The 57,671-nt window shown below is 38.6% G+C and carries 61 protein-coding genes and 2 pseudogenes; 23 read left to right on the top strand and 40 right to left on the bottom strand.

Annotated features, from left to right (window positions below):
- Positions 1–252 precede the first annotated feature (252 nt).
- A complete protein-coding gene (pckA, locus tag RYX56_RS18525; RefSeq protein WP_317123529.1) occupies positions 253–1,839 on the top strand; it encodes a phosphoenolpyruvate carboxykinase (ATP) in 1,587 nt (528 codons plus the stop codon).
- 83 nt (positions 1,840–1,922) lie between these two features.
- Here pckA and RYX56_RS18520 read toward each other — a convergent pair whose 3' ends face one another.
- Positions 1,923–2,216, bottom strand: a complete 294-nt coding sequence (locus RYX56_RS18520) for a thiamine-binding protein (RefSeq protein WP_317123528.1) — start codon at positions 2,214–2,216, stop codon at positions 1,923–1,925.
- Between the two features lie 79 nt (positions 2,217–2,295).
- Positions 2,296–3,084 carry an alpha/beta hydrolase family protein gene (locus tag RYX56_RS18515; protein ID WP_317123571.1) on the bottom strand — a complete coding sequence of 263 codons (789 nt, stop codon included), beginning with the start codon at positions 3,082–3,084 and terminating at the stop codon, positions 2,296–2,298.
- Positions 3,085–3,261: 177 nt separating this feature from the next.
- Here RYX56_RS18515 and RYX56_RS18510 point away from each other — a divergent pair, with 177 nt between their 5' ends.
- Genes RYX56_RS18510 through RYX56_RS18500 form a run of 3 tightly spaced genes read left to right on the top strand, consistent with a single transcriptional unit; the run spans position 3,262 to position 5,831 of the window.
- Positions 3,262–4,260 (top strand): ABC transporter substrate-binding protein, encoded by a 999-nt coding sequence (locus RYX56_RS18510; RefSeq protein ID WP_317123527.1) that lies wholly within the window; start codon positions 3,262–3,264, stop codon positions 4,258–4,260.
- Between the two features lie 13 nt (positions 4,261–4,273).
- Positions 4,274–5,050 (top strand): ABC transporter ATP-binding protein, encoded by a 777-nt coding sequence (locus RYX56_RS18505; RefSeq protein WP_317123526.1) that lies wholly within the window; start codon positions 4,274–4,276, stop codon positions 5,048–5,050.
- Positions 5,031–5,831 (top strand): ABC transporter permease, encoded by an 801-nt coding sequence (locus tag RYX56_RS18500; RefSeq protein ID WP_317123525.1) that lies wholly within the window; start codon positions 5,031–5,033, stop codon positions 5,829–5,831. Before RYX56_RS18505 ends, RYX56_RS18500 begins: the two co-directional genes overlap by 20 nt.
- A 20-nt stretch (positions 5,832–5,851) precedes the next feature.
- Here RYX56_RS18500 and ytkD read toward each other — a convergent pair whose 3' ends face one another.
- The 9 genes from ytkD to RYX56_RS18455 form a co-directional block, all read right to left on the bottom strand.
- Positions 5,852–6,325 (bottom strand): RNA deprotection pyrophosphohydrolase, encoded by a 474-nt coding sequence (ytkD, locus tag RYX56_RS18495; protein ID WP_317123524.1) that lies wholly within the window; start codon positions 6,323–6,325, stop codon positions 5,852–5,854.
- Between the two features lie 68 nt (positions 6,326–6,393).
- On the bottom strand, positions 6,394–7,602 hold the full coding sequence (bcbE, locus tag RYX56_RS18490) for a bacillibactin exporter BcbE (RefSeq protein ID WP_317123523.1): 1,209 nt from the start codon (positions 7,600–7,602) through the stop codon (positions 6,394–6,396).
- Between the two features lie 138 nt (positions 7,603–7,740).
- Positions 7,741–8,232, bottom strand: a complete 492-nt coding sequence (locus tag RYX56_RS18485; RefSeq protein ID WP_317123522.1) for a YwpF-like family protein — start codon at positions 8,230–8,232, stop codon at positions 7,741–7,743.
- A 117-nt stretch (positions 8,233–8,349) separates the two neighbouring features.
- Entirely contained in the window at positions 8,350–9,708 is a 1,359-nt protein-coding gene (gene bioA, locus RYX56_RS18480; protein ID WP_317123521.1) for an adenosylmethionine--8-amino-7-oxononanoate transaminase, read from the bottom strand.
- Positions 9,677–10,396, bottom strand: coding sequence for a dethiobiotin synthase (gene bioD / locus RYX56_RS18475; RefSeq protein ID WP_317123520.1), 720 nt, complete (start codon positions 10,394–10,396; stop codon positions 9,677–9,679). The genes bioA and bioD overlap by 32 nt, the downstream gene beginning before the upstream one ends.
- Before the next feature lie 253 nt (positions 10,397–10,649).
- A complete protein-coding gene (locus RYX56_RS18470; RefSeq protein WP_317123519.1) occupies positions 10,650–10,796 on the bottom strand; it encodes a hypothetical protein in 147 nt (48 codons plus the stop codon).
- Between the two features lie 186 nt (positions 10,797–10,982).
- The gene (gene sda / locus RYX56_RS18465) at positions 10,983–11,144 is read right to left on the bottom strand and encodes a sporulation histidine kinase inhibitor Sda (RefSeq protein ID WP_317123518.1); all 162 of its coding nucleotides are present in this window, start codon (positions 11,142–11,144) and stop codon (positions 10,983–10,985) included.
- 29 nt (positions 11,145–11,173) lie between these two features.
- A complete protein-coding gene (locus RYX56_RS18460; RefSeq protein ID WP_317123517.1) occupies positions 11,174–12,349 on the bottom strand; it encodes a MalY/PatB family protein in 1,176 nt (391 codons plus the stop codon).
- A 162-nt stretch (positions 12,350–12,511) separates the two neighbouring features.
- On the bottom strand, positions 12,512–13,477 hold the full coding sequence (locus RYX56_RS18455) for a 2-hydroxyacid dehydrogenase (protein WP_317123570.1): 966 nt from the start codon (positions 13,475–13,477) through the stop codon (positions 12,512–12,514).
- A gap of 172 nt (positions 13,478–13,649) precedes the next feature.
- Here RYX56_RS18455 and RYX56_RS18450 point away from each other — a divergent pair, with 172 nt between their 5' ends.
- On the top strand, positions 13,650–13,988 hold the full coding sequence (locus tag RYX56_RS18450) for a DnaJ family domain-containing protein (protein ID WP_317123516.1): 339 nt from the start codon (positions 13,650–13,652) through the stop codon (positions 13,986–13,988).
- A gap of 19 nt (positions 13,989–14,007) precedes the next feature.
- Here RYX56_RS18450 and RYX56_RS18445 read toward each other — a convergent pair whose 3' ends face one another.
- From RYX56_RS18445 to RYX56_RS18425, 5 genes are all read right to left on the bottom strand, one after another.
- Positions 14,008–14,451 (bottom strand): DUF3888 domain-containing protein, encoded by a 444-nt coding sequence (locus tag RYX56_RS18445; protein ID WP_317123515.1) that lies wholly within the window; start codon positions 14,449–14,451, stop codon positions 14,008–14,010.
- Positions 14,452–14,538: 87 nt separating this feature from the next.
- Positions 14,539–15,015 (bottom strand): GNAT family N-acetyltransferase, encoded by a 477-nt coding sequence (locus RYX56_RS18440; RefSeq protein ID WP_317123514.1) that lies wholly within the window; start codon positions 15,013–15,015, stop codon positions 14,539–14,541.
- 116 nt (positions 15,016–15,131) lie between these two features.
- Complete coding sequence (locus RYX56_RS18435; protein ID WP_317123513.1) at positions 15,132–17,483, bottom strand: pullulanase; 2,352 nt, start codon at positions 17,481–17,483, stop codon at positions 15,132–15,134.
- A 185-nt stretch (positions 17,484–17,668) separates the two neighbouring features.
- The gene (locus RYX56_RS18430) at positions 17,669–17,848 is read right to left on the bottom strand and encodes a CsbD family protein (RefSeq protein WP_317123512.1); all 180 of its coding nucleotides are present in this window, start codon (positions 17,846–17,848) and stop codon (positions 17,669–17,671) included.
- A 57-nt stretch (positions 17,849–17,905) separates the two neighbouring features.
- Positions 17,906–18,586, bottom strand: coding sequence for a hypothetical protein (locus RYX56_RS18425; protein ID WP_317123511.1), 681 nt, complete (start codon positions 18,584–18,586; stop codon positions 17,906–17,908).
- Positions 18,587–18,781: 195 nt separating this feature from the next.
- On the opposite strand from RYX56_RS18425, the gene RYX56_RS18420 reads away from it, so the two are divergent.
- From RYX56_RS18420 to RYX56_RS18400, 5 genes are all read left to right on the top strand, one after another.
- Complete coding sequence (locus RYX56_RS18420; RefSeq protein ID WP_317123510.1) at positions 18,782–20,335, top strand: ABC-F family ATP-binding cassette domain-containing protein; 1,554 nt, start codon at positions 18,782–18,784, stop codon at positions 20,333–20,335.
- Positions 20,336–20,428: 93 nt separating this feature from the next.
- Positions 20,429–20,875 carry a DUF4385 domain-containing protein gene (locus RYX56_RS18415; protein ID WP_317123509.1) on the top strand — a complete coding sequence of 149 codons (447 nt, stop codon included), beginning with the start codon at positions 20,429–20,431 and terminating at the stop codon, positions 20,873–20,875.
- A 201-nt stretch (positions 20,876–21,076) separates the two neighbouring features.
- The gene (locus RYX56_RS18410) at positions 21,077–21,730 is read left to right on the top strand and encodes a deoxynucleoside kinase (protein ID WP_317123508.1); all 654 of its coding nucleotides are present in this window, start codon (positions 21,077–21,079) and stop codon (positions 21,728–21,730) included.
- The gene (locus RYX56_RS18405) at positions 21,714–22,385 is read left to right on the top strand and encodes a deoxynucleoside kinase (protein ID WP_317123507.1); all 672 of its coding nucleotides are present in this window, start codon (positions 21,714–21,716) and stop codon (positions 22,383–22,385) included. Before RYX56_RS18410 ends, RYX56_RS18405 begins: the two co-directional genes overlap by 17 nt.
- A 130-nt stretch (positions 22,386–22,515) precedes the next feature.
- A complete protein-coding gene (locus tag RYX56_RS18400; protein ID WP_317123506.1) occupies positions 22,516–23,370 on the top strand; it encodes a protein-glutamine gamma-glutamyltransferase in 855 nt (284 codons plus the stop codon).
- Positions 23,371–23,419: 49 nt separating this feature from the next.
- Here RYX56_RS18400 and RYX56_RS18395 read toward each other — a convergent pair whose 3' ends face one another.
- The 3 genes from RYX56_RS18395 to RYX56_RS18385 all read right to left on the bottom strand — a co-directional run bounded on the left by RYX56_RS18395 (position 23,420) and on the right by RYX56_RS18385 (position 25,834).
- Positions 23,420–24,904 (bottom strand): flavin monoamine oxidase family protein, encoded by a 1,485-nt coding sequence (locus RYX56_RS18395; protein ID WP_317123505.1) that lies wholly within the window; start codon positions 24,902–24,904, stop codon positions 23,420–23,422.
- Between the two features lie 98 nt (positions 24,905–25,002).
- The gene (locus tag RYX56_RS18390) at positions 25,003–25,146 is read right to left on the bottom strand and encodes a hypothetical protein (RefSeq protein WP_317123504.1); all 144 of its coding nucleotides are present in this window, start codon (positions 25,144–25,146) and stop codon (positions 25,003–25,005) included.
- 64 nt (positions 25,147–25,210) lie between these two features.
- Positions 25,211–25,834 carry a restriction endonuclease gene (locus RYX56_RS18385; protein ID WP_317123503.1) on the bottom strand — a complete coding sequence of 208 codons (624 nt, stop codon included), beginning with the start codon at positions 25,832–25,834 and terminating at the stop codon, positions 25,211–25,213.
- A 208-nt stretch (positions 25,835–26,042) separates the two neighbouring features.
- Between RYX56_RS18385 and RYX56_RS18380 the strand changes: the two genes are divergently transcribed.
- The 3 genes from RYX56_RS18380 to RYX56_RS18370 are packed head-to-tail and all read left to right on the top strand — an operon-like array spanning position 26,043 to position 28,159.
- Positions 26,043–26,780 (top strand): SDR family NAD(P)-dependent oxidoreductase, encoded by a 738-nt coding sequence (locus RYX56_RS18380; protein WP_317123502.1) that lies wholly within the window; start codon positions 26,043–26,045, stop codon positions 26,778–26,780.
- On the top strand, positions 26,770–27,792 hold the full coding sequence (locus RYX56_RS18375) for an S-adenosylmethionine:tRNA ribosyltransferase-isomerase (protein ID WP_317123501.1): 1,023 nt from the start codon (positions 26,770–26,772) through the stop codon (positions 27,790–27,792). The genes RYX56_RS18380 and RYX56_RS18375 overlap by 11 nt, the downstream gene beginning before the upstream one ends.
- Position 27,793: 1 nt before the next feature.
- Positions 27,794–28,159 carry a VOC family protein gene (locus tag RYX56_RS18370; protein WP_317123500.1) on the top strand — a complete coding sequence of 122 codons (366 nt, stop codon included), beginning with the start codon at positions 27,794–27,796 and terminating at the stop codon, positions 28,157–28,159.
- A 14-nt stretch (positions 28,160–28,173) separates the two neighbouring features.
- Here RYX56_RS18370 and RYX56_RS18365 read toward each other — a convergent pair whose 3' ends face one another.
- Both RYX56_RS18365 and RYX56_RS18360 read right to left on the bottom strand, forming a co-directional pair.
- Positions 28,174–28,812 carry a response regulator transcription factor gene (locus RYX56_RS18365; RefSeq protein WP_317123499.1) on the bottom strand — a complete coding sequence of 213 codons (639 nt, stop codon included), beginning with the start codon at positions 28,810–28,812 and terminating at the stop codon, positions 28,174–28,176.
- On the bottom strand, positions 28,805–29,923 hold the full coding sequence (locus RYX56_RS18360; protein WP_317123498.1) for a GAF domain-containing sensor histidine kinase: 1,119 nt from the start codon (positions 29,921–29,923) through the stop codon (positions 28,805–28,807). The genes RYX56_RS18365 and RYX56_RS18360 overlap by 8 nt, the downstream gene beginning before the upstream one ends.
- Positions 29,924–30,038: 115 nt before the next feature.
- On the opposite strand from RYX56_RS18360, the gene RYX56_RS18355 reads away from it, so the two are divergent.
- Together RYX56_RS18355 and RYX56_RS18350 are read left to right on the top strand one after the other, a co-directional pair.
- Entirely contained in the window at positions 30,039–30,653 is a 615-nt protein-coding gene (locus RYX56_RS18355; protein ID WP_317123497.1) for a restriction endonuclease, read from the top strand.
- Between the two features lie 251 nt (positions 30,654–30,904).
- Positions 30,905–32,173: an L-lactate MFS transporter gene (locus tag RYX56_RS18350; protein ID WP_317123496.1), complete on the top strand. Its 1,269-nt coding sequence runs from the start codon at positions 30,905–30,907 to the stop codon at positions 32,171–32,173.
- Positions 32,174–32,316: 143 nt separating this feature from the next.
- Here the strand turns inward: RYX56_RS18350 and RYX56_RS18345 are convergent, their stop codons facing one another.
- From RYX56_RS18345 to RYX56_RS18330, 4 genes are all read right to left on the bottom strand, one after another.
- Entirely contained in the window at positions 32,317–34,008 is a 1,692-nt protein-coding gene (locus RYX56_RS18345; RefSeq protein WP_317123495.1) for a putative ABC transporter permease subunit, read from the bottom strand.
- A complete protein-coding gene (locus RYX56_RS18340) occupies positions 34,005–34,802 on the bottom strand; it encodes an ABC transporter ATP-binding protein (RefSeq protein WP_317123494.1) in 798 nt (265 codons plus the stop codon). The genes RYX56_RS18345 and RYX56_RS18340 overlap by 4 nt, the downstream gene beginning before the upstream one ends.
- A gap of 116 nt (positions 34,803–34,918) precedes the next feature.
- Positions 34,919–36,517, bottom strand: coding sequence for a Na/Pi cotransporter family protein (locus RYX56_RS18335; protein ID WP_317123493.1), 1,599 nt, complete (start codon positions 36,515–36,517; stop codon positions 34,919–34,921).
- Positions 36,514–37,179 (bottom strand): phosphate signaling complex PhoU family protein, encoded by a 666-nt coding sequence (locus RYX56_RS18330; RefSeq protein ID WP_317123492.1) that lies wholly within the window; start codon positions 37,177–37,179, stop codon positions 36,514–36,516. The genes RYX56_RS18335 and RYX56_RS18330 overlap by 4 nt, the downstream gene beginning before the upstream one ends.
- 271 nt (positions 37,180–37,450) lie before the next feature.
- Between RYX56_RS18330 and RYX56_RS18325 the strand changes: the two genes are divergently transcribed.
- Positions 37,451–38,278, top strand: a complete 828-nt coding sequence (locus RYX56_RS18325) for an STAS domain-containing protein (RefSeq protein ID WP_317123491.1) — start codon at positions 37,451–37,453, stop codon at positions 38,276–38,278.
- A 46-nt stretch (positions 38,279–38,324) separates the two neighbouring features.
- Here the strand turns inward: RYX56_RS18325 and RYX56_RS18320 are convergent, their stop codons facing one another.
- The 5 genes from RYX56_RS18320 to RYX56_RS18300 all read right to left on the bottom strand — a co-directional run bounded on the left by RYX56_RS18320 (position 38,325) and on the right by RYX56_RS18300 (position 42,381).
- A complete protein-coding gene (locus tag RYX56_RS18320; RefSeq protein WP_317123490.1) occupies positions 38,325–40,460 on the bottom strand; it encodes a heavy metal translocating P-type ATPase in 2,136 nt (711 codons plus the stop codon).
- The gene (locus tag RYX56_RS18315; RefSeq protein ID WP_317123489.1) at positions 40,453–40,839 is read right to left on the bottom strand and encodes an ArsR/SmtB family transcription factor; all 387 of its coding nucleotides are present in this window, start codon (positions 40,837–40,839) and stop codon (positions 40,453–40,455) included. The genes RYX56_RS18320 and RYX56_RS18315 overlap by 8 nt, the downstream gene beginning before the upstream one ends.
- 153 nt (positions 40,840–40,992) lie before the next feature.
- Positions 40,993–41,565 (bottom strand): YusW family protein, encoded by a 573-nt coding sequence (locus RYX56_RS18310; protein ID WP_317123488.1) that lies wholly within the window; start codon positions 41,563–41,565, stop codon positions 40,993–40,995.
- A 142-nt stretch (positions 41,566–41,707) separates the two neighbouring features.
- Entirely contained in the window at positions 41,708–42,079 is a 372-nt protein-coding gene (locus RYX56_RS18305; RefSeq protein ID WP_317123487.1) for a hypothetical protein, read from the bottom strand.
- A 98-nt stretch (positions 42,080–42,177) separates the two neighbouring features.
- On the bottom strand, positions 42,178–42,381 hold the full coding sequence (locus tag RYX56_RS18300; RefSeq protein WP_317123486.1) for a YczO family protein: 204 nt from the start codon (positions 42,379–42,381) through the stop codon (positions 42,178–42,180).
- 169 nt (positions 42,382–42,550) lie between these two features.
- Between RYX56_RS18300 and yhfH the strand changes: the two genes are divergently transcribed.
- Both yhfH and rraA read left to right on the top strand, forming a co-directional pair.
- Positions 42,551–42,685, top strand: a complete 135-nt coding sequence (gene yhfH / locus RYX56_RS18295) for a protein YhfH (RefSeq protein WP_317123485.1) — start codon at positions 42,551–42,553, stop codon at positions 42,683–42,685.
- A 93-nt stretch (positions 42,686–42,778) separates the two neighbouring features.
- On the top strand, positions 42,779–43,261 hold the full coding sequence (rraA, locus tag RYX56_RS18290) for a ribonuclease E activity regulator RraA (RefSeq protein ID WP_317123484.1): 483 nt from the start codon (positions 42,779–42,781) through the stop codon (positions 43,259–43,261).
- A gap of 43 nt (positions 43,262–43,304) precedes the next feature.
- Here rraA and RYX56_RS18285 read toward each other — a convergent pair.
- Positions 43,305–44,125 (bottom strand): annotated as a pseudogene (locus RYX56_RS18285) (manganese catalase).
- 65 nt (positions 44,126–44,190) lie between these two features.
- On the bottom strand, positions 44,191–44,316 hold the full coding sequence (locus RYX56_RS18280; RefSeq protein WP_317123483.1) for a hypothetical protein: 126 nt from the start codon (positions 44,314–44,316) through the stop codon (positions 44,191–44,193).
- A gap of 100 nt (positions 44,317–44,416) precedes the next feature.
- Between RYX56_RS18280 and RYX56_RS18275 the strand changes: the two genes are divergently transcribed.
- Positions 44,417–45,394, top strand: coding sequence for a LacI family DNA-binding transcriptional regulator (locus tag RYX56_RS18275; RefSeq protein ID WP_317123482.1), 978 nt, complete (start codon positions 44,417–44,419; stop codon positions 45,392–45,394).
- Between the two features lie 33 nt (positions 45,395–45,427).
- Here the strand turns inward: RYX56_RS18275 and RYX56_RS18270 are convergent, their stop codons facing one another.
- The gene (locus RYX56_RS18270; RefSeq protein ID WP_317123481.1) at positions 45,428–45,796 is read right to left on the bottom strand and encodes a DUF2188 domain-containing protein; all 369 of its coding nucleotides are present in this window, start codon (positions 45,794–45,796) and stop codon (positions 45,428–45,430) included.
- 113 nt (positions 45,797–45,909) lie between these two features.
- On the opposite strand from RYX56_RS18270, the gene RYX56_RS18265 reads away from it, so the two are divergent.
- On the top strand, positions 45,910–46,341 hold the full coding sequence (locus RYX56_RS18265) for a CBS domain-containing protein (protein WP_317123480.1): 432 nt from the start codon (positions 45,910–45,912) through the stop codon (positions 46,339–46,341).
- Between the two features lie 232 nt (positions 46,342–46,573).
- Here the strand turns inward: RYX56_RS18265 and RYX56_RS18260 are convergent, their stop codons facing one another.
- The 6 genes and pseudogenes from RYX56_RS18260 to RYX56_RS18235 all read right to left on the bottom strand — a co-directional run bounded on the left by RYX56_RS18260 (position 46,574) and on the right by RYX56_RS18235 (position 53,202).
- Complete coding sequence (locus RYX56_RS18260) at positions 46,574–46,819, bottom strand: biotin/lipoyl attachment domain-containing protein (protein ID WP_317123479.1); 246 nt, start codon at positions 46,817–46,819, stop codon at positions 46,574–46,576.
- Between the two features lie 133 nt (positions 46,820–46,952).
- Positions 46,953–47,233 (bottom strand): annotated as a pseudogene (locus tag RYX56_RS18255) (aldehyde dehydrogenase family protein); the annotation flags it as partial.
- A gap of 253 nt (positions 47,234–47,486) precedes the next feature.
- Positions 47,487–48,836, bottom strand: a complete 1,350-nt coding sequence (locus tag RYX56_RS18250) for an APC family permease (RefSeq protein WP_317123478.1) — start codon at positions 48,834–48,836, stop codon at positions 47,487–47,489.
- A gap of 207 nt (positions 48,837–49,043) precedes the next feature.
- On the bottom strand, positions 49,044–50,513 hold the full coding sequence (locus RYX56_RS18245; RefSeq protein WP_317123477.1) for an aldehyde dehydrogenase family protein: 1,470 nt from the start codon (positions 50,511–50,513) through the stop codon (positions 49,044–49,046).
- A 29-nt stretch (positions 50,514–50,542) separates the two neighbouring features.
- Complete coding sequence (locus RYX56_RS18240) at positions 50,543–51,940, bottom strand: aminotransferase family protein (RefSeq protein ID WP_317123476.1); 1,398 nt, start codon at positions 51,938–51,940, stop codon at positions 50,543–50,545.
- A 23-nt stretch (positions 51,941–51,963) separates the two neighbouring features.
- The gene (locus RYX56_RS18235; RefSeq protein ID WP_317123475.1) at positions 51,964–53,202 is read right to left on the bottom strand and encodes a Zn-dependent hydrolase; all 1,239 of its coding nucleotides are present in this window, start codon (positions 53,200–53,202) and stop codon (positions 51,964–51,966) included.
- A 188-nt stretch (positions 53,203–53,390) separates the two neighbouring features.
- Between RYX56_RS18235 and RYX56_RS18230 the strand changes: the two genes are divergently transcribed.
- The 3 genes from RYX56_RS18230 to ald all read left to right on the top strand — a co-directional run bounded on the left by RYX56_RS18230 (position 53,391) and on the right by ald (position 57,393).
- Positions 53,391–54,797, top strand: a complete 1,407-nt coding sequence (locus RYX56_RS18230; protein WP_317123474.1) for a sigma-54 interaction domain-containing protein — start codon at positions 53,391–53,393, stop codon at positions 54,795–54,797.
- Positions 54,798–54,918: 121 nt separating this feature from the next.
- A complete protein-coding gene (aguA, locus tag RYX56_RS18225; RefSeq protein ID WP_317123473.1) occupies positions 54,919–56,019 on the top strand; it encodes an agmatine deiminase in 1,101 nt (366 codons plus the stop codon).
- A gap of 249 nt (positions 56,020–56,268) precedes the next feature.
- Complete coding sequence (gene ald / locus RYX56_RS18220) at positions 56,269–57,393, top strand: alanine dehydrogenase (RefSeq protein WP_317123472.1); 1,125 nt, start codon at positions 56,269–56,271, stop codon at positions 57,391–57,393.
- A 203-nt stretch (positions 57,394–57,596) separates the two neighbouring features.
- Here the strand turns inward: ald and RYX56_RS18215 are convergent.
- The coding region (locus tag RYX56_RS18215) for a hypothetical protein (RefSeq protein ID WP_317123569.1) at positions 57,597–57,671 on the bottom strand (75 nt) is incomplete at its 5' end.

Genomic DNA, 57,671 nt, shown 5'->3' with positions numbered 1-57,671 from the left:
TTCTTCTTTCGTATGCATGGGTAATCATTCATGAGCCTGACCGCTAGGTGAATTAACACCCTATAAACCCTTTCTCTATGCAGTTCTCACAAAGCATGTAATCAATACATTCTGGTTCATTGCATCATTTTCCAAAAAAACTTTCACATTAGTATAGACTAATAGATATAATGTGTTATACTAATTCACATAGACGAGATGACACATATAAATTAAAGATATTTACTTTAAATAGGAAAGGGTTTTGCGACAATGACTACTTTAAGCCTTACATCAGAACTTGACCAATTATTGAATAGTGAGCACGCACATCATGACTTACCGATCTCTGCTTTAGTTGAGAAATCACTTATGCGTAAAGAGGGTAGCTTGACTGCTTCTGGTGCATTAAGTGTAGCAACCGGTACGTACACAGGACGTTCACCAAAAGATAAGTTCATTGTCAACGAACCAAGTGTAGCTGACAAAATTGCTTGGGGACCTGTTAACCAACCAATTGAGAAGGATGTATTTACAAAATTATATAAAAAAGTTCTAGATCATTTAGGAACTAAAGAAGAATTGTTTGTTTCAAAGGGCTATGCAGGTGCAGATAAAAACTATCGTTTATCTTTAAAAGTTGTAAACGAATTTGCTTGGCATCAAGCATTTGCTAGACAATTATTTATTCGACCGACAAATGAAGAATTAGAGCAAGAAACAATTGCAGACTTCACCATTGTATCAGCACCTACATTTAAAGCAAACCCTGAAGTAGATGGTACTCGTTCTGAAACATTTATTATTGTTTCTTTTGAAGAACGCATCGTATTAATTGGCGGCACTGAATATGCTGGTGAAATGAAAAAATCAATCTTCTCAGTGATGAATTTCTTGCTTCCTGAACAAAATGTTCTTTCTATGCACTGCTCAGCTAATACAGGTAAAGAAGGCGATGTCGCTTTATTCTTCGGTTTATCAGGTACAGGAAAAACCACTCTATCTGCAGATCCGAACCGTTACCTAATCGGTGATGATGAGCACGGCTGGTCTTCTAATGGCGTATTTAATATTGAGGGTGGTTGCTATGCAAAATGCATCAACCTTTCAGAAGAAAAAGAACCACAAATTTGGAATGCGATTCGTTTTGGCTCGGTTCTTGAAAACGTTGTCGTAGATGAAAAAACAGCATTACCTGATTTTGATAATACCGTGTTAACAGAAAACACACGCGCAGCGTATCCGCTTGAATCTATTCCAAATGCGCTTACGCCGAGTGTTGCTGGACATCCAAATACCATTATCTTCTTAACTGCTGATGCATTTGGCGTATTGCCTCCTATCAGTAAACTGACAAAAGAACAAGCTATGTACCATTTCCTATCAGGTTACACAAGTAAGCTAGCAGGAACTGAGCGTGGCATTACTTCACCAGAAGCAACATTCTCAACATGCTTTGGTGCTCCTTTCCTTCCACTTCCTGCAGCACGCTATGCAGAAATGCTAGGAGAGAAAATTTCTCAACATGATGTTCAGGTATTCTTAGTGAACACTGGCTGGTCAGGTGGAGAGTACGGTGTTGGTAAACGTATGAACTTACCATATACACGTGCAATGATTCAAGCTGCATTACAAGGTGAGCTTCGTCAAGCTGAAACATCAGTAGATCCTATCTTTGGTCTTCATGTTCCCCTACACTGCCCAGGTGTACCTGATGAAGTATTACACCCACGTGATACATGGACTGATAAAGCTGCTTATGATGAAAAAGCAAAGCAACTAGCTGCTGATTTCCAAGAGAACTTCAAAAAGTTCTCTAACGTAAGTGACGATATTAAACAGGCAGGTCCAACACTATAATATTTCTTTATTAATCATACCATTCCCACGAAAAAGCCAAGTCGCCTTACACGACTTGGCTTTTTCTATTTTTTTTTAAATGATTATCCTTCTTTTACATGGGTTAGTTTTTCTTTAATCGATACACCATCTTCACGGTAATGAAGCTTAATATTTGTTAGGACTTCTTGAGCACCTTCATCAATCCCGACTTGTTGAGCGGTTTTAATGACACTTAGCACATCATCAATATCACCCTCAATGACTGTTTCCATCGGACCTACATGATAAGTGAGTCCAGAATTTTGAACGACTTCTACAATTTTCGGAATCACTCCATCCGTTTTCATGTCTTTTCCATTTGGTAAAACTTGAAATCCAGCTGTTACAGTGGCCATTCTTTCTCACCCTTCCATCTTTTATGGTATATGTATCTCTAACCGATTTGAAAATAATTAAACATGTATAAACCGTCCGTTATTCTTTCACTTGTTGTTTCATCCATTGTGCAGCCTGTTGAAGAATTTGTTGTTGCCTTTTCGGTGGGAAATGGTGATCGTATGTAGAGTAATACCATGTATCGACATGCTTGCTTTGTTCTAATAGAGCTCTCTCAAGTCGATAAGCATGCTCAATTGATACATGCTGATCCTTAGCACCGTGAATGATTAGTACAGAGGATTGTATAGAACATAATTGATCAAGCGGAGTCCTAAATCGATAGCGATCTGGATATTTATTAGGCGTTCCCCCAATGACTCTTTTCATCATTCTTCGTAAATCAACACGTTCCTCATACGTTAAAAACATATCCGTTACCCCATTCCAACTTATAAGAGAAGCGACTTCTTTATGCTTTAGAGCAACAAGCAATGCCATTACCCCACCTCTTGAAAATCCAAGTACGTGCACACTCTTTGGATTCACAGAAGGATGTTGGAGTAAGATCTCACACGCTGTATTCGCATCCTCCCGATCACGACCCGCAAAATCCTCTTGCCCTTCCCCCCCTTTATTGCCTCTATAGAAAGGAGCGATTACCACAAAACCTTCTGAGGCCCATTGAATGAGCCGTTGGATCCGAACCATACCAACATTTTTAATCCCACCTCTTAAGTAAACAAGACCAGGTAGAGGGTGTGAGCTAACCGGTTCAGCTAAATAACCTTTCACCTTTAATCCCTCACTCCAATAAGTGATCAGAAACAATTCTATTGCAGGATGAGGCGAAGGAATTTTTTGTTTATGGATCATTCGATTTTGCATCATATACCTCTTCTCTTTAGCCACTAGTAGTGTACCGACAGCATATCAAAATGCGTTATCTGAAGGCTAGTGATCACCCATATTCCTTTAGCTTTTACTTCTTCATAGGCAAACACACATTTCACTGCACAAACATACAATGTGGAAAGAAACCTATTTTTAAGGAGTTGAAAAGCAATGAAACAGCTAAAAAGATGGTTACTTCTCCCACTTTCTATGATCTTGTTACTCGCTCCTCTTGGCTGTTCTTTTGGTAATGACGATCAAGAGACGGTACGAGTGGCTGAAGTGACTAGATCTATTTTTTACGCCCCTCTCTATGCAGCAATGGCTCAAGGCTATTTTTCAGAGGAAGGAATTGAGCTTGAATTAACGACGGCCTGGGGTGGCGATAAAACGATGACTACTTTATTATCCGACGGAGCAGATATCGCACTTGTTGGGGCAGAAACCTCGATTTATGTCTATGCTCAAAATGCATCCGATCCTGTTATTAACTTTGCTGCCCTCACTCAAACAGATGGAACGTTTCTAGTATCTCGCACACCGACTGATGAGTTTCGTTGGGATAACCTAAATGGGAGTACCTTCCTTGGCCAGCGTAAAGGTGGCATGCCTCAAATGGTAGGGGAGCATGTATTACGTCAACACGGGATTGATCCGCATAAAGATTTAAAATTAATTCAAAACATTGATTTTGGCAACATCGCTAGTGCTTTTGCTTCTGGCACTGGTGATTATGTACAACTATTTGAACCTCAAGCTACATTGTTTGAAAATGAAGGACTTGGCCATATTGTAGCATCTTTCGGAGAAGAGTCTGGTGAAGTCCCATATACCGTTTTCATGGCAAAAGAGAGCACGTTAAAAAATGACACGGAAACGATTGAACGCTTTACGCGAGCTTTATATAAAGGTCAACAGTGGGTTGATGAGCAATCACCTGAGATCATTGCCGCATCGATTGTCACTTTCTTTGAAGATACCCCCGTTGATGTTGTAACTCAAGTAGTCGAACGCTATAAAGACCAAGGCTCTTATGCAACAGATCCACTATTATCTCCTGGTGCTTGGGACAATTTACAAACCATCATGGATGATTCCGGAGAACTGCCTCAATACGTTGACTACGAGGCATTAGTGAATACATCAATTGCTGAGTCAATATTAAAATAAGGAAGTGAGGCAAATGGCTGATTTACTAGTTGATGATGTCTCTCTCACCTATGTATCCAAAAAAGAAGCCACTTCGGCCCTTGTTGATATTAGCTTCACAGTCAAGGATGGAGAATTCATCTCCATTCTTGGCCCTAGTGGTAGCGGAAAAACGACTCTACTTTCCTTAGTAGCTGGAATTTTGAGTCCTACTTCTGGAAAGATCACGTTAAACGGCGTCCCTACTACGAGTAAGCACGCCAATATCGGATATATGCTTCAGCAAGATTATCTGTTCCCTTGGCTATCTATAGAAGCCAATATAAGCTTAGGACAAAAGATACTAGGTGCAGATTCTAAAGATTCGATTGAGCAGGCAAAATCGTTATTAGAGCAAGTTGGCTTAACTGATAAGCTCACCCATTATCCAAGTCAACTTTCAGGTGGAATGAGACAACGAGTAGCCCTTGTTCGGATGCTTGCTACTAATCCATCTCTTCTCCTGCTTGATGAACCCTTTTCAGCCCTAGATTACCAAACAAAGTTAAAGCTCGAAGATTTAGTTGCCACTATTTTAAAAGAAAAACAAAAAACAGCGATTCTCGTGACTCATGATATTGGAGAGGCCATTGCAATGTCTGACCGAGTGTTGTTATTGTCTGCAAGACCTGGTCGGATCGCTAAAATATTCGACGTCCCAAAAGAAATAAGAGAGGGCTTGCCATTTGAAGCAAGGCAGCTTCCATCTTATACCGAATTATTTAATGAGATATGGAAGGAGTTGGAGAGTCTTGAAGCCAACTCAACATGATCTTCACCAAAACTATCTACGGTCTTTAAAAAAAGAAAAACGATATGTATTCGCGGTCCAACTTAGCATCTTGCTCTCCTTTTTCGGCCTATGGGAGTTTGCTGCTAGAAGTGGCTGGATTGATCAACTACTGTTTAGTATGCCATCACGAATCTTCCACTTGCTTATAACAAGGGTATCAGATGGCAGTTTACTCACTCATACCTCTGTAACTTTATTTGAGACGATACTAGGTTTTATCATCGGTACTTTGGTTGGAACCATTCTCGCTGCGATCCTTTGGTGGTCTCCTTTCACCTCAAAAGTACTCGATCCTTATCTCGTCATTTTAAATTCAATGCCTAAAGTCGCTCTTGGGCCACTGCTCATTGTAGGACTCGGACCTGGCTTCACATCTATTATCGCAATGGGGGCTTTAATTTCCGTCATTATTACGACAATGGTAGTCTACACGTCTTTTCGGGAAGTCGATCCAAACTATATTAAAGTGATGCAAACATTTCAAGCTTCAAAACGGCAGACTTTTCAATTTGTTATTCTGCCTGCAAGCATACCTACAATCATTTCGACACTGAAAGTAAATGTCGGTCTTGCCTGGGTCGGTGTTATTGTGGGAGAATTCCTTGTATCAAAACAAGGCCTTGGATACCTCATTATCTACGGATTCCAAGTATTTAATTTCACTTTGGTTTTGATGAGTCTGTTTGTTATTGCAGTGTTTGCAACGATTATGTATAAAACAGTAGAGTGGTTAGAACGTAGACTGGTCAAACATTTTTAATCATAAAAGAGGAGCAACGATTAGATTAGTTGCTTCTCTTTCATATATTCTAAGCAATAAACTAAAACCTCGTCTTTCATGATAAAACTAAACCTTTTATCCTCTTTAATGTGAGCAGGTAGAGCTTCAAGAGTCATAGGTCCATCAGTTTCTAAATAAGTGTCTTTATTGATAAGTGAAGAAATAGTGGCGAAGTAGATATTTTTGTAAATGAGTTCGTTTTCGGTTGTCACTTCATATTGCCCAATCAATCGTATATCTCCAATCACCCCACCCGTCTCTTCCATTACTTCACGATGTGCTGCATCAATGGGCGTTTCATTACGTTCAACTTTTCCACCAGGGAATTCAAGCCCTCTTTTTTTATGCTTTGTCACTAACCATTGCTCTTTGTATCTACAAATGACCCATACATGTTTAGGATCTCCAGAAAATGGTGTCTTATCTAAAGCTAGCCTAACCATGCATCCGAATTGATCATAAAACTGCTGCATACAACGACCCCTTCTTTCCCTTTACATAGTTAGAAGTATACGTCGTTTTCCTCAACAAACCAACTATTTTACCACGTCGGCTTACTTCCTTTATCAGGTTGAATAAAAAGAATCGCTATGACAATTCCAACAGCACCGATTCCAGCTTGCAGCAAAAAGAGCGCAAAATGAGTCACATCCATTAATATAGCAAAAACGGGTGGTCCCGCTGCAACACCTACAAAACGCATACTGCTATAAAGAGAGGTGACTGAACCACGTTGTTCCATTTGAATCCCCTCAGTCACGAGCGCATCTAAACTAGGTAGAGCAATTCCTATACCAACTCCGCTGCTTAATAAAGCTGATAACAGAAAATATATATCATCTGAAAAGGAAAGAGCTAACATGGAGACCGTTAATAAACTAATACCTGTTAACGTCATTCTTTTCATCAACCATTTCTCCTGACCAATAATCTTTCCAGCAGAAAGGGAAGCTACACAGAGTGCAGCTAAAGGAATGGCTAGAATAACCCCTTTTTTCACTCCTTCTATCTGATACTGCTCCTCAAGCATAGTCGATAGATAAAAAAGCACCCCAAATAAAATAAACATACATATAGCTCCAATGACAAATACCGCATAGAGCCAAGGTCCTTCACGTTTAAAGATCACTTTTAATGATCGAAAGAATTCCTTTCCAGCAAGCGGGACCTTGTTCATTGGTGGTGATTCCACAAGAAAAATAATCATAATAATAGAGATCAGACAAAAAATAGGAAATGCAAGAAAAGGTAAGTACCAAACAAGAGAAGCTAAAAAAGCCCCAACAATTGGGCTTAACACTTTACCGAATGTATTAGATGTCTCGATTACACCAAGGCCTTTACTAACTTCCTGTTCATCTTTATATAAATCACCTACCAGAGGTAACACAATAGGAGAAGCTCCAGCTGCCCCTACTCCTTGAAGTAGTCTTCCTACCATGATCAACCAATAAGGAGATTCTATTTGCCAAGACGCAAATCCAGCTAATAAACCACCTATGGCTGCAATAATTAAACTAGGTATGATCACCCGTTTTCGACCAATTTGATCAGATATATACCCTGCTACAGGAATGCATAAAATCGCAACAACTGAATAAATCGTTATCAACAAACTTGCTTGAAATGAACTAATGGATAGTTCACGTTCAATAATAGGTAATACTGGAATAAGCATCGAATTTCCTAAAGTCATCACAAGCGGAATTGAAGCAATTGATAATAAATCCCACTTTTTCTTATCTTCCATACTGATTCCTCTCTCCTCATCTAACAAACGTTACAGTTAGTATGAGTTTCACTAAAGAAAGTATGCACATATAGCAGATAGATAAACGATAGAAAAAGCCTGATCAATAACTTCTTTGATCAGGCTTCTCCGTACTTTTTACCTTAATTGATATTGGCCGCTTTGTTGTAATGAAGCATACACTTCTTCTAAGGTCTTTTCTGAATGTGCAGCTAAATTATTTTTCCGTTCTTTAAATTCACTCACTAACTCTTCGCCAGATAGCCCTTCTGCTACAAGGTCTTCAATGACATCTTCAATCACTTCATCTTTCTGTAAAACCAATTTCGCTTCAAGTAATACACTGATCCCATCTGATAATTCCGTAATCGTAATAACTTTAGTTACCATTGTAGCTGGATGGTTGTTTTTCGAGGTGATAATGGCATCGACTAGTAAATGTCCCTCCTCTTCCTTAACCTTTTCAAAATAGGGTTTGTGAGTTGAGTCTGTAACAGCATCGATATGCCATGTACGGTCTTCATTTTCCATGTTAATAATCAGTCCATCTTTAAGTGGGATTGCCCGTTGTTTGATCGAACCTTCTTTCCCCTCTAATACACATAACGAATACAATTTAAACGTCTTCATTTTATCATCCTCCATCCATATGAAAGCTAATGTTCCTATTGAGTTGATATTCATTTAAGTATATCACAACACAAAACAGAGAGATCTATTTGATCCCTCCGTCACGTTTAAAATTATTTAAGTTGAAACACTCAACTTGCTTGTCACTTCCATAATTGCTTGTTCCATGATAGCGATCATTGCTTTTAGATCTTCATAACTACTAGCATATGGTGGCATAAAAACAATTGTATCTCCTAGTGGGCGTGATAGCATCCCAAGCTCTCTCATTTTAAGAGTAGTCTGGTAACCAACGCGCTTTGTCCAAGGAAACGGTTGCTTCGATTGTTTGTCTGCTACGAGTTCTATTCCGATCATTAATCCAAGTTGCCTTATATCCCCTACATGCGAAAGCGACTTTAACGAGTTTAATTGTTCTCTGACAAAAGCGGCCTTCTTTTCGACATCTTCTATTACATGATCCTTCTCAAAAATATCTAAATTAGCCAGTGCTACAGCACACCCTAATTGATTGCCTGTATAGGAATGCCCATGAAAAAAAGTTTTTAACTCTGTGTAGTCTGCGTAAAAAGCATCGTAGATCTTCTCCGTTGTCATCGTAGCAGCAATCGGTAAATAGCCTCCAGTTATTCCTTTGGCAATCATCATAATATCTGGCTCTACCTCTTCATGCTCAACAGCAAACATCTTACCTGTTCTGCCAAAACCAGTTGCTACCTCATCAACGATTAAAAGCACATCATACTCTTTACAAAGTCGTTCGACTCCTTTTAAATATCCTTCGGGCATAATGTGCATGCCGCCAGCTCCCTGGACCATGCCTTCCATGATAACCGCTGCGATTTCTTGTCCATTTCCACTTAGAACTTTCTCAAGTTCGTACAGAGATTGATCACGGATTTCCTTGTGGTCCACCACTTCATTTCGATAGATCGTTGGAAAAGGTATTTTGTAACTATCAAACATTAACGGCTTATACGTAGTGTGAAAAATATCAACAGCCCCTACGCTGATTGCCCCAACTGTGTCCCCGTGATAACCGTTCGTCACAGTGACAAATTTTGTTTTTTCATGAAATCCTTTGTTGCGCCAATATTGGAAAGCAATCTTCAAGCCTATTTCCACAGCTTCTGCTCCGCTATCTGAATAGAACACCCTTTTCAATTTTTCTGGTGTTAGCTGAACAAGTCTCTCCGCTAACTCAATCGCTGGACGGTTCGCTGCTCCAAGAAGTGTCGTATGTGCGACTTTATCAAGTTGAGCTTTAATGGCATCATCTAACTCTTTTTTCTTGTGTCCGTGAACATTTAACCATAAAGAAGAGTATCCATCATAATAGCTTTTCCCCTCTGTATCATAAAGCATAACGCCTTCACCTTTTTCAATTACTAGAGGATCAGCTTCATAATCTTGCATTTGAGTAAAGGGAAGCCAGAGCAGTTCTTTACTTTTTTGAATAAGCATTTCTTTTTGCATCTCTTTCCACCTCACAAGCTTTTAATAATGAATCTGTCGAGCTCATTTTTGAGTACTTTCGTACATTGTCGGCAAGTGGTTCTTCTAACTTAGGAATCATTGATACAATAGGTACTTGGTTCATCTCCTGGAGCATTTTAATGTTGTCTTTTTCTACAAAATCTGGTTTGACTGAGCACTCGTTCAAAAGCATCCCAGCTACCTTTATCCCTTTACTTTTTGCATAATGAATCGTGAGGGCAGCATGATTCAACACGCCAACTTTTGACTTTGCCACAACTAAAACCGCAAAACCTAGTTTTTGAACAAGAGTCGTTAAAGTCATGCCACTAGTATTTAAAGGAACGACTAATCCTCCAGCTCCTTCAATCACCACATACTTATGCTTTTTTTCTACCATTTCTACCTGTTTCAAGATCTCATCTAAACAAATGCTCGATTGCTCTTGTTTGGCTGCTAAATGCGGAGAGCAAGGTTCATTATATGTATACGTAGTCGGGGCGGTTGCTTCTGTTCCTGCCACTTTTTGATAGAACTCAACATCAGGGTGATCGGTAGCAATCCCTGTTTGAATCGGTTTATAACCTACAGCATCTATCCCAGCTTCCCTTAATACTTGAACCACATAGGCTGTTGCGACCGTTTTGCCGACATCTGTATCTGTACCTGTAATAAAAATCCCTGCCATTCTTTCCACCTCCTAGTCGTACTTTTCTAAAAATTAACATTAATTAATGCAATAATCAATACAATCAGACAAAATTGTTAACTTTTTTTATTTTTAAGTTTACAATTAATTTTCGGTGAATGATTTTATAAAGTTTTAAATGAGGTTCGCTTGTAATGAGATAAAAGATTCACGTAAAAGAGTCGTCACAACTAAAAAGAGACCTCCCGCTATAGCGGGAGGTCTTATTTGTAGGGTTTGGTCACCTTAGTATTTATGAGGTCTTTACTTGTTGATAAACAGATTCCATTTGTTTATCTTTAATCCAACCTAAGAGTTCTACCTCTTTTTCAGTCAATTCTCTACCAAGCTTACATTTACATTCTACTAAGAGCTCTTCATACCATTTTTCAAGTGCCATGTGTAAATGTCTCCTTTGCGTAAAACTCCAATAAAAGGGGAAAGCTTGACCCATTATTGTGTAACATAACCCTATTCTATTCATACATGCACTACAATATGCTCTACAATATGCACTACAATATGCTCTTCATAGTATCTATTATATCTGAATATTCAAAATCATGCATCAATTAATTTAAATTCATTAGCTGATTTTTATCATATTTTTTGTAGGAGATGGGACTCGCTCATGTAAATGTCTAGATGTGAGTTCTTGGTAAAGCAGCTCTAAAAATTCAGAATCCAACTCTAAGTCCATCGCTTTTAAATAAGCATCAATTAAGATATCATTACGAATTTGTTCCATTTACCCTCAGCAACCTCTTTTCATTCTATTTATAAACCTTTATTATCATACGCTTGCTTCATACGATCTAGTGCTTTTGCTAAGGTGTCTCTAGAACAAGCTAAATTCATTCGTTCAAAATGCTCTCCTTCCTCTCCGAAGATCGGACCATGATTGAAAGCCACTTTTGCTTCATGTAGGAACCATTGATTTCTCTCTTTAGCAGGCATATCAAGTTGTTCGCAATCAAGCCATAAAAGGTACGTTCCTTCAGGTTTGATTGGCTTAATCTTAGGCATATGTTCCCCTAAATAATCTTCTACAAATTGATAATTGGCTTGTATATAGATCATTAATTCCTCTAGCCATCCCTCCCCGTGACGATAAGCAGCCTCCGTTGCAGCTTGCGCAAAAATATTAATAGAGCTGAACGTGGATTGAATAAACTGTTTTAGTTTTAATCTTTTCTTCGGATCAAGAACGACTGCATAAGAAGCTTGAATGCCAGCTAAATTAAACGTTTTACTTGGAGCAAGACAAGTCAACGTACGCATTGCCATATCTTCATTGATTGATGCAATTGGAATATGCGTCTGACCATCAAAAAGAAGATCTGCATGGATTTCATCAGAGATGACAAGCAAATCATGCTTTTGACACAATTTTGCTAGCTTCTCAAGTTCATACCTTCTCCACACTCTGCCTACTGGGTTATGTGGATGGGAAAGCAATAAAATTTTAGTCTTATCTGTAATTAAGGACTCTAGTTGAGCAAGGTCCATTTCGTAATGATGGTCGTTCCGTTTTAACGGATTTTTCAAGATCACACGATTATTCTTTTCAACCACATCATAAAAAGGGTAATAAACCGGCGTTTGAATGATGACTTCATCTCCTGGTTCGGTAAAAGCTTGTATCATGTGACTGATCGTTGGTACGATCCCTGATGTGTAAATGAAAGTCTCACTGTTCACTTCCCAATCATATCGCTTCTTCAACCAATCACATATTGCTTCATCTACTTTAGAAGAAGGAGCTGAATAACCAAATACACCATGTTCTGCTTTCTCTTTTAATACGTCTATGACAGGCCTTGGCGCTTTAATATCCATATCAGCAACCCAAAGTGGTATGACATCTCGAGCTCCAAAGCGAGCCTCAGTCATATCCCATTTCATCGAGTCCGTTCCTAGTCGGTCTAATACAAATTCTAATTCATTACTCAAAACAATCCTTCTCCTTCCGTTAAAACCAATCAAAAAGGTGCCTGAATAGACACCACTACCTACTATTCAATATAAATAGGCTTATTTCCTTTTCATTCTACAAAAACAATCATTATTATGAAATTTAAGGCGTAAGACCTACTTTATACTTCCTTACCTTTATCATCCTTTTCTTTTCACTTCATGACTCAAATTTCTTCCTGCTAATCCTTCGACAATATGATCGGCTGCCATTTGAGCCATTTTCATTCTCGTATTGATTGCCGCACTCCCTATATGAGGAAGCGCTGTTACGTTCGATAAACTCATAAGAGGATGATTAGCTGAGATCGGCTCTTGCTCAAACACATCTAAACCTGCAGCGTATATCTGTTGATTACTCAACACATCATAAAGTGCCTCTTCATCAACATTTGTTCCACGAGAAGTATTAATAAAGATAGCCGTCTTTTTCATCTGATCGAATTGTTCACGACCTATCATTTTATTCGTTTCTGGCGTTGAGGGTGCAAGTAAAACGACATAATCAGATTTCTGAAGCAACTCATCCATTGATACATAAGTTGCGCCAAGAGTAGCCTCAGCCTCTTTCTTTCGAGAACGATTATGATAAAGGATGTTCATTGAAAAGCCAGCAGCTCTCTTTGCTACCGCTTCACCAATACGCCCCATACCAATGATCCCAATCGTGGCACCAGAAACTTCTGGTCCCGTTAAATAAAAGGGCCCCCAGCTCTTCCATTCGTCCTTACGAATCACATCCATTGCCCCGACCAATCCTCTGCCGCAAGCAAGGATTAAAGCGAATGTTAAATCAGCGGTCGCATCCGTTAAAACTCCTGGAGTATGACCAACTTTAATCCCTCGTTTTCTAGCTTCTTCTATATCAATATTGTCATACCCTACCGCCATCGTGCTAACAACTTTTAAATTTGGGGCATGCTCGTACAATTCTACATTAATATTATCTGTTAAATTAGTCAGCAGAGCATCCGCATCCTTTACTTCTTCTAATAAAAGGTCTCGTGGCATCACTACATTCTCATGCTTCCACATCATTACCTCATGTTCTTCTCTTAACTGATGCAAAATAGAGTCAGGTAATTTCCTCGTTACGACAACTTTCATTTTCATTTCCACTCCTCTCTCTCTAACCTATTTCTTTCGCCTTAACTTGACGAATTCCTTCACTAACGTACTACAGTACTAATTGTCACGTATTTGACAAGCCAGAAGCAAGGAATTGAACTTACATTTCTAGAAAGGAATATAGTGAGAAGTAATGATTGGAGGAATAACAATGAGTTGGTTTGATGATGTATATAAGGAGTACGAAAAAAAAGCCCAAGATGATCCTTTGCCTGGAAAAGGAAAACCGCTCCCACAAAGCTCCCTTACTGGTGATGTCTTAGACCGTACGATAAGAAATGCAAATTATCTTCCCCCATGGATCAAGCTGCAACACGAAATTCGTGATGAACTCAACCAATTATTAAAGGGAAAACCTAGTGCATATGAGGAAAACATTGAATTAATCAACAATAAAATTCGCAAATTCAACCTCTCATTTCCTCCCTCTTTTCAGAAGAGGCTTATTACTTCAGCCAACTTACCTGAGCAGTTGAAGCAATGGGAGTAAAGAAGAGTGTTGCTTGCCCTTAAGATATTTTTGGCTTTTTTATTACATGACGCCATTTAGCAGGCAACTCGTATGTTTCTAAATGTTCGTAGGTGAGAACCTTAATCGTCTCGGGTAGCACAGGAGATACCTCTAAAGTGACCCCGTCTCTTCCAACCGCAATATGCGGGCCAATCACAGGTGTTACCTCAAGTGTGATGACAAAGTGAAAGGAGCGAAACCCCTCCATTCTCTCTATTTGTTTGAGTTCAATTTCATAAGGATACACGACAGGATTCTCTTTCAAAAAGTCAGAATAGTATTCGTTAATGGGGATTGCTACAGAGTCCAATACGAGCAACATCATAAGATCTTGAACTTTTAGCTCCGTCGAATCATATTCTAAACGTTGAGCTTCACCTAAGCTTGGAAAAGGAATCAGTATCACTGTAAGTAAAATAAGAATGGAGATTTTCTTTTTCATCTTTTTCTCCTTACTTCGTTTTCATCTTACCTTTTCCTCGATTAAGGATAAACATCCATCAAAACACAAAAAAGAACTGTCTCCACATTAGGGTAAACTGTTCTTTTGGCTTTGCAACCTTAGAGTTAGTTTAATCATATCTCTACACTGAATCCCATTTTCAAATAACTCTTCTGAATAATGTTTTATGAAAAAATCTTGTTCAATTCCCGTAACTCGAAATCCACATTTTTGGTATAAGGCTAGCTGATTAATACTGGAATTACCGGTACCGATTTCAATCCATTCATAGCCTGCTACCTTTGCATTTTTAATTGCGTCCCTGATTAAAGCCTTCCCTATCCCTTGTCCTTGAAAAGCTTCTAGTACAGATATGTTCATAATCTCCACCGTATTAGCTCTTCTTGCTAAAAGGACATACACTCCAATTATATTTCCATCCTTTTCAGCGACATAGCATGTACCCTTTTGACAATATTCTTTTACTAATTCTAATGACGGGTCTGCCTCTAATAGTAAGTCGATTGGCAGTGGTGCCGTCTTTGCTAACAAATGTATATTCATCTAACCATCTCATTTTCTCTTCTTTCTCGCTTTTAAGTTTACCTTAAAATAAGACTGAACGATTCATTTCTTTTATCATAAAGAAAGAACAGCTCTAAAAAAGAACTGTTCTTTCTTTATTTATCTACGTCGTCATCTATTTTAATAATAACCACGGTTAGGGCTGCTATCAGAAGCTTGTCGGGCGTTAGCTCAAATCCAATTCTATTTATAACTTCGCTCACTCCAGCCTCTTCTCCATCAACCAATACTATTCCCTTGGTTAAATCCTCTTGCAGCGTCAACGTTCGCTCTTTATGATCTGCATTCACAAACACATAATACGTCCCTGTGCCATCAGTTGAAACGTTCTTATAGCCAATTAGCAAATCCGTTTCTTCTACTTCTGGTGCTTCAATTAATGTTACATGTTTATCAACCATTTCTTTTGAACCTAACCTAAACGCATTTGTCGATCTTCTTAACTGAATCAATCCAGCTGTAAATGCTCTTGTCATATGATGAATGGGACAGGTTTCAGAACTCGTTACCTTACTCCAATCAAAGCTATTTATTCGATCAGATGAATTGTACGAATCGTGAATAAAGAATGGATACGTAAAAGGCTTACCTTCCTCATCTACCATGTAGGTTGATTTATATGGAGCGACCTCGGTTTGTTTTCGATATTGTTTAGTCCGTCCATATTCTTGACCAGCATGAAGAAAAGCGGTCCCTTGACTAGTAAGCACGAGCGCATTTCCTAAACGAATTCGTTTGTGAATTTCTTCTTGATGAAATTCAGGGTCTTTCTTAATCGATTGGGCAATGACATCATGAAGAGTTAAATTGTCATGCGCTTCAATATAAGGCACAACATCCCCCGGGCTGGTAGCCACAAAATTACGAGGTTGTGCTTTAATATTATCGAAGACTTGAGAAATACTTCTCGCTCCATTCGTCAAAAACCTTGGTTGACCTTCGCTGCCATAACCTGACTTTAACTCATTTCTAAACTCATCTGAAAACACGCCCACACTATCGGTATGCTGCATCCAGTCTTGATCAGCAGCTGTGACATGCTCTTCACCCTCATCTCCTACAAAGGTTCGCCAACCTTCTCCTATCATCACAATGTTAGGATTGAGTGCTTTTGCTTGATCAAATGCCAATTGGATACTCTGGCTATCATGATCACCCATCATGTCAAATCGGAACCCATCGACCTTGAATTCATTTACCCAGTATAAAATAGAGTCAATTAATACCTTCCTTGCCATGAAATGAGTTGTTCCTAATCTCCCTCCGCCAAAGCTCGTACGCGGGGTACCATCTGAGTCCATAAAATGATAGTAATGGGAAACAAGGTTCTCGAAGATTTCTACTTGCGCGGTATGATTGTAGACAACATCCAAAATGACACCCATACCTCTTTTGTGAATTTCTTGAATGAGTATTTTTAACTCTTCGATTCTACGGCTTGCCGAATTAGGATTATCCGAATACATCCCACTAGGAGAGAAGTAACTATGCGGGTCATAACCCCAATTATAATTATTGCCCTGAGAAGAATACTCAAGTTCTCTCACTTGATTCTCCCTTTCATTTCCTTTGTAGTAACTCATAATAGGCAAAAGTTGAATATGAGTCACACCTAATTCTTTTATATAATCAAGCTTATTGACAAAAGCTGTATAGGTTCCAAATTGCGCAGATAACTCACCCTCAATTAACGGGTCAGATGTAAAATCTCTAACATGCACCTCATAGATAATTGCATCTTCTCGTTTTTCAAAACCATCAATCGTCGCAAATTCCAGATCGGGCCCGATCATTGAAGGATTGACAATTGCAGCTTTCCCAACAGAATAGCCCCCACTATGATCCCAAGCAGCCATTGATTTCGCGTACGGATCTAGCCCTAATTTCTTTTGGCCGTTTGTTTCTATTACATAATGATAGTAATAATTCGTAAGATCTTGGATACCGGTGTTCCCTTCATTAAGAGTAATCTGCCATACGCCGTCTTTTCCTTGTTCCATTAGTAGGTCATCTTTGACCACATTAAATTGATCCTCTTTATCATAAAGGATTACGGAAATCATCTCTGCAAGCGGGGACCATAATGTAAGGATCGCGCTACCATCTGGGTGAAGAATAGCTCCAAGTTCACCCTCATACTTATATAAATCATCCATTAACTTCCAATTCAAACGCAGGGAGATGACCTGACCTCTAAAAGTCACAGTGAATGGGGCTTGCTCGATAGAAAATGTTCCTGTGACTAGCACCTCATCATTCTCTTTCATTTCAATCTGTTTGATTGCAACCAAATTCCCATGCTTATCTTTAAACTCTAACCCATCATTTATAATACTTTCATCATATAGGTCATCGGTTTTAACTACTTTTATCTTTGCCTCAGTAGGAGATATGATCTCTCCAGAACTTAGATAGATTAACTCATTACCTATTGGAGGTGTATTCATTCGTCATCACCCACTCTCACCAATTAGAATGTGCTTTAATACTAGCATATGCACCAATTATCAACATGTGTCCTTTCTTCGCAATTGATCGTTTGTAAAGATAAGATACAAAAAAGCATATAAGATACCATCCTTATATGCTCTGTCATTTATAATGAAAATATGTCATTTTGATTCAACTTCCCTTAACGATCCTTTGCTTTACCAACTTCTTCTTGAACATTTCCTTTTACTTTATCTTTTTTACCCTCACCTTGAAGCTTTCGGTTGTTTGTTGCATTTCCAACTTGATCCTTTACTTCACCTTTTGCTTTATTTACTCCGCCTTTAACCTTATCTGATACTCCGTTATTATTCGTTGCCATTGTCAATTCCTCCTTTGTATTTAGAGGTATATAACCTTTATTTGCTCGCTATAAACATTAACTTTTAGGTGTTAATATTCTTTTTTTCTCATTTATCACCACAGCCACATTAAAAAGGCTTGAGCTTCCACTGTGGTAAGCGTCGTCTATACCTGAAACATCAACTTCTAAAAAGACATTAACCCATTGATTACTACGCGGGGCGATGGAAAATGGATGAGGGCTGGCATCATTTAATAGGGAGAAAACAGAAAAAGGGTCGGTCCAATATTTTTCTTCAATAAAGAGCAGTTCCCCTTCAAGAGAATGATTGCTGTAATTCTCGAGCAGCACATCACAATTAATAACCATAACTCCCCTATTATTTTGTTCATAGTCACACGTTGTAGACCTTTGTTCGAGCGCATATACACCGCTAGCAAATGTATGTTGATACAGCGATATAACAGTAGAAGGTGCATAAATAACGAGTAAAAAGACGAGTGGAATGACATACCTCTTTCGCCCTTGTTTTGTAGCGTAAGCAACAATATATAAGCCAACTATAAATAAAATTGTTGTTAGAACCCCCACATAATGAACACCTAGCTCTAATTCCATGTTGGAATAAATCGGTATTCCTAGTCGCAATCCAACTTCTTCTCCTAAAGTACGACTATAAGGATAAGGAAAACTGAAAATAATAGATAACAAAATAAGTCCAAGTCCTATTAAGAAATTCCGTGGATGTTGTATCATACGCCACCTCCATAGATAGTCACTCATTGACGCGATCACCATTACGATTAAAATCCAAGTATGGATGATATTACCTATTCTATCATAGCTTTTTAAGCTGAAGGGGATAAACTTAAACAGACTTTAAGGGTTACAGTATGGTAAGATGACTAAAGATATAAATTGGAGAATGTGTATAAAGGAAAGGTGTTATAAATGAGTGTATTAACTGTAAAAAACTTAAGCCACGGCTTTGGTGATCGCGCAATTTTTCATGATGTTTCATTCCGTCTGTTAAAAGGTGAACACATCGGATTAATTGGGGCAAATGGTGAAGGTAAATCGACGTTCATGAACATTATTACAGGCAAATTGATGCCAGATGAAGGAAAAGTAGAATGGTCAAAAAAAGTACGTGTAGGCTACCTTGATCAACACACGGTTCTAGAACGCGGTATGACGATGCGTGATGTACTAAAAGGCGCATTTAAATATCTATATGACTTAGAAGCAGAAATGAATGCCATCTATGACAAAATGGGTGATGTATCACCTGAAGAACTTGAAAAGTTACTTGAAGATGTCGGTGTGATTCAAGACACGTTAACAAACAATGATTTTTATATCATCGATTCGAAGGTTGAAGAAATCGCTCGCGGTCTTGGCTTAGATGATGTAGGTCTTGAAAAAGATGTTGAAGACTTAAGTGGTGGACAACGTACAAAGGTCCTTCTAGCTAAGCTCTTACTTGAAAAGCCAGATATCTTGCTGCTTGATGAGCCGACAAACTATTTAGATGAACAGCACATTGAATGGTTAAAGCGTTACTTGCAGGAATATGAGAATGCATTTATCCTTATTTCCCACGATATTCCATTCCTAAACAGTGTGATTAACCTCATCTATCATATGGAAAACCAAGAATTAAATCGTTATGTTGGGGATTATGATCACTTCCTAGAAGTGCATGAGATGAAAAAACAACAGCTCGAAGCTGCATACAAACGTCAACAGCAAGAGATCTCACAACTTAAAGATTTCGTCGCTCGTAATAAAGCTCGTGTGTCGACACGTAATATGGCGATGTCGCGTCAGAAAAAGCTTGATAAAATGGACGTGATTGAACTAGCAAAAGATAAGCCAAAACCAGAATTCAACTTTAAAGAAGCACGTACTACAAGTAAGTTGATTTTTGAAACAAAGGATCTTGTAATTGGCTATGATGAACCACTCTCTCGTCCACTTGATCTACGTATGGAACGTGGGCAAAAGATCGCTTTAGTTGGGGCCAACGGAATTGGTAAAACGACTCTATTAAAGAGCCTTTTAGGCATAAACAAGCCACTGGCTGGATCTGTTGAACGTGGTGACTATCAAGAAATTGGTTATTTTGAACAAGAAGCAAAAGATTCATCAAATACATGTATCGAGGAAATTTGGCAAGAGTTCCCTTCTCTAGGACAAGCTGAAGTCCGGTCCGCACTGGCAAAATGCGGGCTTACGACAAAGCATATTGAAAGTAAAATGATTGTTCTAAGCGGGGGCGAAAAAGCAAAAGTCCGTTTATGTAAATTAATTAACCGTGAATCAAATATTCTTATTCTTGATGAGCCAACAAACCACTTAGATGTCGATGCAAAAGCCGAACTGCAACGTGCACTTAAAGCATACAAAGGCAGTATCCTTCTAATCTCTCACGAACCTGAATTTTATGAAGGTGTTGTGACAGATGTGTGGAACTGCGAGAGTTGGACGACGAAATTAGTATAAGAAAGATGGCGCCTCCTTGTTGGGGTGCCTTTTTTCGTTTAGCTCCTCTTCATTGGGGAATGATGACTTTAATAGTAATAGGAGGTGCACGTTATGAGCTTTGATTATGACATGGACTTTAAGAACATTGATTTCCGCAAAAATCCAGATAAATATCGTGTTGGGCGTGGGGAGCAAGGTGTTCTTTTAGTTGAACCTTACAAAAGTGAAATTCTTCCACACTGGCGCTTTATAACGCCAGATATTGCTAGGGAATCCTCCGATAAAATCTATGAACTCTTCTTAGAATACAAAGAGAAGAATGATTGCGTTGGAATGGATATGGCCCGAAAATTCATTCAAATGGGCTACACACGCGCAAGACGATATGCCAATTACAAAGGCGGTAAGAAATATGATAAAGATGGCAATGTAGTCGAAAGGGAGATTGATGATACAAAGGCAGAATCAGCAAGGATTTTCGAGAAAAAGTGGAAGATCATACGGACCAATGAAGAGTATTTAAAACAAAAGAAAGAACACCAAAAAAAATACGGTTGACCCCTTCTCCTCCTTACTCTCTACTACTTTTCCCTCCCTCTATTTTATATTTAGCTGTTTTAAATTAAACGTTTGTTTAACCTCCAAAGATGTTCAAAGCTGTGGTACAATAACGCTTGTCTGTAAAAAATAAAATGTCCATGACCTATTGAGAAACGGTAATTTTTGATACATCTTATAAAAAAGGAGGAACCTCCACCTATGAAACATACGCCTTTTATTGCAGTTGAAGGTCCAATTGGAGTTGGAAAAACTTCTCTTGCTAAGGCAATTTCTGCTCATTATCAATATCATCTATTAAAGGAAATTGTCCATGAAAATCCATTTCTAAGTAAGTTTTATGAAGACATTAAAGAATGGAGCTTTCAAACAGAGATGTTCTTTCTCTGCAATCGGTATAAACAACTTGAAGACATTCAACGTAAATACTTAGCTACACAGGTTCCCGTTGTTGCTGATTATCATATTTATAAAAATATTATTTTTGCCAAACGTACGTTGAGAGAAGATCAATACGATAAATACACGGCGATATATGACATTATGACCAATGATATGCCGAAGCCAAATTTCATTATTTATCTTCAAGCTAGTCTTCCCACTCTCTTAAAGCGAATTGAGATGCGCGGACGTAAGATGGAACAAAAAATGGACCCTGATTATCTTCGCCAACTTTCAGAAGACTATGAAATAGCTATGGCGAAATGGGCACTTGAATACCCTGATATTCCCATTATACGCATCGATGGTGATGAACTTGATTTTGTCCAACATGAACAAGACCTCAATAAGATTTTCACTATGATAGATGATGCAAGAAAAGAAGGAGCTTTTTGTCTTGAACCTACGAACTAAATATAATATCCCTGAAGACGCTATTATAACCATTGCCGGAACAGTTGGTGTCGGTAAGTCGACCATGACAAAATCAATTGCCAAGGCTCTTGGATTTCATACTTCATTTGAAAATGTTGACCATAATCCCTATTTAAATAAATTCTATGCAGATTTTGAGCGTTGGAGCTTTCATTTACAAATCTATTTCTTAGCTGAACGATTTAAAGAGCAAAAACGTATGTATGAACAAGGTGGTGGATTCGTTCAAGACCGCTCCATTTATGAAGATACAGGCATCTTTGCCAAAATGCATGCAGATAAAGGGACGATGACTCCGGTTGATTATGAGACGTACACAAGCTTGTTTGATGCGATGGTCATGACACCTTTCTTCCCCCACCCACATGTCCTCATTTACCTTGAGGGAAGCGTTGATGATATTATTGATCGTATCCAAGAGCGTGGACGTGAGATGGAACAACAAACTCCTCTTACTTACTGGGAAGAAATGCATAAGCGTTATGAAACTTGGATCGAGTCCTTTACGTCATGTCCAGTTTTACGCTTAAATATTTCTGACTATGACCTACTCGCGAATGAAGATGACATTGAACCGATCATTGCTAAAATTGCTGCTGTCATTGAGAGTAATAAGTCCGTGCACCAACTATAAGAGAACTCCCCATTTGACGAGGTCAGATGGGGAGTTTTTTAGCTTACTTTATATTATATAATTCATATTTACCCTTTTTCGCGAATATGCTATGCCAAAGCCTGAATGTCATAAAAGAGAGAGGTAAATCATGATTCAGATATCGGGGGTACCTTTTCAGTCCACTCAAGCTTGGCCAGTTGGAAGTATCGAGCGTACAATTGTTGATAGGATGATGAACTCCTCTTCTTCATTCGAATATCGATCAATGAACGAGCAACAATTTGAACTTGAATTACGAAGAAGCATCATTCGAAGTGCGAGACTGCTTAACCAGAGCAATGCCGCATTTGAAGTTTTTGAACGTTCTCGTAGTAATCCAGTATTTTGGTACACAACGAGATATGGTGGGTTTCAATTAAGGCCTGGGGTGAGACCTTCTATAGCAATCGATGATATTTACAGAAATGGTCACCTTTATGGGTTCGAATGTGCAACTGCTATGATCATTGTCTATTACTATGCCGTCTTACAAGTCATTGGCGCTGCAAAGTTTGATCAATTGTTTCCCGACCTCTATTTATATAGCTGGAATTTTGACCCTGACCTCGCTCTTAACACGGGATTCACCAATCAGTTTATACCTGGAGATGTGGTCTATTTTAATAATCCACAGTTTAACCCCCAAACGCCTGAGTGGCGTGGTGTAAATGCTGTTGTGCTTGAAGATGGAACTTATTACGGGCACGGGATGGGAATTATGCGAGCTGAGCAGATGATTGCTAGTCTAAATGAATCGAGAGCCCCGTGGTCTACTCAACCTGCTTATTTAACCAATATGGTTACAAGACCAGGTTTTACGTACTTAGCCAATGTATCTCTACAACGCCATTCACGTCCTGAAAAGCTAAAGTACATGGTGGTTGAACATAATGAAAGCTCCATTTCATTTGACCGCTATGTTTATTACTTAAATAACTCCCACCTTTTTGAGGAAAGCCCTTAAGGTGGGGGTTTTTATTATTTTCAAAAGTTGTCAGAATTAAACCGATCTCTTACCATCTTCTGTTATGAACCTCACTAGCTGCTCTCACACCTGACTCAACTGCACCCTCAATCCACGCATGAAAGGCAGAAGTATGTTCACCAGCAAAATGAATACGTTGCTCTGGAGACTTAATAATCTCTGGATATGAATATGCTTGGTAGGGTCCATATAAAGAAAAACATCCGCCTGAAAAACGACTTTGTCCCCAACTATAAGAAGCTCCACTCATATACGTCTCAAAAACTTGATCGCCATGTACTTGTGCAAGATATTTTAATGCTTGTTCTTGGCGTTCCTCTTCAGATAGCGCCTCCCATAGCCTAGCATTCTCTCCCCACGTATAACTTGCCAATAGAACGCCAGATCCAGGTTCTCCCATTCTTTGGCTCGGATAATAGGTAAATTGCGTCGGTAAATCAGTAATTAATTTACCGCCCAACATCCCATCCCCCTCCCAAAACTTCTCTTTAAATTCCATCCCTATTTTCACCGAGGACACGTAGGGAAGAGTACGAATCGTCTTCCATTTGGAGAAGCTAATAGAATCATAAGGTTCAACATCAATGAATTGAAAAACTGAAAAGGGGATTGTCGTAATAACCAAATCTCCATTAAAGCTTTGAACAGAGTTATTTGCTTCCGTTACTACCTCAACCCCTGACGGATGTTGATGAATTTGTTTAACGATATGCCCTAAAAAAATATTTTCTTTTAGATAAGGCATAAATGCTAGTGGCAGTTGGTCATTCCCACCCTTTATATCGTAGAACTCAATATCCTCACCAAAAATAGTATTTACGATATTCAAAAGGGTATCGATAAAAGATAAAGAAGGAAATCCTTCTATTCCTAATAAAACCTGTATCTTATTAATAGCATTAGCTGATATCGAGCTACTAAGGGGATTATTTCTTAAGAAAGTTGTCATTGAATATCTATCAAAATTTTTTCTTAACATTGATTGTTGTGATTCAGAAGCATTACTATATAACTCCACAAAAGCTTGAACGGCTTGTTGTAATAGCTCCTCTGCCGTTTTACCTTTTTCGTCTAAGGTTAAGGGAAATCCTAAAATAGATGGGTCCTTTTCATATTGATATCTTCTTTTTAACCGTCCGTTTACATAAATAAGATCATTAGGTGTGCTCGTAATAAAGGGGCTTAATGGTAAATTGAATTTCTTTATAAACTCTAATGTTAATTTATGATGATTAGGGATTCTCATTGCACCAGCTTCAACATAGTGATCAGAAGAAAAAGGTTGGCGCATCGTATAAATTCTTCCACCTACCCTCGAGCTTCCTTCAAGGATTGTAACGGAGTGACCCGCTTGCTTTAGTAAGTATCCCGCAACAAGGCCTGCCATCCCTGCCCCAAGGATTAGGATTTTTTTCGGATCCAGACTTCTCGGTAGTCCTTGCTGAATCAACTTTAGTTTCTCCACTATTTCTGAGCTCTGGTTTGCATGTGAAACGACTCTACTATAGTTCATTAGCTCCCCCCTTATGTATATGAATCATGCCGGTACTCCCCCAAGAATATCTGCTCATTCACAAGGTTTAAGCTCAACCCAAAAACCGGACAGCTTTTTTATGCTGCCCGGTCATCTTCATCTTCTTCTTCCTTTTCAGTTGCCCAATAGTACATTTTAGGAATATGAATCAATCTGACGTACTCTTGAAGTATAGATCCCCCAACAAACGCCACCATTTGTAGATCGATTCCTTTTAACATGATAACACACTCCCTTTTGGGCAGTTTATGATCATGAATGATTGTCTTATAACTAGATCGCTCGCTAATTTTTATAAAAATACTCCCCTGCTTGTATCATCCCCCTCCTCTCCGGCGGCTTCTCTAAGCTATCCATAGGAGTATACTTCACAGGATCTGGTGGTTCTTCTAACAGCTCCCAAGCTTCCTCGAAATGACCTTTTTTAAACGCTTTTATCACATCTTCAAGATCAAGGCGATCGACTATTTGAACGCCAGTTGCACTTGCTAACTTCATACAAGGTTCTGATATTTTTTCTGCTGATGTAATAATCAAAGCTCTATCTGCACCGTAATAGGTTTTTGCGGTATATACTTCTTGAACAGCAGATAAACCCATCTTATCCCGGTAGCGCTTCGCCTGAACAACCGTTCTAAAGCCTTCCTGGTCCTCAAATATTAGATCTGCTCCGTAATCTCGGCTTTTCTTCGTTTGATATATATGATCGTAATCAAGCGCTGAGATTAGCACGTATAAGTAATCTTCAAATTCATGACCATCCATTTTATCGATATCACGCAAGGTGATCTTCGCTAAATCAAACCTTCTTCTTCTCCAGAGCTTCCATCTAATCCAGCCTAATAGTCCAATAAAAATAAGAATGCCTATCCAGACAATTGGTGAACTAAAAGAAAACGAATCAACCATTCGTCTTCACACCTTTCCTTTTACCTGCCCTTATCTTACGGAATAATTATTAGAGATGCAAACGTTTGTTTCGGTTTATTCCATCTACATCTAAAGTTGTAGAAAAAAACCCGCCACATCTCTTATTGAATATCAACATCATCTCCGAGTTCAAATTTCCCAAACACTCGTAAACTATAACTATCACATAAGTAAAGGAGCCAGTTAAATGAGACAACAACCAAACGTCATTATGATCACAGGTGCCTCTTTAGGATTAGGTAAAGCTCTTACCCTTCATTTAGCTAAACAAGGACATCAATTGGCGATTTGTGCACGTAATAAAAAAGCATTAGAGCAAGTAAAAAGAGAAGCTGTTACTCTTGGTGCGGAAGTACTCGCAGAAGTAGCTGATGTAAGTAAGATAAGAGACGTAGAACGCTTTGTTTCGATTACTGAAAATCACTTTGGTAGGGTTGATATTTTAATAAATAATGCTTCTGCATTCGGCCCTGGTCCAACATTATTAACCGATTATCCTGATGAGATATTCAAGGAAGTAATCAATGTGAATATTTTAAATCTCTTTTATATGACAAAGCGAGTACTCCCTGGTATGTTAACGCGTGGGATAGGCAAAATCATTTCACTCACTTCTGAAACAGGGAGAATAGGCTATGCAGAGTGGGGAGCTTATAGTGTGTCAAAATTTGCTTTGGAAGGTCTTGCTGCAGTTTGGACAGAGGAACTAACAGATACAGGAGTAGCAATGGTATTAGTTGACCCCGGTGAAATGGATACAGCGATGCATGAAATAGCTGTTCCAGATTGCGACTATGAATTAATGTCCCCAGAAGAAGTAGCTACTGCTTTTGACTACCTAATTGAAGCGAACCCTAGTAAGGTACATGGCAAGCGATTTGAAGTACAAACTTTTTTAAAGAAGGGCTTACACGATGAAAAATAGTGCAGTTCATTCCTTCCAACTACCATCAGAACTTCACGCTAGTACCCCAGTTGAAATCATCCATGGTAAGCGTGACAACGTTCGGTTAATGATTTTAAATGGTAATTCTAATGAGGTGAATCACCACTCATTTGATTATATCATTGAGAGCCTTTCGCCCAATGATCTTCTCATCCTTAATACGAGTAGAACGATTCCAAGTTCACTTTTGACTATAGACAACGTAGAGATTCGGTTATCCAGAAAAATTGATGAAGCTATCTGGGATGTGTTAATAGTAGGCGAGAAAAGAGAATCAGGAGGCGAGCTCCTCTTTAACGAAAATGTTAAAGCAATCATTATTGAAGAAGGGGAGGTTCCTGAGCTCACCCGAATTCAGTTTTCAATTGGCGGGAATGAGCTCTTACACTTTTTTTATCAATATGGTGAACCCATAAAATATGAATACATCGATTCGCCCTGGGCTCTTCAAAGTTATCAAACTGTCTATAGCTCTACCCCTGGGTCAGTTGAAATGAACTCAGCCGGCCGGGCATTTACATGGCGATTACTACAAAAACTGATGAACAAAGGCGTTAAACTTGGGTACATTTGTCTGCACACCGGTTTAAGCTACTTTGAGGATAATCATTGGCCGGATCCTACTACACATGCAGAGTGGTTCTCTGTCCCCAAACAAACCGTTGATCAAATTAATGATGCCAAATCCTCGAATAATCGTATTATCGCAGTAGGTACAACAGTTGTTCGTGCCTTAGAAAGTGCTTATAACCCTCATGATGGCCTGCGACCTTCTGAGGGCTTAACTAACCTTTATATCAACAAAGAAACAGAGATAAAGATTGTTGATGGTTTATTAACAGGCTTTCACGAACCAGAGGCAAGCCACCTCGATTTGCTTACAGCTTTTGTTGATAAAGACTTGTTACTAAGTGCTTACCAAATAGCAATTAGGGAGCAATATATGTGGCATGAATTTGGTGACCTTAACCTAATATGGAAGGCGAAATAGATTGAAGTTACACCATATTGGAATTGAGGTGAGGGATATAGAGAAGAGCACGAATTTTTATCAATCCTATTGCGCCGCAGATTTCCTTTTCGAACTAAAGTGGGAGAATGAGACGATACGTTTCTTTAAGCTAGGTGCCTTGATGTTAGAACTAGTTTATAATGCTTCTCCTTCTAATGAATCAACAAGTTATCATCTTGCTTGGCAAGTCGGTTCTATTAATTACCTTATGAGCCAATTTCCTAGATCGATTACAAGCAAAATAGAAGGTCCATATACATTTAATAACGGTTGGAAATCTATTTTCTATCAACACTCGGAAATTGAAATGATTGAATGGATTGAGATCCCCTCATCAACTATTTAATGAGGAGGATCTCTTTATTTATCTAAACGATGACGTATCGCAAACAAAGCAGCCTGAGTACGGTCACCAAGCTCTAATTTAGCGAAAATATTTGAGATATGAGTCTTAACCGTTTTCTCTGTAATATGAAGAACCTCTGCTAATTCCTTGTTACTTCGTCCTCTCGTTAACTCTACCAAAACCTCTTTCTCGCGTTTTGTGAGACTGTTAATCTTCACTTCTTCCTCATCTTGTTGATGAGTGATTCGTGTTAAAACATACTTCAATACTTTACTATGTACCTTACTCTCACCTGCATATAATGCTCGAATCGTTTCAGCAAGTTCATCCGGATCAATGTCTTTTAGTTGATAGCCACTTGCTCCGGCTTGTAGAGCAGGAATGACGTGATCTTGGTCAGAGAAACTTGTAAGAGCAAGAATCTTTAACTGAGGATATTCATTCATCAATCTTTCTATAGCTTTAATCCCATTCATAATCGGCATCACTAAATCCATAAGCACGACATCCGGCTTGAGCGCTCTCACCTGTTCAATTGCTTCTTGTCCATTCGAGGCCTCGCCCACGATAACAAGATCAGTCTGTGTTTCTAAAAAGAATCGTAAGCCCCTCCGCACCATTTGGTGATCATCTACGATTAACACTCTAATCATGATCTTCCCTCCCCTCAAGCGGTATTCTCACTTGGATAGTCGTCCCTTTATCCATTTCGCTTTTAAGCGCGAACTCCCCACCAATCTCGATTGCCCGTTCCTCCATATTCCTAAGCCCCATTCCAGAATGAATATTCATATTTAAACGTTCAAATCCAATTCCGTGGTCGATTATTTCCACTAATATAGCTTGATCATTGATGGTAAAGTGGACCCTCACTGAGTTGAGGCCAGAATGCTTACGAGAGTTATTAATCGCCTCTTGGATAATTCTCCATAAATGGAGTTCTGCATGTGGATGCAACCGAACTTGATCCTCTACAAAAACATCTACTTTAATATCTAATAAAGCTGCATAGCGATGAATAGCCGGGATGAGCCCATCTTCTAACTCCTCAGATCGCATCTGCCATATAATCTGTTTCACTTGCAGGAGGGCTTCATTTGACACTTCACTTATTAATTCAACTGCTTCGTTCACCTTCTGCTTCTCACTTACTCCTTTTATGCTTTTAGCAGTAAGAGATAGAGAGAAGAGCAATTGATTAACTGAATCATGAAGGTCTCTCGCCAATCTATGTCTCTCTTCCATCCTCACTATTTCGCGTTTCTTTTCTTCAAGCTTCAACCTCTTAACCGTTGTCCCCACCTGGAGGGCAACCGTCTCCAAAACTTCCAATTCTTCTTTAGAGAAATGTTCCTTCCCCCGCGAAGCAATGTTAATCAACCCATACGCTTCGTCTCCTGCTACTATAGGGACAGTCGCGTGATGAGTTAATCCGTTTGTTGGTTGATTACCTTTATTAATTGCTCTCTCCATTCTTCTACACTCCATAATATTTGCTGCTCTTTGAAGATGACCTTTTATGAATTTATCTTTGCACCAGCAGCTTCCCTGACACATTAATGCACATTGATCTGCTGTAAGTGCTTGGGGTAAACGATGATGGGCGATTAATTGATGGTCATTGTCATCAACAAGAAAAATCCACCCAGTCTCGTGGTTGGTCACTTCTAGTAAACTCTCTAATACAGATTGTAGCATCGTATGCAGATCGTCTCCTATATTTAGTGTTTGAGCAATCGTTTTTAACGTATGTACGACATTCATAGACCCACCTCCCCTACATTATAAAGCGTAACATGATTTTCAAGGAATTTTTTACATATTACTTAGTAAAAAGTGGAATAGTAAAAAAGATTTCCTAAAGAAAGGACGGAGATTTATGCAAAAAAGAAACCCAGATTCTCCAACTAAAAAGAAACGATACCCTTTTCTTCCCACCCTCTTATTTGTGATTACATTTTATCTCGTTCAGCTATATCAATACAATTTAACAGCGTTTTTTATTGTCTTAGGGCTTCTCGGTTCGATCCCTCTTTCTTGGTATGGGTGGAAACAGCTACGTATTGCCGAACAACGCATATCTTCAGCTCGCGAAATCGAAGGAATGAACCATCATCAATTTAAATTATTATTGATTCCATTGTTTCAAAAACAAGGCTATTCCGTTACCAGAATCAAGCATTCAAATGATCAAGGAGTCCATCTTATTGTTCGTAAAAGAGGAACAAAAGCAATCGTCCATGCCAAACTAAGCCAAACGGAAGTTCAAGCAAAAGTAGTCCGTGAGTTAAATCATTTAAAAGGTCAATACAAGGCGAATCAAGTCATCGTCGTGACAAACCATCAATTTACAAAAGAAGCCCAACAGTACGCTACTGCAAGTAAAACCATTTTAATGGGTTATGATACTTTAGATGCCATGATTCAAGTATTTATGAAAAAGAAAAAACATCATCGTTTTATCGAAAGAGTACGATCAGCTTGGTTAGATTAACCTCCTTCTATAAAAAAGTAGAACAATACCCTAAAGAGCAGAAAGACACTCCCTGCACTTTAGGGTTATTTTCTGTCTAAAAACACAGATGACAATAGCTATGTCATCCGAACTACAAATCTAGACTATAAGTGTTCTCAACCTACAAAAAATAACTAAATTTTTATAATTGATTGATTTTTCTGCTAATGAATTATACTCTACTATATATGTAAGGGTTTTCAAATTAGAGGAATGAGAAGGAGGAAAATATGGACACAACAAAAAACAGATGGTTAATTGCCCTATCTGCTATTGCGATTCACCTTTCAATTGGCGGTGCTTATGCATATAGCGTATACACCTATCCAATTAGTGAATCGATGGGATGGTCAGCTACAGAGGTGACGATTGCCTTTACGATTATGATGGCTCTTGCAGGTACATCTGCTGCTTTCTTCGGAAAATTTGTCGAGAGAAGTGGACCAAGAAAATCTGCCATAGTAGCAGCTATTTTATTTGGTATAGGACAAGCTGGTTCGGGAGTTGCTATTATGGTTGAGTCTCTTCCGCTCTTTTTATTAACATACGGGGTAGCTAGTGGATTAGGCCTTGGTATTGGTTACATATCACCTGTCTCAACTCTCGTCAAATGGTTCCCTGATAGAAGAGGCTTAGCTACAGGAATGGCGGTACTCGGTTTTGGAACTGGAGCACTTATAACGGCACCAGTTGCAGCAAACTTAATGAGTTCTATCGGGATTTCGACTACGTTCTTCTTACTCGGAGCTTGCTATTTTGTTTTCATGATCATGGGTGCAGCATATATCGCACCACCTCCAGAAGGTTGGATGCCAGCTTCAATGAAACGAAATATTGCTTCTGGTAAAAAAGTCATTAAAAAGGATTTACAGCAATTAACCTCCAAGGAAGCAGTCAAGACAAAACGCTTTTGGATGCTGTGGACCATGATGCTCATTAACACAACTGCTGGAATTATGATGATCTCTGTGGCTTCTCCAATGGCTCAAGAAGTGGTTGGTTTATCTGCCGCCGCTGCTGCAACGATGGTGGGAATAATGGGGATTTTCAATGGTGGCGGTCGCTTAGGCTGGGCAGCGATCTCAGACTATATTGGTCGACCGAACGTATTCATCATATTCTTCTCCATCCAGATAGTAGCCTTTTTAACACTACCTTTTATCACGAGTATACTCGTGTTTCAATTACTTATTTTACTTGTTGTTAGTTGTTATGGTGGTGGCTTCTCTAATCTTCCTGCATTTGTTGGAGACTTATTCGGTACGAAACAACTTGGTGCGATCCACGGTTATCTTTTAACGACTTGGTCGCTCGGTGGTGTATTTGGACCGATGATCGTTTCACAAATTAGAGAAAGAACCGATAGTTATATCCCTGTATTTTACGTGTTCTCTGCTTTAATTATTTTAGCGTTTATCGTTTCCATTATGATGAAGCTAGATATTAGAAAGAGCGAACAAGATTTAAAGCAAAGGGAGCAGCAACAAGTGGTATCTTAGTCTTTTTTTATACCTCCGTAAGACTGACTAGTCAGTCCAGACTCTTGTTTACAAAAAAGTAAGTCTTGCTATGAGACTCCTCACAGCAAGACTTTTTTATCTTTCTCTCGTTTTTAGAACACAACTGAATGACGACCATCACTCTATTCTTTAACGTAGGTAACCTTTACTCCACGATCAATTTCTTTAGCACAGAATTTTATAGAAAGCCATGCTATAAATAGCATTAAGGTAAAACAGAGTGTTATCCCCACTAAAGAAATCAAAATAGGAGATCCAGCTTTAAACTCAATGACCCATTGAATTAATCCTATAAAAAAACCTGGATTGCTCTCTTCGAGTAAGAAGCTAAGGTCATTGACCGGTAACAAGGTGAGTGCGAATGGGATTGCTTGTAAGAGAACATATCCCAATGCTACGAATAACAAAATAAATGAAGTTCCCGTTTCGAGACGGTTTTGTGGATTTTTTGGATTGAACTTAGCACCTATAGCGCCAAAATAAAGCCCAATCGCACTAGAACCTAATCCAATCATTCCGATAAGAAACCAGCCAGCTATGGTGTGAAACGGTGACCAGCCAAAAATAAATCCACTGATAACCTGTAAGAAGCCAATAAATCCAAATAAAATGACCCAATGAATCCAAAGCTTCCCGAGTGCTACCGTCCATCCTTTAACCGGCAATACACGTAAAAGGTCGATTGAAGTACCTTCTCTAGCAACAGACCCTGATGTGAATGTACTGGTCATAAAGGAAAACAAACCTAGAGCAATCGCTTGAATCGAAATCCAGGATAAGGCTGGGACTGTTTGAATAAACTCATAGCTACCATCACGTATCATAATAGAGAAAATCGGAAAGAACATAAAGAATGCCATTGGAATAAGCATCGTCCACTCCCTCATATCCCTCTTAATAGTCCGCCATTCTTTCAAGCCAATTTCAATGACTGGCTTTCTTACTTTAAAGGATTTGGCTGCGCTCTTTTTCTTCTTTTTTGAGCTTCCTTCATTCATCTGAATCCAGCCTGTTCGAAATCCTCTATCGACTAATGTAGACGATAGAAACAGAATAAATATGGTCGTAATAAAAAGCAGTCCCAATAATAAGAAGGTCATGCCTGTGATTGACCTAGAAATGATATGTGCTAAGCTTTCACCCGCCCAGTGAACAGGAAGCCATCCTGGTAGCTCTGGGAATTGTTGAAGAGCATGATCATCGCCACGAGCCATCAACGTAGGGAGCTGAAAGAGTAAATAACCTAATACACCTGCAAAGGCAGTAATGACCGTCATCAATTCTTTCGCACGATGAGATGGAACAATTTGAATAAGAAGTAAATTAATCATATAAGCGAGACCAAGACCTATTAATACAAGCGAAAGGGCTACAAAATACGCAACTGGGAAATAAAGAAATGGAGCATTTGCCCCAAGTCCGAACATCGTCAGTAAAGCAAGGGACGTAATAAAAATGGCACCCGGGATACCTAAAAATATTTGAGTGAACTTTGCCCAATAAACTTGAGTTGATTTTAACGGCATTGTAAATAGCATCGCTAAGTCGTCATCCCCATATAACTTCGTAAAAACTTGCGGGATCGCAAATAAAATAAGAAAAGCTAATAAGGACAAAAAGCTAAGCCCGAGTATATCGCTTATAAGTTCCACTTGGAGTGTGCTTGCCATAGAGAAGGCTATTCCACAAAACATTAGAATAACAAAGCCGATTGCCACTGTTGATACAATAAGGGTTGTTTTAGCTTTGTCTGAGGAATGTTTAAAGCTATTACGATTCATTTTCCAAAACCAGCGAATCAAATTCCACGTCATCTTCTCACCTCAGATGAAGGAGAATCTTCCATTTCTCTCACCAGCGACTGCGCTTCGGTGTCCCCTGTTAGCTCTAAAAAAAGATCTTCAAGACTGGAATCCATGCTCCCCTTTTGCTTTCTCAGATCATCAACAGTTCCTACAGTTAAAAGGTCTCCATTTTTAATAATGCCTACTCGATCACACATCTGTTCTGCGATCTCAAGAATATGCGTCGACATAAACACCGTCATCCCATTCTGGCACAGTGCTTGAAGTAAATTTTTCATTGTCTTAGCGCCTTGTGGATCAAGCCCTACCGTTGGTTCATCTAAAAATAATACATCTGGTTGATGCAGAAGTGCTGCACACAGGCTAAGCTTTTGTTTCATTCCATGTGAGTAAGCTTCAATAAGTTCATCTAACCGCTGATCAAGTTGAAACATGGAAACATATTTAGTACTTCTTTCTTCAAATTCTTGTTCAGAAATTTGATAAATACTAGCTGTAAATTGTAAAAACTCTTGGCCTGTTAATTTCGGATACAACTTAGGTTGATCTGGTACATAAGCAATCAGTTTTTTAGCCTCTAGGGGACTTGTCCACATATTAATACCAGAAATAAGCACTGTGCCGTCCGTTGGTTCCAGTAAACCCGTCATCATTTTAATCGTGGTCGTCTTCCCCGAACCATTAGGACCTAGAAAACAAAATAACTCCCCTTTTTTCACTTCTAAATTAAATGGTTTAACCGCCTTAGTTGTCCCGTATTCTTTCGATATTTGGTTAAGTTGAATTCGAACATCCGTCAACATGGCTCCCCCTTTATCTTTTTTCTATGTATGTCTGTTTATAAATAAAATAAGGTGAACAACCACTGAGTGATTATTCACCTTTTCATCCTAACATAATATGGGATTTTATTCAGTTATCAAATAATGCCTAAAACTGTTCTTGAAATGTTTAAAGTAGCATGGTGCAATCTCATTAATTGATTAACTAGATCTAGATAAATTGCGCTGCTTGTTGGGTTATATTCATTTTGCTGTAAAAGAGTATTAAAGTGATCAAATCTGAAGTCTCTTTCCTTTTCATTTAATGCCCCTTGTTCTCTCATTAATTTACGAACAAGCTGATTGTTACCCTCCTCACAAGCGACAATTGCTTGCTGCAAAGTCTCTATAATCGTAGGGATAAATTGCTTTAAGCGCTCAGCATCTTCTTTTACTAATTCGATTTGTTGAGATTTGAGCTTTTCAATATTTGCAGAAATCTGTAAGACAATATCACCAATTTGCTCTAAGTCATTTAACATATAGAGGAGCTTTACCTCTTGATCTGACTGCTCCTTAGAAAGATCTTGTTGAGCAATTTTTAAGAGGTATTGCTGGATAATCATATAAGCTTGATCGATATACTGTTCTCGTCTTTCTATTTCTTGGTGAGCAATACCTCGTTCAATAATGGCGGGGATTGGTGCGATCATTTCAGCTTGAATAAAACGTGATAACTTCAATACTTCTCGCTCTGTTTGAATTAACGCTTCATCAGGTATCGGTAAATACTGCTCACTAATATGAACAACTTGATCTTTTTCCTTGTTAGGTAGGAGTTGATTCATAGCCTTCGCTAAAAAGAAAAGAAAAGGAAGCCAACATATAGCTAAAAAGAGATTAAAGGTTGTATGGAAATTTGCAATCTGCCTTTCTGATCCTCCAGGTATATGGTTACTGATAACTGGAAAAACCATAAGGACTACTCCTACAACTATAACAATCGATAGTTTCATTACTAGGTAAGCAAGAGCTACCTTTCTCCCTTCAAGTGAAACGGAGAAGCTTGCCACTAATACAGGCACAGTTGCTCCTAAATTAGCTCCGAGCACAAGCCAGATGACTTCTTCATATCCCATTGCTCCAGCTGAATAAAAGGAAATCCCTACTATAATCATCGCTACACTACTGTGGAGCGCTGACGTCAGGAGAACACTCACCAAAAAAAGCAATAGGGGTTGATTCGCAAGATATAACAATAATTCCGTAACAATTGGTTCATTGGTTAAAGGAAGAACGGCTTGAGATAAATAAGAAATGCCAAACAACACCATACCAAATCCGAGCAACATTTCTCCAGCAGGTTTTACACGATCCGTTGAAACAAATACAAGTAAAATCACACCTAAAAAAATAAAAAGTGGTGAAAATTGGCTTATATTAAAAGCAAGAACTTGCACGGTGATCGTAGTACCGATTGCTGAACCCAATATGACTCCTAAAGCTTGAACAAAGGTGATAATGGAATGACTAACCAAACCAACTGCTATAATCGACATAACCGTGCTGCTTTGCAAGAAAAAAGTAAAAAATAACCCAACAACTAAAGCTTTTAATCTATTTTTAACGACCCTTCCCATTTGAAGTCGCAGTTTATTGATGGCCGCCTTTTGCAATCCCTTACTCAAACGACTCATACCATATAAAAAAAGGCCAAGCCCCCCAAGGAAGCTGAGTAGGCTTTGTGTCATGATCATGTGGAATTCCTGCTTATCGAGGAGTGACAGTCTTTTAAGTAATGACGATAATCTTTCGCTGCGTTTGATACATGATCAGCCATCCGTTCAAAAAAACGGCTCATTAATATTAACTTCCCACCACTATCGGCAGCGAGTTGATCCATACCTAGGGAGTCTGTAATGAGTTTAAACGATTTCCTGTTTAATTGATTAACTTCTGCATCTTCTTCATATATCCATTTCAATGCAGAGCGGTCTTCTTCTTTAATTCCTCTTTTTAATGCTTCTAGCATTTGTCCTACATTTTTCATGAACTGAGCGTATGATTGTGAGACCATTTCCGGAACTTCTTCTACAGGAGCAATCACAATAATATTCATAATATGGTCGCCAACTCGCTCTAAATCCCTTGCTATTTTTGAAAATAAAAACAAGCCCTTTACTTGCTTTAACGCAAGTTGTTCATAAGATAACAGCTCTAGTACCTTTTTTTGTATCACCTTGTTAATTGTATTAATGTCTCGTTCAGCATGGAGGGTTCCTTCTTTATCAAAAGTAGCATGTAGTACGATTGATTTAGATCCAAGTTGAAGCATTTGATGACTTAGTTCCACCATTAAGAGAAGCCTCTCTTTTAATTCATTCATTTCTCTACCAAGAAAGTTGGTCCGTGTTAACATCCGTATCCCCCCTTCACTTAAAATCCAACCCCCACAACTACCTATACCTTTTACGTTTATTCGTTTTATAATAGTTCATCCTATGTCTGCTACTATTCATTTAGTACAGCTTTCTTCTAGCCATGGGGTTGTCCTATTACTATTTAAACAAACGTTTAATTAACAGCCATAGTTGTAAGAACTACCCATACTACTACCACTATTTTATTCTTTTCTATTATCGTTATTTGCTATATGATAAGAGTAAAATATACATGAGGAGCCCTAGATTATGGATGCAGAATTAAAGACTTTTGGGATACGGTTAACGACTAACAAGTATGAGCTTTCAAAAGAAATCACGAAGCACCAAGAAGATAGCTATAAAAAAAGTCTGACACAGGCTGCCGATCCACCTGAAATAATTGAATTAAGGGCGCAATTGTTGGAGGCGCTTGGTCAATTTTTATCTTCTGACAATAAGGAGACTCCACACCAGAAAATAAGAGACTGGGCCCACTATACGGGTGAGCGAGCAAGCCATGGAGGAATCGATTTAGACCAAGCTTTGAAGCAAATAACTGTCTATCGTACAGTTATTTGGGGAGAGTGCACAAAGGAACTGGAAGAAAAGCATTTATCAGCTAGTACCATCCTTCAACTTAGAAAAACACTAGACCCCATCTTGGATGAGATCTGTTATATTTTCAGCCATGTATACGTGGAGTATAATAAACAAGTAATCGAAAAAGCACATGCAAAAATGCAAGATCTGTCCGTGCCAGTGGTAACGATTTCAAAGGACATCGCTATTCTTCCTTTAATAGGTGAATTAGATGCTACTCGCTCAAAATTATTAATGGAAATAGCCCTTCAACGTAGTATTGAAACAAAAATAAATCATTTAATTATTGATCTATCTGGTGTACCAATTGTGGATACCATGGTCGCCAATAACTTGTATCAAGTTATTTCATCGCTTAAATTAATTGGTGTAGAAGCCACTCTAACCGGAATTAGACCTGAGATTGCTCAAACACTTGTCCAGTTAGGGATTCGATTTGAAGATATCCGAACTCGCGCCAGCTTACAGCAAACTCTTTCTGAGATCGGTCTTTAATTTTCAAGATAAAAAGAAGTATCTAGCCTCCTAGATACTTCTTTTTTTAGTCCGTTTCTTTTTTTACTTTCACTAGTCTCATACCGTTTAAGGTTACTAACAAAGTAGCTCCCATATCAGCAAGAATAGCAATCCATAACGTTAACCAACCTGGGGCTACTAATAGTAACGCTAACACTTTGATCGAAATGGAAAAAGCAATATTTTGCTTAATAATCGTCAGCGATCTGCGACTTAGGTTTATTAAATAAGGCAGCTTTTTCAAATCATCACCCATTAGTGCAATATCAGCCGTTTCAAGAGCTGCATCGGTTCCAGCACCACCCATAGCAATCCCCATATTGGATGCAGCTAATGCCGGAGCATCATTGACTCCATCACCAACCATCGCTACTCGCTGTCCTCTTTTTCTCAACTCTTTAATGACACTTAGCTTTTCTTCAGGTAACAACTCTGCTCGTCGATCCGATACACCAATTTGATCTCCTATCGCTTCTGCTGTAGCTTGATTATCTCCGGTTAGCATCACGGTTTTTTGGCCCAGCTTATGCAAGGAGCGAATAACATCACGGCTTGATTCTCTAACTTCATCGCTAACGGCAATTAATCCGATAGCAGTATCTTCCTTACCTACGATCATAACCGTCTTCCCTTGACTCTGAAGCTCCTTGATGTCCGATTCCCAAATTGTATCATTTTTACCTGTTAATTCTCTTTGAAGCCATTTGGGATTTCCAATGTAGTATGATTCTTTGGAAATCGTACCTTGAACCCCTTTTCCTGTAACCGAACGAAACGATTCAACTTTTAACGTGTGATAAGGAGATTGAAGTTCTTCTGCTCGTTGAATAATCGCTCTAGCAATCGGGTGTTGAGAGTTTTTTTCAAGAGTAGCTGCTATTGTCAGGAGTTTAAGCTCCTCATGATTATCGTATACTTTCAAATCTGTCACTGCCGGAACTCCTTTTGTAAGTGTTCCGGTTTTATCAAAAGCAATCGTATCAAGTGTTCCGGCTTCCTCAAGATAAATCCCACCTTTTATAAGGACGCCATTTCTAGCCGCATTCCCAATTGCTGTAACAATCGCTACTGGAGTGGAGATCACTAGGGCACAAGGACAACCGACTACAAGAATAGCTAATCCTTGATAAATCCAAACCTCCCAGCTCGCTTCAAAAAATAGAGGTGGACCAATCGCAATAAGTGCAGCAATAACCATAATGAAAGGCGTATAGTACTTTGCAAATCGATCAATAAAGGCTTGAGAGGGTGCTCGTTCTTCTTGGGCTTCTTCTACTAGATGAATGATTTTAGCAATTGTTGTATCTTCTACTCGTCTCGTTACACGTACCTCAAGCATACCCTCTTCATTTAAAGTGCCGGCAAACACGTCATCATCTATACCCTTCATTGCTGGTATCGATTCTCCCGTAATCGCAGATTGGTTAACGGAAGACCTTCCAGCAACAACAACCCCGTCCATCGGAATTTTTTCTCCCGGTTTCACGATCAATCGATCATTAATACGGATTTCATCAACATCTAGCAGTAATTCCTCATCTTCTCTCTTAACAAGAGCTTTTTTAGGAGCAATATCCATTAATGAACGGATCGATTGTCTGGCTTTATCCATCGAAAATCGCTCAAGAGCTTCGCTGATTGCAAATAAAATGACGACAATCGCACCTTCAGTCCACTCACCGATAATCGCAGCTCCAATAACAGCCACAGTCATTAGAGTTTTCATATCGAATTTCCAACGTAATAAGTTCGTTATACCAACACGGAACAATGAATAACCACCAATAATCATCGAGCTAACAAATGCCAACACCGTTAACATATGATCTTCACCATAGTTCATACGTAGTCCAATACCTAAAAGCACCAACAAGAAAGCGATTATGGTGTGGTATTGAGTTTTCCAAAAAGGAATAGGACGTTCAAAGGCATAATCTTTTTCATTATTTGTTCTTACTTTCAAGTTTTCAAAGGAACCGGCTTTCTCTAGCTCTTTTATTGTAGTTTCACCATATACCGTAATCTTTGAAGCACCAAAGTTAACTTTAGCATCTTCTACTCCATCTAATCGCTTCACATTTTCTTCATAAGTCCCCGCACAGTTAGCACATGTAAAACCTTGAACACGATAAACATGTTTAGAAGATCTCGCTCTATCCACGCTCCTCTACCTCCTTACCGTGCTTCATTGCTATATCAATCAAATCACGAACATGTTCATCATCTAAAGAATAAAACACCAACTTTCCTTCTTTTCTACTTTTGGCTATCCCTAGATTTTTTAAGAGGCGTAAATGATGTGATGTAGTAGCGTTCGTCGCTTGAATAATCTGAGCAACATCACATACGCACAATTCATCTTCTTGGGAAAGAGCATATGCAATTTTTAATCTTGTTTCATCAGAAATCGCCTTAAAAATAGTAGCCACAGGGAGGAAATTTTGTTGTGATACGAGCGAAGAAAGCTTCGTTACTTTTTGTTCGTCAAATTGAAAAACTTCACATGTATCTTTATCAGCAAGTTTCGATTCTTTAGACATGTAGCACACCTCATTCAAATATTCATTTGAATATTAGTTTAAATGTCCCATAAAATAATGTCAATTGTTTACTACTTTATTATGGTTGCACGAATTATTATTCCAATATAAAAAACCACATCTATAATAGATGTGGTTTCGGTTGAATATTAATTACATTTCGTCATCTTGTGAATGTTCGATATCTAGCTCAGTACCATCATCAAACATGATTGTTAGTTCTAAAGAGTCATAGTTTGGATCTAAACCAAACCCTTCTACAACAGCGTCAATAATTTCTTCTTCACTCATAGAACTATCTAGTTCCAGTTGCTCAAAAGTACCTTCTAGTTCAGTGTAAGCTTCGTCACCTTCTAGTTGCGTGTCATTCACTGAATCATCAATTTCGGCTGTTACTTCATCTGTATCATGCTCATAATTAACATCGTAGTTATCGCCCATCTCATCATAGTTTACACTTAATTCAAATGAACTGAAACCAAATGCAGTCGTTGCGGGCTCCTCATCTTCAAACATTTCATCTGTATCTTCGCCCATGTCATCGTCAGTATCAGTGTCATCATCCATCATGTTATCATCTTCAGTGTCATCACCCATTGCGCCATCTTCTTCAGTCGTAGCATCCTCTGGTGCCGGGTTGTCTACCTCTGTGTCTGTGTTACAAGCTCCTAGTACGATTGTTGATGCGATAAATGCTCCAGCTAAAATTGTTTTTGTTTTTTTCATAGTAATTGTTCCTCCTAATATTTTTAGTGTACTTATTAAATAACCGTTAATCAGCATCCTCAAACATTATTTTTAAAAAACAATTATGTGAGTTTGTTAGATAATGTGTGAAAATCTCGAATGATCAAATTTCAACCTTAAATTAAAAAGTAGATCGTTCTTCGCTTAGATCATTCGTTTCTTCTTTTGAATCCTCTTTACCAACTGGCATAATGTTCCCCAAAACCTCTTTTGTTTCAGGCGTACCTAAATTATAAAGAGTTTCATATAAAACTCGAATCTCTTTTTGAGTATGATCCTTCTCATTATCTGCAGCTCTTTCTTGGAAAGGTCTCTCAAAAATTTGTTGTGGTTCAAAATCTTGTTCACTGATTGATTCTAGTAATGCGTGTATCTTATCTTTCTCTTCCGGTGTTGCGTAAATTTCATATTGAATCAAGTTATCTGGTGTTTCTGTTTTGGTAATACTCAACACCGGCTGATCGACTGATACAAAATAACGTTCACGTTCCATTAAGAATCCACTCCTTTAATTGATTGTCTATTTTTCTACTTACCCTGATCAACTTGTAACTACACATAAAAAAATAAACCAAGCTTCGATAGCCTGGTCTACTTTTCTTCACTAGTGGAACGATCTTTTGTCCTTTCCTTATTTCGTTCCTCTTCTTCTTCATTTTTGATTTCATCTAATGGTAAGTCATCGACTGGCATAACCGTTTGATCACGCTCTTTTTGTTTTTCCTTATCTTCTTTAAAAGCTTTTGACTTTGAATTACGTTCTCTTAGTACTTGATCTTTTTCTTTGTTATTCAAGGTAATCCCTCCTCTTAATATAAATGGAGATTCCCTAGACTGATTTATATTAAACATAACGAAAATTGATCTAAACACAATATTTTTAAAATAATCTGAAAACGCACTTGCGTTATTGAACACTGTTATAGTACAATGAATTTAACAAAACAAACGGAGGCGATTATAAATGACTTATAAAGAGATGATCACTACAAGAACTGGTATGAAAGAGTGTACAGATTGTGGAAAAACAATTAATCAAATCCAAGAAGCGTACTTCAACCAATGCGAAAAATGTTTAAGACATGCAAGCCATGATTAAGAAACATTCTGTTATATAACATTTTCAATAGAATCTGGCTCAATTCATTGAGTCAGATTTTGCTTTGCACATACATAATCAAGGAGGAAAAGCATGGATATAATAACTGCGGATTTATGTGATGAATACAGAGATCAAGTAGAAATTGCTGAACCTATTTTTTCGATTTACGGAGAAAAGAAAGCTTTCTATGGCCCAATTTCTACAGTTAAAGTATATGAAGACAATGTGCTTGTAAAAAAAGCTCTTCAAACCATCCCGGAAGGAAGTGTATTAGTTGTTGATGGGGGAGGATCTACTCGTTGCGCTCTTTTGGGTGATAATTTAGCAAAAATTGCCGTCAAAAGAAAGCTCGCTGGTGTAATTGTTTACGGCTGTATCAGAGATAGCGCTGAGATTAATCAGTTGAATATCGGAGTTCGGGCTATTGCAACCCACCCTCTTAAAAGCATTAAAGAAGGCAAAGGAGTTGAGAATATTCCTGTTCAATTTGCCGGTATCAACTTTGAGCCTGGTGCCTACTTGTATGCAGATGAAGATGGCATTTTGGTTTCAGACGAACGTTTAAATAAGTAGAAAAAACAAACAGTCCAAGCTTCATCACTTGGACTGTTTGTTTTTACAGCATAGGAGGAGTAGCGTGAATAGATGGCGGAGCTGGGTTTAAACTAGGTGCATCTGCAAATGGATAGGGTTCAGCAAAGTATTGAAATTCTCCTTCCCCATCCATACTCGGTCCACTCGCCCAACGACCTTGTGCACTTTCCTCTCCCCTAGATAAGTTAATAAATAGATGCGACACTTCTCTTTTCTCAAGATCTCTTGGAAAGGTACTCGGAACATTAACCCCATCTTGTGCTTCTAATTCACTAATAGCAGCGAGCCATTGATTTTGGTGCATTGTATCTCGAGCAATTAAAAAGGAGAGCATATCTTTTACACCACGATCATCGGTTTGTTCATATAATCTTACAGCTTGAAGCCTACCTTGAGATTCCACATTTAAATTCGCTCTAAAATCAGCTAATAAATTACCGCTCGCGATAGTATAACCACCATTCCAAGGAACACCAACACTATTTACAGGCTCGCACCAAGTCCAGAAACAATAGCATGCTGCGGATTCATACCACCTAATATAGCTCCGAGTACAGGGTCTTGCGCTGCTTGTTCCTGTTGATCGACAGGAGCTCCTTCAAGCAGATGAGCAATCATTGTCGTTAACATCTCAATATGGGCCAGTTCTTCCGTTCACACATCCATGAGCATATCACGATATTTCTCATTCCCTCTAGTGTTCCACCCTTGAAACAAATATTGAATCGCAACAGAAATTTCACCAAACTGACCACCTAATATCTCCTGAAGCTTCATTGCATAGACTGGATCCGGACGTTCTGGCTTGGCACAATACTGTAGCTCTTTAATATGATAAAACATACCATCCCCCTTATCTTGCTAAATAAATGGTATGTTCTAAAAAATAATACAGAACATATACAAGTTTATTTCTCACTATCAAAAAATTCATAAACGTTCATGAGTGATCTTTTATGGTCTTTTGTTACATGGCTTGCTAAAATTAATTCAATCATGCATAAGCCAATAATGATTAATACACCTGCTAACATATTTCATCCACTCCTTTATAAGCTGGTACTTAAAAGGTAATGTATGAAACGCGTTACATAGCAAGTACTTATTTGAAAATTTTTTGAAGGGGGATTACATATGACGACGATTCGAGAAATTGCTAAGATTGCTGGAGTATCTGTAGCTACCGTTTCTAGAGTGTTAAATGATCATCCCTACGTGAGTCAAGAGAAAAAAGCTGCCGTTAGTCATGCAGTAGAAAAATTAAATTATTCTCGTAATATAAAAGCCATTCAATTATCAAATAAACACTCAAATCTAGTAGGGATTATCCTTCCAAAGATTGACCTCCCGTATTTCAGCAAAATTGTAGAAGGACTTGCTGAAGAAGCAAGGAACCTTCATCTTCAATTAGTACTTATTCAATCAAATTATGATACCGAAAAAGAACGAGAAGCTCTCGAACTTTTAAGAGGGCATTTAATGGATGGAATCATATTTTGTTCACGTGCCATTTCACTTTCTGAGGTGAGAGCCTATCAAGAATTCGGTCCGATTATCCTTCTAGAGGATACAGACCAAGATGATTTTTATTCCATAAGCATTCCTCATGATCATGCATTTACTTATGGTTTGGATTATCTCTACTCTAAAGGGCACAAAAAAATCGCAATTGCCTTAAATAGAATCGACGGCACCAACAGCAAAAAAAGGATCCAAGCTTATGAAAGTATGATGGAGCGCATTAAAGAACCGATAAGAACGGAATGGATATTTGATCAATGCTTATCGATTGAAGACGGGGCTACCCTCATGGATAAGTACATGGCGTTAAACGATAAACCTACCGCGTTTCTTACGACAAATGACCAAATTGCAGCAGGGGTGTTGTTAGCAGCAGCTAAACACCAGTTAAAAATCCCTCAAGACCTAGCTGTTTTAAGTTTTGATAACCAAGAAATTTCAAAAGTTATGGATCTCTCTACAATAAGTATCCCGATCAAAGAAATGGGTCAGTTAGCGATGAGAGCCTTATTTAACAGTAGAGAAAACAGCCTACAAGCCTCCAAAAAGCGTGAACTTCCTTTTAAATTAATTGAACGCCTAACCGTATGAAGAGCTTCTCAGTTTGATGAGAAGCTCTTCGCTTTATTTACCGGTGTATTTTTTTGTCCGCTCAAGCGATCCATCTTTTCGGTATATCTTTAGCTGTATATTCTTTTTAGCTAATTGTTCGTCTCCATATTCTAACGCTTCCTCTTTCGTATCAAATGTTTTACTTGCCCTATCTGCCCCTTTCTTCTTTATCGCCCATTTATCATTTTGATTAATTAATTGATACATTTCATCATTGCTTGCTTTTCCAATTTTCTCTGCTTCATCAATCGCAATAGGTATTGCTCTCCCTTCATCATATCCGTCTTCTAGTAATGAATTTGCTACTTCAATAGCTTTTTCTCTCACTTCTTTATCTAAATTTTTCATGGCATCTGGATAATCATTTGAACTCCAAGGCATTTAACAGCACTCCAATCTTCTATTTTTTTGTATATGTACCCTAAAAACTTAGAAAATAACCAAGTATAAATTCTCACAAATAACAAATAGTAGATAAGAAAGGAGTGAGCTTAATGCCACAAAACCTAAAAAACCTTATGTCCACTCAAGTCGTTTCTGTAACACCGGAACAATCTATTCAAGAAGCGGCTACTCTAATGAAAGAACACAATATTGGGTCCATTCCAGTTGTCGATAACGGACAAGTTGCAGGAATGATCACAGATCGCGACATTACTTTACGTTCTACAGCAGAAGGAACGTCATCTCACATTCCCGTTCATGAATGTATGACGACTAATTTAACTGTAGGAACTTCTACAATGGATGCTCACGAAGCTGCTACATTAATGTCACAGCACCAAATTCGTCGCCTTCCTGTAGTAGATAATGGCCAATTAGTTGGTATGGTGGCTCTTGGAGACTTAGCTGTAGAAAATACTTTGCAGAATGAAGCTGAAGAGGCTTTGTCGGATATATCACAGCACAACGAGACCCATCCTTAAAACTTCTCCCCGTTTACTCTACCTAATAGAAAATTCAAAAACTCTTTGATTTTCTTATAATAGGCTTTTTGAAGAAAAGAACCCTTCTAGACATTAGAAAGGGTTCTTTTCTGAGATGATGAGGAATCTAAGTGTGAAAGGGGAGAGCAATGACTAGAAACATCTGAAAGGTCTTTTAATCCGCCCTTGTATCATAATAAGCTCACTTTAAACAATAGCTGTATGGAAACTTTCAATCGCTACCACACGGCAATAAATCCTCGACCAAATAGCCAATAATCGTATCCTTCATAATAAACCTATTTTTATCAACGTTTAACGACTCAATATACCCGCTCGAACTCAGTTGAACTGGCACTAAATCTCCTTCTTTGTTTTCTATTATAATTAAATTTTCCCATTCATAGACGAAGTCATTAGTTTGAACGAATATCTCTTTAATTAGCCCATTACTAGGTGAGTGAATTTCTCTTGTCATTTTCAGTGATACTCCCCCCTTTTTCGATAGCTATATACGAATGCCGAAATCACAATATTCTGTTTTTATATTAGCTTGTGGAAAAAATAACAACATTTTATCCATACTTGTTTCATACTTGACTCCTTCACGACCCACTTTCTATGCCCCCTCCATATGGCATATTATCGACACAGAATGTAGGAATATCATTAATAATGACTCCTTCTACGTTAAATCACTTGAAGCTTGTAGAGCTGTAAAGATATTATCAGTATAAATACCAGCTTGAAGAACATAGCGAGAATCGTTCACAGATTCAATAGCTGACTCTACTGTCTGAACACGGGTAATGATGACAATCGGAGCAAAAACCTCTCGGCATGAGGCTTTAACTGTAGGGGCAACATCGATTAAAACGGTTGGCTTTAATAATTCCCTTCACACATTCCTCCGGTTAGACATGCATAACCCCGAAATATAAGTATGTTCATCTAAAAAAACCTGGCTAAACCATCTTCCCTTCCAAGTCCATTACTTTCGTATTCTCGCCAACATATTCTTCTTCCTCAGCAATACTATATTTTGTAAACGACACTCCAAAAAAGTCACTACTATTATTATTGATTCCATCAAGAACATCTTAACTTTTTTTAATTAAGTCAGACCAGTTCGACTTGCTTTATTATTACATGTCTAGTTCATCGAATTTAATTTCTGGAGGTGCTTTCGTAAAAAAACTAGTAGAGAGTGCCAAATAAATCAATCCAAGCGTAGTCCATATTAATCCAATCATGATCGAGAACAAGTCTAAGCTGATCCATAGATAGAAAATGAAGATTAATCCTAAAGATGGTGCAAGGATGTTGCTTAAAATATTCTTTACTGTCCAAGACTGCTTCGATTTCAAAAACAGTGCAATGACGCATATATTCACAAATGAAAACGCAGTGAAAGCTCCAAAGTTTACAAGAGATGTCGCAGATTCCAAATCTAAAAATAATGCCATTAAGGCAAGAAGCCCAATGAGGATAATATTTAGAAGTGGTGTCTTATGCTTCGGATGAATATAGCCAAAGAACGATTTCGGTATCACTTTGTCACGACCCATAGAAAATAATAGGCGGGAAGCACTTAATTGCGCAGCTAATCCAGATGCAAATACAGACACTAGTGCCCCGCTAATGAACAGCGCAAGAAAAAGGTTGTTCCCAATAATAAAAGCAATTTCCGGGGAAGCCCCTTCAATATCATTGAATACACTTACATCAGGGAAGAGCGATTGCATAAAATAAGTAACCGTAAAGAAGAAGAACCCACCTATAGAAGCGACAATTAAGATCGCTTTTGGAATCGTTTTTCTAGGATTAATCGTTTCTTCCGATAAGGTTGTAATCGCATCAAATCCGATAAAAGATAAAGCTAGCAAAGCAGCCCCGGTAAGTAATGGTGACATTTCCAAATTTTCTGGAAATAAAGATTGGAACGTTATATAGTGATGAGCCCCATCACTATTAATCGCTCTAATATTTAAATAGATAAAAATCGAACCTACTAGAAACTGAAACATAACAAGTAACACATTGACGGATGCAGCGAGCTTCACGCCGAAAATATTGAAAACGGTGATCAGAACGATTAAACCGATCACCCAGAAAGTTCCGGGAACATTTGGAAATCCAGAGGATAAGTAAATATTTGCCAATAGCGCATTGATCATTGGCAATGCAAGATAGGCGAGGAATGTAACCCAACCGACAATCACACCTAAATAAGAATTCATAACATGTCTTGTGTACGTGTAGACAGACCCTGACATCGGATATTTTTGAACCAATTTGCCGTAGCTCAGAGCTGTAAATAAAATCGCCACAAAAACGACTATATACGATGCTGGTACGTAGCCTCCTGAAGCTTCTGAGGCAATACCAAATGTATCAAATACAGCAAATGGAGACATGTAGGCAATACCGATGGCGATTACATGAATTAACTTTAATTGCCTTTGAAGCCTGGGACTATTCGCTTGATCACTCAATATGCTTTCATCCTTTCGTAGTAGAATGCGCTTTCCTATAGAGCCTACTAGAGCGTCGCTCAACTTTGAGCATTGAGATTAATAACCTAAAAATGCTTCGATCCTCATGATTGATTACCAGACTATAAAGTTACTCCTCAGCTAGAAAACGCTTACTTTTTTTGTTTTTGATAGTAACCACCTTGCTGGCGGCTACTATCTTGTAACTTAGTCGAGATTCACCCAAACACTTTTCACTTCTGTATAGTTAGAAAGAGCATATGATCCCATTTCACGTCCAAATCCCGATTCTTTAAACCCGCCAAATGGAACAGCTGCATTTGTAAGGTTATAACAATTGACCCAGACAGTACCTGCTTTTAATAAATTGGTTACTTTATGAGCATTTTTCAAATTCTCTGTCCAAATCCCAGCTGCCAATCCATAAGGGGTAGAATTTGCACGTTCAACCACTTCTTCGATACTATCATAAGGCATCGCCACCACCACCGGTCCAAATATTTCATCTTTTGCAATCGTCATGCTATCCTCTACATCAGAAAAGACCGTGGGTGTAACATAAAATCCTGACTCAGGTGATGTCCCGCCCGTCAATAGTTGGGCTCCCTCTTCAATTCCTTTTTGAATATAAGATGTGACCACGTTCTGCTGCGCTTTTGAAACAAGCGGCCCCATCGTTGTAGCTTCATCTAAACCATTTCCTAGTTTAACACTCTCAGCGTACTCCACTAACTTCTTCGTCACAACATCATACATATCCCTTGGGATGAACACCCTTGACCCTGCACAGCAAACCTGTCCTTGATTGACCATAATCCCTGAAAATACACCTGGTATTGCTTTATTTAAATCAGCATCTGGCAAAATGATATTAGGTGATTTCCCCCCAAGCTCTAGAGTTACTCGCTTTAACGTATTGGCCGCTTCCTTCATAATTCTTTGACCAACAGGTGTTGATCCTGTAAAAGCGATTTTATTCACTTTAGGGTGCTTAACTAAAGCTTCCCCAGTAATTTTACCGAACCCATTTATAATATTGATGACACCTTTCGGAAAACCTGCCTCCTCAATAAGTTTTCCCAAGTAGATTGCTGATAAAGGAGTTTGCTCTGCGGGCTTTAGCACTATGGTACATCCAGTTGCTAATGCGGGTGCAATTTTCCAAAGAGCCATCATAATCGGAAAATTCCATGGGATAATTTGTCCGACAACTCCAACAGGTTCATGTCTCGTATAGTTCAAATACTGTTCAGAGACTGGAATGGTTTGGCCATAATGCTTGGTTGTCCATCCTGCAAAGTACCTTAAATTTTCAATTGCATTCGGCAAGTCTGCTGTTAACATGTCTTTAATCGGTTTTCCATTATCTAATGTATCTAATTGAGCCAGTATATCAATATCTCGCTCCATCAAGCCAGCTAGCTTCTCCATTAATCTAGAGCGTTCATATGAGCTAATAGAAGACCATTCTCCACTTCGAAAAGCTTTAGAAGCCGCATCTACTGCCAAGTCAACGTCCTTACTACTAGCTTCATATACTACCCCAAGTACTTCCCCGGTAGCGGGATTGATGGTTTCGAATGTATCGCCTTCAATTGATTCTCTCCATTCCCCTTTTATAAATAATTTCTTCGGTTCTTTTAAAAATTCAACAACTTTTGGATGTAGTGTTATCATAAAAAAACTCCTCACTTATAAAAATACTGTTATCCCTTTAGTTTTTTAGAGAATACCGACAACGCATCATCGACAATCGAGATAATCGTCTCTACCTCTTCTTTTTGAATAATGAGGGGCGGTGCAATAGCTACAATGTTCATCCCAGGTTCAAAGTCAAAACATCTAATTAATAGACCGCGCTGGTAACACTCCTCGACAATGGAGACGGCAGCTTGCGTCGATTGGTCAAAAGGAACATTCAATGAAGGATCCTTCTTTAAATCAAAACCTGCTAGTAGCCCAACTGTTCTTGGGTTTGTAAAAAATTCATGTTTATCTCCTAAATACTTAAAGCCCTTTACAAGTTCTTTTCCCATCTGATGCGCATTTTCCACAAGCCCTTCTCTTTCAACAATTTCAATATTTTTCAGTCCCACTGCACAAGCCGTTGGGTGTCCACTGTACGTAAAGCCGTGTGGGAGAATGTCATTATACTCTTTAATTGTTCCAGCAACTCGATTATTCATGACCACACCACCTAGAGGGATATAGCCACTAGTAATTCCCTTTGCAATGCACATTAGATCAGGTGTAATTTCCCAATGGTCAACTCCAAACATTTTACCTGTTCTGCCGAATCCACAAATCACCTCATCGGCAATCAATAAAATGTTATATTCATCACAAAGTTGTCTCACTGCTTTTAAATATCCCTCAGGTGGTACATGAACGCCCCCTGCACCTTGAATAGGTTCTATAATGACTGCTGCAACCTGATCAGAACCCATTTCTTCAATCATGCTGCGAATACAACCTGGATATTCAGGATGAGACTTATCACCAAGTTCACACTCTGTTAGATGAGCTTTCGCATTGAAAATTTCAGGATCAGCAGAACCAGAGAAATTTCTGAAAGCATCAATACCTGTGGCTCTTTGCGCAGAAACCGTCACACCATGGTAGCCTCGTTTCAGTGAAATAATCTTCTTCTTGTTTGAGAAGCCATTTAACTGCCAGTAGAAACGTGATAGTTTAATTGCGGTGTCATTCGATTCGGATCCACCCGATGTATAGAAAATTGTATCTAAGTCACCTGGCGTTAAAGAAGCGATTTTTTCTGCTAAGCGTATGGCTGGTTCATTCGCGTAACCATAGAAAGTTGAACTATATGCCATTTGCGACATTTGATTATGAGCGATTTGGGCTAATTCTTTCTTTCCATGTCCGACATTTACATTCCACAGCATGGAAACACCATCGATAAAGACTTGTTCATTGATATCTTTTACATGGATTCCTTTGCCTTCAGAAAAGATGATTTTCGGTCCTTGTGAAACATGCCTTTTGGGAGAAGCTACAGGGTGAATAATATGTTTCTTATCTAAATCACTTAGTGTTGCACGGACCTCTTTTGTAGTCATTAACAATTGTTCGTTACTCGTCATCCTGATCTCTCCTTTAGATTTTCTCACTTTACGTTTGCCAACTTTAAAAGTGCCGATAAAAGGACATTTGCCCCTTTTTCAATATCTTCATCAAGTGTTAGCTCTTCTTCATTATGGCTCATGCCATTAATACTTGGTAAAAAGATCATTCCGGTATCACCTAAATAACTCATGTACTTAGCATCATGGCCCGGTCCACTAAATAGGCGCTGTGATGAATAATTCAATTCCTCCGCTACTTCCGATATCGTATCTGTCACTAGTGGCGAGAAGCTTACTGCATCAGAATCCCAAATAGTTTGTATACTTAGTTCTACTTGATGACGTACTGCAATCGTACTCAATTGTTCTTTTAATTGATCAATCGCATCCTGTCGATTTTTATCATTTTCATGCCTAATATCAATTGTAAACTCTACTTCACCTGCAATTACATTAGACACATTGGGTATCACATTCACTTGACCAACGGTTGTTTTTAACCCTTTGATGTCTTGTGTGATATCGTTGATACTCGTAATCATTTTCGCAGCAGGAACAAGTGCGTCTTTTCGATTTTCCATAGGAGTCGGCCCAGCATGGTTCGTTTCTCCTCGGACGTTCACGGTTAACCAACTCATCCCTTGAATACCTTCTACAATACCGATTGATTTATGTTCTTTTTCTAGAATCGGCCCTTGTTCAATATGGAGCTCAATAAAATGTTTAACGGACTGAATACGATGTTTTTCTTCTCCCTTGTAACCAATTTCTTCAAGTGCTTGTTCAAATGTTTTACCAGAAAGATCCTTTCTTTTATAAATAAACTCCTTTTTAAAAATACCTGCTACTCCACCTGACCCAAGCATAGGTGGTGCAAATCTAGCACCTTCTTCATTTGTAAAATTAATAATTTCAATCGGATACTCCGTTTCAATGTTTTGTTCATTAAGAACTCTAATAACTTCTAATGCTGTTAAAACCCCAAGTATCCCGTCATAGTGCCCACCACACGGCTGAGTATCTAGATGAGACCCCATTGCCACAACAGGTCCGTCATGAATTCTACCAGCTCTTCTACCATAGATATTCCCAAAGTCATCGACCCTTACTTCCAACCCTTCCTCATGTAACCAACGACAAAATTGATCTCTTATTAGTTTATCTTCTTCTGTCAAAGCAAGCCGTCTCAGACCTCCTTTTTCTGTGGATCCAATCGACGAACTAATTTGTACTGTTTCTAGTAACCTGCTCTTATTAATAGTTAATTTAGTAGATTTCAACCCTTTTCCCTCCTCACCCACTAAATATGCAAAATGCGTGCCAACTAAATGAACTCCTTTCACACTTGTTTAAATAGACAAAAAATTTAAAAAATGATACGATCAACGAATATTCGAATCGATTCCGACTCTAAAATGATTCGATTTCGGTGATTCGATTTCGAACGACTACTAAAGGAGAGATTTCCTTGAATTTTCCTAATGAGCATTTTTCTATTATGTTAAACCACCTAAGTGATGGTGTTTTTATCGCCAATAATAAAGGGGTCACTCTCTGGGTTAATGATACAAGTACAAAACAATTAGGGATCGACAGAGTGAATCTCATTGGTAAAACAGTTGATGCGTTAGAGAAGGTGGGGGTGTTTACGCCCTCTGTGACTAAGATTGTATTAAAGAGCAGGAAAACAACGACGAAAGTTCAAACTTCAAAGGGACGTCAATACCTTGCAACTGGCTATTTAATAACCACTGAAATGACTGAGTATGTATTAGTTCATGTAAAAGATATCACAGAGACCGTAAAGGCATCATTTAAGTTAGAAAAGACCGAAGCATTAATGAAGCAATACTGGCAGGAAATTCAGGAAATGAAATTAGCACAAAAAAACGAGAAAGATAATCCTCACATCATCGGAGTTAGTAAGCCGCATGTTAAAATGATTGATTTAATAAATCGAGTAGCTAACTTTGATGCAACGATATTATTGAACGGGGAAACCGGTGTTGGAAAAAGCTTTATTGCCCAAGAACTACATAAGAAAAGTAGTCGGTCAGATAAGTCTTTTGTACAAATTAATTGCAGTGCGATACCAGAAACGTTATTAGAATCAGAATTATTCGGTTACATGAAAGGAGCTTTTACGGGAGCTAACAGTAAAGGAAAAGAAGGGCTCGTTGAAAGAGCGAATGGAGGAACTCTTTTTCTAGATGAAATTGGAGAATTGCCTTTGCACCTACAACCTAAACTGCTTCAATTATTACAAGAGAAATCATATATACCAATTGGGGCTACTAGTGTTAAAAAGGCGGATGTCAGAATCGTTACTGCAACCAACCAGAACCTTCCTGAGATGATCAAGCAGAAGAAATTTAGAGAAGACTTATATTATCGATTGAATGTCATTTCCATCACCATTCCCCCACTTAAAGAAAGGAAAGATGATATTCTTCCATTGCTATACCATTACCTAACTATATATAAAACGAAATATGATCGAGACATATCATTTAGTAAAGAAGTCATCGAGTTACTACAAGATTACAGCTGGCCAGGTAATATACGAGAGTTAGAAAATACGGTCGAGAGATTAGTAATCACTACATTTAACAATGTGATTACTTTGGAAGATTTACCAGATAAGATTCTAAGTCACTCCTCCAATAAAAAAACATATGATTTCCAAGAGGACAATCGATCTCAGCTAGAAAACATGTCTCTTCCCCAATATATTGAAAAGATTGAGAGGGAAATCATAGAAAAGGCATTACGTGATCATAAATCAACGAGAAAAGCAGCGAAATCCTTAGGAATGACTCAATCTTCCATTACAAGAAGGATTAAAAAGTATAACTTATCTACCCTTGACGCGTAAAATTAACAAATCCATGTAGTTGGCATACTTTTTGCATTCTACTTCATAAGAAGCAAGCCTTAGTTCTAAACTTGTTGAAAAACAAGTGCAATCAAAAACAAGTGAAATGTAGGAGGGCCTGATGGTGACGACAAAGACAATAACTACACCAAAAGAAAACGGATTTAGAATGCCTGGAGAGTTTGAATACCATAAAGGAACATGGATGCTTTGGCCAACTCGAACAGATACATGGAGAGCTGGCGCAAAACCAGCCCAACGAGTTTTTGTTGAAGTGGCAAAAGCCATCTCAAGGTTCGAACCGGTCACAATGTGTGTATCAGCCGACCAATTCGAAAATGCACGTGCCAAACTACCTGAAAATATTCGCGTAATCGAATTATCATCCAATGATGCTTGGATGAGAGATGTGGGACCAACATTCGTGAAAAATGATCAGGGGCAAGTTCGCGGAATTGACTGGGGGTTTAATGCGTGGGGAGGCTTAGAAGGAGGACTTTATTTTCCTTGGCACCTAGATTTACACGTTAAGAGAAAGGTGTTAGAAATTGAGAAAATTGAGCGATATGATGCCACTGATCTCATCTTAGAAGGTGGTGCCATTACCACAGATGGTGAAGGAACACTGATCACAACTGAACAATGCCTCTTAAACAGCAATCGTAACCCAAACCTTTCAAAACAAGAAGTGGAAAAAAAGCTAGATGATTGTTTAAATATCCAAAAAGTCATTTGGCTTAAAGACGGCCTAGTCGGAGATGAAACCGATGGACACGTAGATGAAGTTGTATTTTTCGTTCGCCCTGGTGAGGTTGCAATCGGTTGGACCGAGGACCCTAATCACTCCCAATATACAGTCCTTCAAGATGCTTACAAGATCTTGAAAAATGAAACCGATGCACAAGGGAGAAAGCTTAAAATTCATAAAATCCATTTACCTGATCAAATCACTTTAACACAATCAGAAAGCGAAGAGATTGATATTGCCCACAATAGTTTTCGTAGATCGAGCGAAGTCACATTCATTTCCACTTATATCAATTGTTACTTATGTAATGGTGGAGTGATTTTACCTGTTTTTGATGACCCACAAGATGCAGTAGCTATTGAAACCTTTAAAAAAATGTATCCCGACAGAGAGATCGTACCAGTCAACACGAGAGAAATCTCTGTCGCCGGTGGAAATATTCATTGTATCACTCAACAGCAGCCGTTACCATAACGAGATCAAACGATCATCTCTACAACATCAGTTCAATGAATAGATGTTGTAGAGATTTTTTATTAAAGCAAAGTTCGAACCGAAAACAACTCACCCGATTCGAAAACGGTCAACTTCCATTCGAAATTTTAATCATTTTTAAAGCCTCGGCTCGGTTTATTATCCATATACCCCTAATAAAACATGGCATGTTTTTTGCAAGTTATAATATTCGTACAATTCATTTAAACAAACAAGGAGGAGAAGAAGATGATTATAGGCGTGCCAAAAGAAATTAAAAATAATGAAAATCGAGTTGCGATTACTCCAGCGGGGGTCATTAGCCTGATTGAACAAGGTCATCAAGTCATCATTGAAGAAGGAGCCGGTGTAGGCAGCGGCTTTTACGATGACGATTATCAGCACGCAGGTGCTGTGATTAAAGATGTTACAAACGTTTGGTTAGAAGCTCAGATGATCCTTAAGGTGAAAGAACCACTGAAATCAGAATTTCAATATTTTCGAAGAGACCTTATTTTATTTACTTATTTACATTTGGCTGCAGAGCGCGACCTCACTAAAGCTCTTGTTGAAAATGATGTTACTGCCCTTGCTTATGAAACGATTGAAGTCAATCGTACCTTACCACTCTTAACACCTATGAGTGAAGTCGCCGGAAGAATGGCCGCACAGATTGGTGCTCAATTTCTAGAAAAGCCAAAAGGGGGAATGGGGATCTTATTAGCTGGTGTTCCAGGCGTAAAGCGTGCCAAAGTAACAGTTATAGGGGGTGGAGTTGTCGGAACCAATGCCGCTAAGCTCGCCATGGGTCTTGGAGCTGATGTAACCATTGTTGATTTAAGCCCAGAGCGCTTACGAGACCTTGATGACTTATTCGGTAATGAGATCAATACATTAATGTCCAATCCATTAAATATCGCTGAAGCCGTTCGTGAAAGTGACCTATTGATAGGTGCTGTTCTCATCCCTGGTGCCAAAGCTCCTAAACTAGTGACAGAAGAGATGATTCAATCGATGAAACCAGGTTCCGTTGTTGTTGATGTGGCGATTGACCAAGGTGGAATAATTGAAACAGTCGATCAAATTACAACACATGACAATCCTACCTATGTAAAACATGATGTGGTTCATTATGCTGTTGCCAATATGCCAGGCGCTGTTCCGAGAACATCAACGATCGCATTAACGAATGTCACGATCCCGTATATTTTACAAATTGCCTCAAAAGGATTGGAAAGAGCTCTTAAGGAAAATCCTGCTCTTATTAGCGGGCTTAATACAATGAATGGTTCAGTCACACACGAAGCAGTTGCTAAAGATTTAGGATATGAGTACGTTGAGCCTTTAACTCCTCTTAACAAAATAATGGGATGACCTATAATAAAAAGGATCTGACTCAATTTGAGGTCAGATCCCTTTTATCTTTGTCTATTGTTGTTTCTTCCGTTACCTATCTGTGAGAACGACCTTATCTTACTTATACACGATCTCATCATTGAGCTTTGAAATGAAATACATTCTCACCAACCTCTTTGATCAGCTGCGCACTTTGCTTTGGATCCTTAAATTTAAAGATCTTACCAACCACGCTCTTGCATACGCTCAGATGGTTGGAGAGTTGAAATTTCAATCCCTTTCATTGCTGTACCAAG

Origin of the sequence: Alkalihalophilus lindianensis (assembly GCF_032843265.1) — a bacterium.
GTDB classification, from domain to species: Bacteria; Bacillota; Bacilli; order Bacillales; family Bacillaceae_D; genus Alkalihalophilus; species Alkalihalophilus lindianensis.
This window is presented reverse-complemented; position numbering and strand designations above follow the sequence as displayed.

Bases quoted from the DNA above. Each gene is read 5' to 3' on its own strand.
- RYX56_RS18440 (WP_317123514.1), bottom strand. From the start codon at position 15,015: ATGAATATACATTTGTTAGCAAAGACGGCACCACTGCCAATCGACTTA.
- RYX56_RS18390 (WP_317123504.1), bottom strand. From the start codon at position 25,146: ATGTTAAAAGGAATCGATCTACAAATGGTGGCGTTTGTTGGGGGATCT.
- RYX56_RS18275 (WP_317123482.1), top strand. From the start codon at position 44,417: ATGACGACGATTCGAGAAATTGCTAAGATTGCTGGAGTATCTGTAGCT.
- RYX56_RS18505 (WP_317123526.1), top strand. From the start codon at position 4,274: ATGGCTGATTTACTAGTTGATGATGTCTCTCTCACCTATGTATCCAAA.
- RYX56_RS18305 (WP_317123487.1), bottom strand. From the start codon at position 42,079: ATGGAACGTGAACGTTATTTTGTATCAGTCGATCAGCCGGTGTTGAGT.
- RYX56_RS18385 (WP_317123503.1), bottom strand. From the start codon at position 25,834: ATGGTTGATTCGTTTTCTTTTAGTTCACCAATTGTCTGGATAGGCATT.
- RYX56_RS18450 (WP_317123516.1), top strand. From the start codon at position 13,650: ATGAGTTGGTTTGATGATGTATATAAGGAGTACGAAAAAAAAGCCCAA.
- sda (WP_317123518.1), bottom strand. From the start codon at position 11,144: ATGGAACAAATTCGTAATGATATCTTAATTGATGCTTATTTAAAAGCG.
- RYX56_RS18340 (WP_317123494.1), bottom strand. From the start codon at position 34,802: ATGTTGACGGATGTTCGAATTCAACTTAACCAAATATCGAAAGAATAC.
- RYX56_RS18245 (WP_317123477.1), bottom strand. From the start codon at position 50,513: ATGATAACACTACATCCAAAAGTTGTTGAATTTTTAAAAGAACCGAAG.
- RYX56_RS18410 (WP_317123508.1), top strand. From the start codon at position 21,077: ATGAAACATACGCCTTTTATTGCAGTTGAAGGTCCAATTGGAGTTGGA.
- ytkD (WP_317123524.1), bottom strand. From the start codon at position 6,325: ATGCAGCAGTTTTATGATCAATTCGGATGCATGGTTAGGCTAGCTTTA.
- RYX56_RS18240 (WP_317123476.1), bottom strand. From the start codon at position 51,940: ATGACGAGTAACGAACAATTGTTAATGACTACAAAAGAGGTCCGTGCA.
- RYX56_RS18310 (WP_317123488.1), bottom strand. From the start codon at position 41,565: ATGAAAAAAACAAAAACAATTTTAGCTGGAGCATTTATCGCATCAACA.
- RYX56_RS18345 (WP_317123495.1), bottom strand. From the start codon at position 34,008: ATGACGTGGAATTTGATTCGCTGGTTTTGGAAAATGAATCGTAATAGC.
- ald (WP_317123472.1), top strand. From the start codon at position 56,269: ATGATTATAGGCGTGCCAAAAGAAATTAAAAATAATGAAAATCGAGTT.
- RYX56_RS18355 (WP_317123497.1), top strand. From the start codon at position 30,039: ATGCAAAAAAGAAACCCAGATTCTCCAACTAAAAAGAAACGATACCCT.
- bioA (WP_317123521.1), bottom strand. From the start codon at position 9,708: ATGCAAAAAGAAATGCTTATTCAAAAAAGTAAAGAACTGCTCTGGCTT.
- RYX56_RS18260 (WP_317123479.1), bottom strand. From the start codon at position 46,819: ATGACAAGAGAAATTCACTCACCTAGTAATGGGCTAATTAAAGAGATA.
- RYX56_RS18455 (WP_317123570.1), bottom strand. From the start codon at position 13,477: ATGAAAGTTGTCGTAACGAGGAAATTACCTGACTCTATTTTGCATCAG.
- RYX56_RS18325 (WP_317123491.1), top strand. From the start codon at position 37,451: ATGGATGCAGAATTAAAGACTTTTGGGATACGGTTAACGACTAACAAG.
- RYX56_RS18415 (WP_317123509.1), top strand. From the start codon at position 20,429: ATGAGCTTTGATTATGACATGGACTTTAAGAACATTGATTTCCGCAAA.
- RYX56_RS18350 (WP_317123496.1), top strand. From the start codon at position 30,905: ATGGACACAACAAAAAACAGATGGTTAATTGCCCTATCTGCTATTGCG.
- RYX56_RS18420 (WP_317123510.1), top strand. From the start codon at position 18,782: ATGAGTGTATTAACTGTAAAAAACTTAAGCCACGGCTTTGGTGATCGC.
- RYX56_RS18265 (WP_317123480.1), top strand. From the start codon at position 45,910: ATGCCACAAAACCTAAAAAACCTTATGTCCACTCAAGTCGTTTCTGTA.
- RYX56_RS18360 (WP_317123498.1), bottom strand. From the start codon at position 29,923: ATGAATGTCGTACATACGTTAAAAACGATTGCTCAAACACTAAATATA.
- RYX56_RS18435 (WP_317123513.1), bottom strand. From the start codon at position 17,483: ATGAATACACCTCCAATAGGTAATGAGTTAATCTATCTAAGTTCTGGA.
- RYX56_RS18425 (WP_317123511.1), bottom strand. From the start codon at position 18,586: ATGATACAACATCCACGGAATTTCTTAATAGGACTTGGACTTATTTTG.
- rraA (WP_317123484.1), top strand. From the start codon at position 42,779: ATGGATATAATAACTGCGGATTTATGTGATGAATACAGAGATCAAGTA.
- RYX56_RS18430 (WP_317123512.1), bottom strand. From the start codon at position 17,848: ATGGCAACGAATAATAACGGAGTATCAGATAAGGTTAAAGGCGGAGTA.
- yhfH (WP_317123485.1), top strand. From the start codon at position 42,551: ATGACTTATAAAGAGATGATCACTACAAGAACTGGTATGAAAGAGTGT.
- RYX56_RS18520 (WP_317123528.1), bottom strand. From the start codon at position 2,216: ATGGCCACTGTAACAGCTGGATTTCAAGTTTTACCAAATGGAAAAGAC.
- RYX56_RS18270 (WP_317123481.1), bottom strand. From the start codon at position 45,796: ATGCCTTGGAGTTCAAATGATTATCCAGATGCCATGAAAAATTTAGAT.
- RYX56_RS18485 (WP_317123522.1), bottom strand. From the start codon at position 8,232: ATGAAGACGTTTAAATTGTATTCGTTATGTGTATTAGAGGGGAAAGAA.
- RYX56_RS18395 (WP_317123505.1), bottom strand. From the start codon at position 24,904: ATGAACTATAGTAGAGTCGTTTCACATGCAAACCAGAGCTCAGAAATA.
- bioD (WP_317123520.1), bottom strand. From the start codon at position 10,396: ATGGCAGGGATTTTTATTACAGGTACAGATACAGATGTCGGCAAAACG.
- aguA (WP_317123473.1), top strand. From the start codon at position 54,919: ATGGTGACGACAAAGACAATAACTACACCAAAAGAAAACGGATTTAGA.
- RYX56_RS18335 (WP_317123493.1), bottom strand. From the start codon at position 36,517: ATGATCATGACACAAAGCCTACTCAGCTTCCTTGGGGGGCTTGGCCTT.
- RYX56_RS18380 (WP_317123502.1), top strand. From the start codon at position 26,043: ATGAGACAACAACCAAACGTCATTATGATCACAGGTGCCTCTTTAGGA.
- pckA (WP_317123529.1), top strand. From the start codon at position 253: ATGACTACTTTAAGCCTTACATCAGAACTTGACCAATTATTGAATAGT.
- RYX56_RS18470 (WP_317123519.1), bottom strand. From the start codon at position 10,796: ATGGCACTTGAAAAATGGTATGAAGAGCTCTTAGTAGAATGTAAATGT.
- RYX56_RS18365 (WP_317123499.1), bottom strand. From the start codon at position 28,812: ATGATTAGAGTGTTAATCGTAGATGATCACCAAATGGTGCGGAGGGGC.
- bcbE (WP_317123523.1), bottom strand. From the start codon at position 7,602: ATGGAAGATAAGAAAAAGTGGGATTTATTATCAATTGCTTCAATTCCG.
- RYX56_RS18445 (WP_317123515.1), bottom strand. From the start codon at position 14,451: ATGAAAAAGAAAATCTCCATTCTTATTTTACTTACAGTGATACTGATT.
- RYX56_RS18515 (WP_317123571.1), bottom strand. From the start codon at position 3,084: ATGCAAAATCGAATGATCCATAAACAAAAAATTCCTTCGCCTCATCCT.
- RYX56_RS18330 (WP_317123492.1), bottom strand. From the start codon at position 37,179: ATGTTAACACGGACCAACTTTCTTGGTAGAGAAATGAATGAATTAAAA.
- RYX56_RS18315 (WP_317123489.1), bottom strand. From the start codon at position 40,839: ATGTCTAAAGAATCGAAACTTGCTGATAAAGATACATGTGAAGTTTTT.
- RYX56_RS18375 (WP_317123501.1), top strand. From the start codon at position 26,770: ATGAAAAATAGTGCAGTTCATTCCTTCCAACTACCATCAGAACTTCAC.
- RYX56_RS18280 (WP_317123483.1), bottom strand. From the start codon at position 44,316: ATGTTAGCAGGTGTATTAATCATTATTGGCTTATGCATGATTGAATTA.
- RYX56_RS18510 (WP_317123527.1), top strand. From the start codon at position 3,262: ATGAAACAGCTAAAAAGATGGTTACTTCTCCCACTTTCTATGATCTTG.
- RYX56_RS18400 (WP_317123506.1), top strand. From the start codon at position 22,516: ATGATTCAGATATCGGGGGTACCTTTTCAGTCCACTCAAGCTTGGCCA.